We start from the raw sequence: 56,106 nt of genomic DNA, 5'->3' as shown, positions 1-56,106 counted from the left end.
CCGTATCGAGGGCCGAGGAGATGACGGAGGACATGAAGGGCGGCACCCACCAGGCCTTGCCCCGAAGGCTGGAGAAAATGCCGATATCGAGGAGCTGGGCCGCCAGGAAGGCAGCGCCCGAGGCGATGGCGATGCGCGGCGTCGCGAGGATGAAGGACAGACCCACGGCCAGCAGGAAGCCAACATAGACCACCCGGCGCGCGCCCTGGGTCCCGAACCGCCGGTTCGACAGGTCCGTCACCAGGAACGCAAAGGGATAGCTGAAGGCGCCCCAGGTCAGGTAATCGCCGAGCCCCAGATGCTGGAAGGGGTACTGGACCAGGATGTTCGACGAGAGGACGACAAGCGTCATCGCGGTGAGCGCAATGAGGAAGTCGCGGCGGTCGAGAGCGGTCATGGAGGCCCATCCGGAGTTCGAAAGAAGCTTGGCCTTAAGGCAAACGCAAACGGGCGGCCGTGAAGCCGCCCGTCACACAATCTCTTTGGATCGAGGCTTAGCTCGCAGCGGCGAGCTTCTTCTCGATCTCGCGCTTGATCGCCAGGGCATTCGTGGACAGCTCGTCCGCCTTGGCCTTGGCCAGGAAAGCGTCGAGGCCGCCGCGATGCTCGACCGAGCGGAGCGCATTGGCAGAGACGCGCAGGCGCACGGAGCGCTGCAGAGCGTCGGATTGGAGCGTGACGTTGCAGAGGTTCGGCAGGAACTTCCGCTTCGTCTTGCGGTTCGAGTGGCTCACCAGGTGGCCACTCAGCACGGCCTTGCCGGTCAGTTCGCAACGGCGCGACATGGGTTCAATCCTATCGTCATAAGGGTCGCGGCTTCGATTTCGCGGGTTTGCTTCAACGCAGATCCCGCGCGGCCGGACACCAGAAGTCCTTGGAAGGTGCGAGCCTATAGGCTGAAACCAGGCCCCTCGTCAAGAATAGCAAGGTGCCGCAGCTCGCTTTTTTGTGACGGCGCGGTCACGATTTATTCCGATTTGCGTGAGATGCAACGGAATAGACTATCGGGAAAACCCCTGGAACCCCTATGCGTCTCTTCGCTTCTGCTCTCGTTGCCTCGATCCTGGCAGGCATCGGCTCTCAGGCCCATGCCCAGACCCTCAAGGTGGATTACGACCTCTCCCTGGCCGGCCTGCCCCTCGGCACGGCGGCCCTGTCGTCGACCTTTGCGAAAAAGAAGTACCAGGTGGAGGGCAGCGTCAGGCTTTCGGGCCTGGTGCGGCTCCTGACCGGGGTCAGGGGCGAGGCGATGGCCAGGGGCGTTCTGTCGGAAGAGCGGCCGAAGCCTGCCTCCTTCGCCGTCATCTCCATCTCCTCCAGCGATCAGCGCCGGGTCAAAATGGGCCTGCGTTCCGGCAATGTGGCGGAGGTCGAGATCGATCCTCCCCTCGAGCCCAAGCCCGATCGGGTGCCGGTCAAGGCGGTGGACAAGAAACGCGTGGTCGATCCGGTCAGCGCCCTTCTCATGCCTGTCACCGTTTCGGGCGATCCCACCCATCCCGACAACTGCAACCGCTCGATCCCTGTTTTCGACGGCGCTTCCCGCTTCGACGTGGTCCTCAGCTATGCGGAGACGCGGGCTGCTGAGGTCCCCGGCTATTCGGGGCCGGTCCTGGTCTGCAATGCCCGCTACGTCCCGATTTCCGGCCATCGCGCTCAGCGCCCCGGCACCAAGTTCATGATGGAAAACAAGGACATGTCCGTGTGGCTAGCGCCCGTCGAGGGGCAGCGCGTGCTCTTTCCGCTGCGGGTCTCGGTGCGCACCATGATCGGCACCAGCGTGGCCGAGGCGTCCAGCTGGTCCGTGGAGGACGGTGCCCAGGTCATCCGGGCGAATGGCCGCAGGCCGGTCCGGGCGAAGGATGCCGTCAGGGCCGGGGCTTCGCAATAAAGCCCTGCAAAGACGTCTTGAATGGCAGCTGGCGGGTAGCGAAATCCGCCTGAAACACCATATAGAGAGCAAGCCTGCAGCCGGACGCCAGCGCTCCGGCCTGCTTCCCGAGGAAGGACCGTGCGCCGCCCGAGGTGCCGGAGCCTTTCTTCAAGTCTCTCATCCGGGATCACATTCGCATTACCCGACATCAAGGCATGGCTCGCCGTTCCCTTCCACCGCAAGCGCGCGCGCGCGGCGTCACGGCCGTGCTCGGCCCCACCAATACGGGCAAGACCCACCTCGCCATCGAGCGGATGCTCGGTCACGAGAGCGGCATGATCGGCCTGCCTCTGCGCCTGCTCGCCCGTGAGGTCTATAACCGGGTGGTGGAGAAGGCCGGGCACCACAACGTCGCCCTGATCACGGGCGAGGAGAAGATCAAGCCGGACCGGCCGCGCTACTGGATCTCCACCGTCGAGGCGATGCCGCGCGATCTCGATCCGGCCTTCGTCGCCGTGGACGAGATCCAGCTCGCCAGCGACCTCGACCGGGGTCACGTCTTCACCGACCGCGTGCTGAACCAGCGCGGGCGCGAGGAGACCCTGCTCATCGGCTCCAGCACCATGCGTCCGCTGATCGAGGCCCTGATCCCAGGCGTTCACGTGATCACGCGGCCGCGCCTGTCCAAGCTCTCGTTCGCCGGCGAGAAGAAGGTGTCGCGCCTGCCCCGCCGTTCGGCCATCGTCGCCTTCTCGGCGGAGGAGGTCTATGGCATCGCCGAGCTGATCCGCCGCCAGAGCGGCGGCGCTGCGGTGGTGCTGGGGGCCCTCTCGCCCCGGACCCGAAACGCCCAGGTCGAGCTCTACCAGAACGGGGACGTGGATTACCTCATCGCCACGGACGCCATCGGCATGGGCCTCAATCTCGACGTGGACCACGTGGCCTTCGCCTCCGACAAGAAGTTCGACGGCTTCCAATTCCGCAAGCTCAACAACCCGGAGCTGGCCCAGATCGCCGGCCGCGCCGGCCGCTACATGCGGGACGGCACCTTCGGCACCACCGGCCGCTGCCCGCCTTTCGACGCGGATACCGTCGAGGCGCTGGAGAATCACGTCTTCGATCCGGTGCGCATCCTGCAGTGGCGCAACCCGGACCTGAATTTCTCGTCCCTGGCCGCCTTGCGCGATTCGCTGGGTGTGCAGCCGCGGGAGCACGGCCTGGTGCGGGCTCCTACGGGTGAGGACGTGGCGGCGCTCGAGGTGCTGGCGCGGGACGACGAGATTTCAGCCTATGCCCGTACGCCCTACGCGGTGGACAGGCTCTGGCAGATCTGCCAGGTGCCGGATTACCGGAAGGTCTCGCCCCAGACCCATGCGGATCTGGTCGGCCAGATCTATCGTTTCCTTATGAAAGATGGTGCGATTCCGGCCGATTGGTTCGCCCGCCACCTCTCGGCCATGGACCGCACGGATGGCGACATCGATACCCTCTCCAACCGGATAGCTCAGGTCCGGACCTGGTCCTTCATTGCTAACCGTCCCGACTGGTTGAAGGATCCTGAGCATTGGCAGGGCGTTGCGCGTCAGGTAGAGGACAAGCTATCGGATGCGCTCCATGAACGTCTCGCCCAGCGCTTTATCGACCGGCGAACCAGCGTTCTCATGCGGCGCTTGAGAGAGAACACGATGCTCGAAGCGGAAATCACGACCTCCGGCGATGTCACGGTCGAGGGTCAGCACATCGGCCACCTGCACGGCTTTCACTTCGTGCCTGACCCCCAGGCCGATACGTCGGAGGCCAAGACCCTGCGCAACGCCGCCAGCAAGGCGCTGGCCGGCGAGATCGAGGCGCGGGCGGACAGGTTCGCCGAAACTCCCGACACCATGCTCGTGCTGTCGAACGACGGCACGGCCCGCTGGATGGGCGATCCGGTCGCGAAGCTGGAGCCCGGCGACAAGCTCTTCGAGCCGCGCCTGCGCATCCTCTCGGACGAGCACCTGACGGGCCCGGCCCGCGACAAGGTGGACAACCGCCTGCGCGCCTGGCTCAAGGCCTATGTGGTGCGCCTCCTCGGACCGCTGATCCAGTTGGAGGAGAGCACGGAGCTCACGGGGCTCGCCCGCGGCATCGCCTTCCAGGTCGGCGAGGCTCTCGGCGTTCTGGAGCGTTCCAAGGTGCTCAACGAGGTGCGCAGCCTCGACCAGGACGCCCGCGCGGCCCTGCGCAAGGCCGGTATCCGCTTCGGCGCCTACCACCTTTATGTCCCCGCTCTCCTGAAGCCCGCTCCGCGCATCCTGGCGGCCCAGCTCTGGGCCCTCCAGAACGGCGGGCTCGATCAGAAGGGCATCGACGAGATTGCCCATCTCGCCCAATCCGGCCGCACCTCGATCCCGGTCGATCCCGAGATCGCGGCGGGGCTCTACCGGGCTGCCGGTTTCCGGGTTTGCGGCGGCCGGGCCGTTCGCGTGGACATTCTCGAGCGCTTGGCCGATCTCATCCGGCCCGCCATCGCCTACCGTCCGGGCATCACGCCCGGAGAGCCGCCTGCGGGCGCCGCGGACGGGGAGGCGTTCGTCGCCACCGTCGCCATGACGTCGCTCGTCGGCTGCGCCGGCGAGGATTTCGCGACCATTCTCAAGTCCCTCGGCTATGTGGTGGAGCGCCGTCCCGGCCCCGCCATCACCGTGCCGCTTGCGTCACCTGCCCCGCAGGAGTCAGCGTCTCAGGCTGCTGCCGAGGGCGGGGAGAACACTGCCGCCGCCGAGGCTCCGTCTGAGGCTGCCGCAGCGGCTCCCGCACCTGCGGAAGAGGCTGCCCCTGCCGTAGCCGAATCCACGGTGCCGGAGACAGCTCCGACCGAGGCCCCCGCACTGGAAGAAGGGCAGGGGGATGTGGTCTCCGCGTCCGGCGCCGTCGAGCTCCCGGCAGATGCGGCTGCGGAAGCTGCCGCTGAGGCGCCCGCCGAGCCGGAAACGGTCGAGGTGTGGCGCCAGGGCCGCCGTCACCATGAGGGCGGTCAGGCGCGCCATGGCCGTGATGCCCGTCCGCGTCAGGACCGGGGCGACCGTCGTCCGCGCCACGGGGAAGCCCGGGGCGAGCGGCCTTCGGGCGAGCGCCCGCCGCGTCCCGAGCGTTGCGAGGCCCAGGGCGAGGGTGGACGTCCGCAGAACCGTCCGCCGCGCGGCCCGGGCCGTGGTGAGGACCGTCGCGGTCCCCGGCCTGACAAGCGCGCCGACAACCGGCGCGAAGAGCGCCGCGAGAAGCAGCCGGATCCGAACTCGCCCTTCGCCAAGCTGATGGCCCTCAAGGCGCAGCTCGAGGACAGTAAGAAGTGAGGCTGTAGCGGCCATGCGTGAGGACCGGCAGCGGCTTGACAAGTGGCTCTGGTTTGCACGCTTCGCGAAAACCCGGACGCTTGCCGCCAAGCTGGTCACCGGCGGCTTCGTCCGGGTCAACGGCCAGCGCACGGACAATGCCGCCAAGGCCGTCGCCGTCGGCGACGTGGTCACGCTGGCCCTTCCCCGGGCAACTCTGGTGGTCCGGATCGAGAGCTTAGGCCAACGCCGCGGCCCTGCACCGGAAGCAAGGCAGCTCTACGCCGACCTCAACCGGGACAACCCGGCGCTTGTCAGCGACGGCGACAGCGGCTAGAGCATCTTCCGGCAAAGCGGCACCGCTTTGCTCGAAGGAAACATGCTTTCCCGCAATGACTTAGCGGGTGGCGCCGAGCCTTTCGTTCCTCCCGAACAGACCCTCGAAGGACCGTTCATGACCTACGTCGTCACAGAAAATTGCATCAAGTGCAAATACATGGACTGCGTCGAAGTCTGTCCGGTGGATTGCTTCTACGAGGGTGATAACATGCTCGTCATCCACCCTGACGAGTGCATCGATTGCGGCGTCTGCGAGCCGGAATGCCCGGCCGAGGCGATCAAGCCGGATGCGGAGCCGGGCCTCGAGATGTGGCTGAAGCTCAATGCCGACATGGCCAAGAGCTGGCCCAACATCACGCAGAAGAAGGATCCGCCCGCCGACGCCAAGGAATTCGACGGCGTCGCGGGCAAGTACGAGAAGTTCTTCTCTGCCGAACCGGGCGAGGGCGATTGAGCCCGGCAAGCTTCGCCACAAACGAAGTTTCTTTACGCTAGCTTTTGAAATATTTTTGCTTTTTCGGCCGGACTATGGTAGGGTTCGTGAATGCCGTCGCTTGCGCTCAAGCCGTGCACCGTTCCTGCTGGTCATCGGTCCACAAGATGAAGCAATGATGCACGACCACCGACTTAGGGCAGTCTTTCTGCCATAAGTGAAAAGGAGCGCTCTCTAGCAGTAGGCTTACATCAGGGAGTCGGGCGGAACAGTCAAGTTCCGCATTCAATCATTTTGTTGTTCCCCGGGGCCCTGCCCGACGGAACCAAAGCTCCTCGCCTTAGACGAGGACCATGCAAGGAGGCCTCTCTCGCATGACAACCGCCAAGAAGTCCGCCCAGCGCTTAGGGTTCAAGTCCGGCGAAGCGATCGTGTATCCCGCTCATGGCGTCGGCCGCATCACGGCCATCGAGGAGCAGGAAATCGCGGGTTTCAAGCTGGAGCTGTACGTGGTCTCCTTCGACAAGGACAAGATGGTCCTGCGAGTCCCGACCGCGAAAGCTGCCAGCGTTGGCATGCGCAAGCTTGCCGAGCCGGCCCTGGTCCAAAAGGCTCTGGACGTGCTGACCGGCCGGGCTCGCGTGAAGCGCACCATGTGGTCGCGCCGCGCTCAGGAATACGAGGCCAAGATCAATTCCGGCGACCTCATCGCCGTTACCGAGGTCGTGCGCGACCTCTACCGCTCCGAGGCTCAGCCCGAGCAGTCCTATAGCGAGCGCCAGCTCTACGAATCCGCTCTTGACCGGGTCGTTCGCGAGATCGCCTCGGTGAACAAGATCACCGATACGGAAGCTCTCAAGCTCATCGAGCAGAGCCTCGCCAAGTCCCCGCGCCGCGCCAAGGGCGCCGAGGCGGAAGGCGAGGCTGAGGGAGACGATCTCCAGGAAGAGGCGGCCTGATCGAAAGGCTCCCATCCAGCAAAAAAGAGCCCGGCAGCAAAGCCGGGCTCTTTTGTTTTTCCGGGCCTTGTCTTCCAAGGGGCGGAATCTATTTCGCAAAACTTGACCGTTTGAGCTGAACTTTTTCCCGCTTCGCTCGTTGTGTCTCTGCCAAGGGAGGACACAATGGGAGAAATCTCGGGGGTTCGTCGTCGCTTCGTCCGCGCCGCCATGAACGCGCCATTCCTCGAACGCGAGGAAGAGCGTGCGCTTGCGGTCCGCTGGAAGGAGCATCGGGACGAAACAGCTCTTCATCAATTGACAGCCGCCCATATGCGACTCGTGATCGCTCTGGCGGCCCGTTTCCGTCACTACGGCCTGCCGATGGCCGATCTCGTCCAGGAAGGCCATGTGGGCCTGCTCGAGGCCGCTGCCCGCTTCGAGCCTGAACGCGAGGTTCGTTTCTCCACCTACGCGACCTGGTGGATCCGCGCTTCGGTGCAGGACTACATCCTTCGTAACTGGTCAATTGTCCGTGGCGGAACAAGTTCCGCCCAGAAGGCTCTTTTCTTCAACCTGCGCCGCCTGCGCGCCCGCCTGACCCGTGGCGGCGAGGATCGCATCGCCTCCGACGTGCACGGGAAGATCGCCCAGGCGATCGGCGTCTCGGAAGCCGATGTGGCTCTCATGGATGCCCGCCTGTCGGCGCCCGATACATCCCTGAACGCACCCGTTCTCGATGCCGACCCGTCCAACTCCGCGGAGCGCGTCGAATTCCTCGTCGACACAAGCCCGCTGCCGGACGAGAGCGTCAGCGACGTCATCGACACCGAACGCCGCGTCCGTTGGCTGCGTCAGGCTCTGGAGGTGCTCAACGAGCGCGAGCTGCGCATCCTGCGCGCCCGCCGTCTCAACGACGAGCAGGTTACCCTCGAGTTCCTGGGAGACAGGCTCGGGATTTCGAAGGAGCGTGTTCGCCAGATCGAGAACCGGGCGCTTGAAAAGCTCAAGCGTGCCCTGATGGAGAAATACCCGCAGGCCTCCGGAGCTTTCGTCTAGGCTTTCACTGAAAGTGGATCCTTTCTCAGGCAGAGCGAATCCCGCTCTGCCTGAGGTCTTTTGGGGAACTATTCCACCACGACCTTGTAGCGCTCGCCCACCCGCAGCGGGCCTGACCGCTCCAGCCCGTTGAGGAGCAGGAAACGGTCGAGAGCGCGGTCGACCGGCATTCGCTCGGCAAGGCTCTGGGCCGTATCCCCAGGACGCGCCGTCACGATCTGCAGCTTCAGCGGCCTGATCTGGCGGGCCTCTTCCGGCTGGACCTGGCGCACGCTCTGAAGGGTGCGCTGGAAGATGTTCTCCAGATCGCCCGCGCCGCTGCGCACGGCCATGATGAGCCGATAGGTGGTGTTGCCGATCCGGATGGCGGAAAGCCGGAAGGTCCACTCCTTGCCGTTCGAGAGGGCGGTGACGACCGGCAACCCGTTGATGGTGGTCGGCACGAGGCTTCCCGGCTCGATCGTATCCGTCCAGGTCGAGCGGAGCACGTCCTCCAGGCTCTGTCCGTTGGGCGTGTCGGCGGCATCGAAGAGGAGCCGCCGCTCCCCGTCCGCCGAGGCTCCGAGCACCGCCTGCGATGTGTTCTCGAGCGTGAAGCCCTCGGGCGCCTCGAAGGCGACGCCCAGGCGCGCATGGATGAAGCGCCGTCCCTTGACCACGCCGTCCGCCGGGTCGTCGCCATAGGAGAGCCCGCTGAGCGCGGTGAGATATTCGAGCCGTCCGGGCGCATCCGATTCCGGCGCGCTGGCCTGCCTGGCCGCCTGGAGGGCGCGGGAAATGCGCTCCCGGGTGCTGGGATGGGACGCGATGCGGTCCGCGCCCGGACTGTCGGAGCCGGTGCTCACCCGTCCGAGCGCCGTCAGGAACCGCGGTGCCCCGTAAGGATCGAAGCCGGCCCGCGCCAGAACCCTGACCCCCACCTGGTCGGCCTCCAACTCCTGCGCGCGGGAGAAGCTCGCCAGGCTGGAGCGGGCCTGGCTCTGCACCACGGCGGCCTCCTCGGCATCGTTGAGCACGTTTTCCGCCACGCGCTTGATGAGGGCCGAGCGGGCCTGCAGCTCGCTGCGCTGGGAGGCATGGCGAAGGGTCACGTGGGCGATCTCGTGGGAGAGGACCGCCGCGACCTCGGAGCTGTCGTTCGCCAGCGCCAGGAGCCCGCGCGTCACGTAAAGACGCCCGTTCGGAAGGGCGAAGGCGTTCACGACGGGCGAATTGAGGATCGTGACCTGATAGGCCTCGTCGGGCCTGTCGGTGGCCATGACCAGCCGGTTGGTGACGTCGTTCAGAAGACGCTGGAGCTGGGGAGCCCTGCCTTCGCCGCCGAAGGCCGCCACGAGGCGCTCGTGATCCCGGTCACGCTCCTGGCCGACTACCCGGGGGGCGTTGGCAGGCAGAGAGACGTCACCGCCGAAGCCGGCGCAGCCCGAAAGCAGGGCTGCCAGCATCGCGCTGCCGACGATCCGGATTGTGCTCCTCTGACGCGTTTCGCTCATGCTCGTTCATCGGGCCAAGCGCCTGCCTTCAAGACGCTCGATCATCTCCGGTATGACAATGGTCAAAGACGTACCTTGCCAAGACTGCAAAATGCCTCGGGCCCTGATCCGCTGTCCCTGGAGCGCCTTCGCATCCAGGCCGCGGTCCGCCATCAGCGTCCACGTCTTTCGGGGGATGACGATCGTGAAGTCCTCTGCCCAGTGCCCCCCGAAGTTCAAATAGGTGAATTGCCGGCGTTCGCCGACGCTCCTGATGCGCCCTTCAACCAGAACGAAGGTCCCGACCCGGTCGCGCAGACGGCTCAGCTCTCCGACATCGATAGGCTTATAGCGGGCATCGGTCCAGAGACCAAGGCTTCGCTCGCGGGAGGTTTCTTCGAGCGCCAGCAATTCGGGCTGGCAAAGCGCGCCTTCGTGGCCCGGATCGACCAAGGCCAGTCCCGCCTCGACGAGGCCGCGCGCCAAATCGGGGGAGGGCGAATCACCGACGGGCCGGATCCGGACGGAAACCCTGTCCCAGCGGTCGCGGGCGCCGGATCCTTCGACGATGACTTCCTGCCCGGCCTTGGCCCTGAGCCAGGCTTGGGCCTTCTCGCGATGAGGCGGATTGTCGGGAAGGCGGATGCCCGACAGCCGGGCGAGGCCACCGGAGGCGAGAACCAGGTCGCCCTGAGCATCGAGGCCCTGCAGTCGATCCCGCAGCGGCGAGCCGGCGCAGGACAGTGCATGGCCTGCCGAGGGCAGCGCCGCCAAGCTTAAGATGCAGCCGCCAGGCTTAAGATGCAAAGGCTGATAATGCGCGACACCCGCATGGCTGGTTCCAAAGCTCGGCAGGATCATACCTGCTCCGCTCGGGATCGTCATGCGGGCGCTGATGACAATACGGCCGCCTACAGGTGCGGAGCGGCCGCTAATGCTTCTCCTCGGCAGGGCTGTGCTTTTGCGGCTTGTGGCCGCTCTGGCCCTGATCGTTGTGCTTGCTATGGTCGCGGGTCTCCTGGTGCACCGCGCCGCCCTGCTTGCCGATTCTCGGCTCGCCGCTGGCGTTGATATGGGCCCCGTCCTGCGGGTCCCGGTGACCCTCGACGCGGGTCTGGTTCGGATTGCTGCGGTTGCCCTTGTCGCTCATGACTTCTTCTCTTGTTCGCGCCGCTGAGCGCCGTTGCCTCTCTTGCCCTGCTGGTGCTGGGTTCCACGGGTGTTCGAGCCGCCATGGCCCTCCTGGGGAATGCCCTCAGGGTTCTGGCGGGTGCCTGGAATGTTCTTGGTCATCGTAAAATCCCGTTTGCTATGCTGCTTGACGAGAACGCCGGCCCGACGGGCAATCCAGCCCATCGGGGCCGATCGTTCAGGGTCAATCTCGGAGACCGGGATTTGTTGCAGGCGCAAAGGGCCGCGCCGCCGAGGGGCGGCAGCGCCTACCAGCGGATCACCACGGCCTTCTGACCGCCGTTTCCGAGCTCGACCGCCTCGGTCCCGTCCGCGCTCTTGCTCTGCGCCTTGGCGTTCTCGACCACCTCGACGGCCGCCACATTGGCGGCGAAGGCCTCGTCCACCTCGGCAACGCAGACCAGGGTCTCGGGCGGAAGATTCTCGACAGCCTTCAGGAATTCGCGAAGAGTTTGCGCCATGGGATCCCTCCTGTTCTCCGCACCAACAAAGCGAAGCTGAGAGAGTTCCCCGGCCGCAATGACGTCCCTTCCGAGGTGAAGGAGGGCCGGGGACCGGATTGGAGGGTCCCGAGCCCTGGGGCAACGCCATGGAGGGGTCTGGTCGCGCCCGGGCGGGCGTGCTATTTCCTAACCCTGAACGGTCTCGTAGCTCAGCAGGACAGAGCAGCGGTTTCCTAAACCGAAGGTCGGAGGTTCGAGTCCTCCCGGGACCGCCACTCCCTCCTAACTTGGGATGGACGACCGGCGCCCCCTACCGTTCGGAAGCGGCGGCCGGTCCTCGGTTCTCTTACGCAATCGCGGCGGAGGCTTCCCGGACCTTTTCGGTGGCGGATCTCACCAGGTCCGACGAGCGGGCGATCTCATTGATGCTTGTGCTGATGGAGGACACGCTTCTCGAGGCGCTCAGCATGGTGGCGGACATCTCCTGCGTGACCGCCGCCTGCTCCTCGATGGCGGCTGAAATCGCCACGGAGATCTCGTTGACCTTCGAGACCGTCGAGGTCATCCCGTCGATGGCAGTCACCACATGCTGGGTCGCGGGCTGAGTCTGCGCGATCTGGCCGCTGATTTCCTCCGTCGCTTTCGCCGTCTGGGAGGCGAGTTCCTTGACCTCGGAAGCGACGACCGCAAATCCGCGGCCCGCCTCTCCGGCGCGCGCCGCCTCGATGGTGGCGTTGAGCGCCAGGAGGTTGGTCTGCGAGGCGATGGATTCGATCAGCGTCGTGATCTCGCCGATCTTCTGAGCTGCGGCGGCAAGGCTCGACACCATGACCTTGGCCTCCTTGCCCCGGTTGACCGCCTCGGTCGAGATCGTCAGGGCGTGGCTCACCTGCTGGCTGATCTCGCCGATGGAGGCGGCCAACTCCTCCGCGCCGGCGGCAACCGCCTGCACGTTCGACGATGTCTCGTTGGAGGCGCTGGCCGCATCGGCGGTCTGGCGCGTCACGTCGGCGACCGCGCTGGTGATCTCTCCGAGATCCGTGGCGATGGACCGGACGAGATCGGCCCGCCTCATGCGCTCCTGCACCTGGGCCGTGACGTCGGTGGCGAACTTGACCACCTTGTAGGGCTTTCCGCTCGAATCGAGGATCGGGTTGTAGGAGGCCTGGATCCAGACCTCCTTTCCGCTCTTGCCGATGCGCCTGAATTCCCCCGATTGATACTCGCCACGGGCGAGGGCAGCCCAGAACGCCTTGTATTCCGCGCTCTCGCGCTGGATGGGATCGACGAACAGGCTGTGATGCCTGCCGCGGATTTCGTCCAGGCTGTAGCCGAGGGCGGAAAGGAAATTCTTGTTGGCGGCAAGGATGGTGCCGTCGGGCTCGAATTCGATGACGGCCTGCGACCGGTCCAGGGCCTCGAGCTTGGCGCCCATCTCGCTTGCTGATCGAAACATGAACATCGTCTGGTCCTTCCAGTGACTCTCGGGCGCGCGCACTCACCTCTCGAGCCTTGGGAGGATCGTAGGCGCTGTCGGGCACCGGATCTCCATCCGTGCCGGCTGAGCCAATTTGGACCAGGGAATCCTAATCGGACGTTAAATTGAGATTTAAACTAATGAATACTTTCCAAGTAGCCATGAAGCAACGCTCAGGATCGCCCGGTGTCCTGCCACTGCAGTCCGAACTTTGCGTCAGGCTTGAAGATGAATTCGATGCCGGCGTCTTCCAGCGCCTGCAGGACCGCGTCCAGGCTTTCCTTCCGAACCGCGTCTGCGCCTTGCGCCTCGATGCGCTTGATCGTCATCGCGGAGACGCCGGAGGCCTCCGCCAGCTCGCGAACGGACCAGTTGAGGAGCGCCCTCGCCGTGCGGATCTGCGAACCTTTCGGCGGCTTCTGCAGGTGAAAATCGAGTTCCGTGCGGGCGGCGGGAGCGGAAGCGAAGCTCGGATGCACCCGCCCGGTCTGCTCGAGATGGTGCAGCCACAATTCATCGATCACGAGGCGGCTGAGGCCGGCGAGAATGGCGGTCTCATGCTGAGCCATGTCCCGCGGCTCCATATCGATGATGCAAAGCGAGCCGAGGCGGATCCCATGCTCCGTGGCCAGCGGCGCGCCCGCGTAGAACCGGATTCTCGGCTCCCCCGTCACATAGGGATTCGACGCGAAACTCCCGTTCTTCAGCGCATCGGGCACCACGAAGACCTCGTCGTGGAGAATCGTGTAATTGCAGAAGGCATGCCTGCGTTCGGTTCCCGTGATGCCGTCGACGCCGAGGGCGGCCTTGAAATGCTGGCGGTCTGCATCGAGCAGGGTCACCAGCACAATCGGCACGTTGAAGACCTGCTGAGCAACACGGCAGATGCGGTCGAGGGAAGGAGAGGCGGGAGCATCGAGAACGGCAAGCCGGTGCAGCGCTTCAAGACGCTCAGATTCATTGGCAGGAACTGGGAAGGACATCGACGACGTTTGGGACGGTTTTCCTTGGGCGGGGTAGCATCCTTACGTAGCATTGCCGGCCTGTCCATGCATCTATCGGTTTTGTCACAGTTCTCCGCAGGTCGCCGATCCGATCTCTCCGGCCCGAACCGTTCAGAAAAGGGCCTTTCGGCGGTGCATCAGCAGGCGCTTGAGCGTCATCGCCAGGGAGCTTGCGAGCAGCACGCAGGCGACATCCATTCCCCAGCGCGCCAGGGCCTGCAGCATGAGCGGGAAATCGCCGATGACGAGGGCCATGCCGGCAATCGCCATGCTCGGCACGAGCGCGAGTGCGATCATCACGCCGGCGGCGAAGACCGTCCGGCGGGAGTTGACGATGACCGTTCCCGCAAGCCCCCCGAACACGGCGACGATGGCTCCCGACCACTTGAAGCTCGTCCAATAACGGATCCATTGCTGGTTGGAGAGGTCGGCCGGGACCGTCGGGTCGAGCGGGACCGCGATGAGCAGGCCCACGGCAGCCCCGAAGGCGAGCATGAGGTAACCGACCAATGTTGCTGCGAGGCCTGCCCGTGACACGTGCCATGCTCCGCTCGGCGGGCCGAGCACGATCCGCACCAGCGGCTCGAAGCCGGGGGCGACGAGCATCGCCCCGATGACGAGATGCAGCGTGTCCTGCAGGAGGCCGACCGCTGCGATGGCGCCGGAGAGCGTCATCAGCGAAAGGAAGTTGACGGTGAGACTGGTGTCCCGGCGCAGGAGGGACTGCATCTCCTCCCAGGCGGCTTCATTGGTCTGGTGTTCGATGGCCTTGCGCTGAGAGGGCGCGACGAGCGCGGCCGGTTCGCTGAGGACGAAGGAGCCGCTCTCCAGAATGTTGAGATCCTCGATGATCCTGAGGATTTCCTCGACGGCCTTGTTGGTAGCCTGCACCGTCACGATGTCGCCGGGCGGACTGAGAGAAACTCCAGTCTGCACCGCAATTCCGACAATACCCTCGCGGCCCTGGATGCGCTCGATCAGCGTCTGCCGCTTCTCCGGTGGAATCGTAATCTCGATGGTGCGGGACATGAGACCTCACAACGGACACAATACTCGAGAAGCCCAACAAAGTGCCTGCACCTGCTGTTCCCTGGAGGTGCGCCCGTCACCGGCCGACCTGCGCCGCGGCGGCCTTGGCGTCATCGAGATCGGGCGCATCGATATGGCGGTAGCGTGCCTGAACCAGGCCGAAGATGCCGAAGGCGAAGAGGCCGATAGCGGTGAGCGCCAGGAGGACCCAGCCGTAGGGCTGCTCCTGCAGCGCCCGGAGCGCGCCGCCGAGGCCGCGCACATCCGAGGATTGGCTGTGCCAAGCGGCGAGAATCAGAAAGCCGCCAATGATGATGAACACGACGCCCCGCGCGGCGAAGCCCATGCGCCCGAGGGTGACGAACCAGTCCCGCTTGTCGGCGGGCAGGGCGAGATATTCGGCGACATCGCCGCGCCAGGCTTTCCAGGCGAAGGCGAGCCCCGCGCCGACGATGCCCGCGCCGACGAGACCGGTGAGCCAGCGGCCGAAAGGCTGCGCCAGAAGCCATGCCGTCCAGTCCTGGGCCGCGCCATCCTCTCCGCTGCCCCCGCTCGTTCCCCAGCCGAAAGCGAGGCTCAGCGCCGAAACCGCAAGGCCTGCATAGATGAGGCCGCCGATCAGATGGGCGGCCCGGATGCCGAGGCCCTTCATGTCGTTGCCGCGACGATCGGCGTCCGTCACCGCCTCCACGATGCGCCAGGCGCAGAAGCCGAAGAGGCCGATTGCGATCAGCGCCAGCCAGATCCAGCCGAGGGGCTGGGCGAGCACCGTCTGCAGGGCGCTCTGGCTGCCGCCTGTCTGCCCGCCGGCGCCGATGGCGGCAAGGAGGGCGAGGCCGCCGACGAGGCAATAGACGACGCCCCGGGCGCCGAAGCCGAACCGGGCGAGAAGCTCGACGGGATTGTGGTTGTTACGAGGCATTCCGGCGGCTCCATCCTGTCACGGATGAACCGCCGAACCTTGGCCGATGTTCCTGAGGCAGCTACCGTCTCAGCCTTCGCCGACCGGGCCGGGGCGCAGAAACACGTCCTCCGCCAGGGGCGGTCCGGCCAGCATGAGCAGCAGCACGGCGAAGGGTAGAGAGAACAGGAAGCCGATTTGGCTGAAGCCTATGGCGCCGGTCACGCCGCCTACGAAGAATGAGCCGAGGAGCAGGCAAAAGGAGGCGCAGCTTGTCCCGGTCCGCCCTGACGGGCTCCGGCAGATCGCGGCTCCGGTTCCAGTAGGCGAGCTTGCCGAGTTCGATGCCGATATCCGTCACGATTCCGGTCACGTGGGTCGTGCGCATCCGCGCGCCGGAGATCTTGGTGATCGTTGCGTTCTGCAGGCCCATGATGAAGCAGAGCAGGGGCACGGCGGCGGCGACGAAGCCGGAGGAGGGATAGGCCAGCCAGCCCAGGATGCCGAAGCCGAGAAGCAACAGCGCTTCCAGCATCAGGGGCATGGCATAGCGGCTGCCGATTCCATGGCGGCGTCCCCAGTTGATCAGCATGGCCGAGCAGGCTGCCCCCAGCACGAAGGGCGGAAAGGCTGCGAGCCCGAGCAGCGTCAGGCCGAACGCGCCAAGGGCGAGGTGATCGGCCATGGCGGAGAGGATGCCGGACATGTGCGAGGTGTACTGGCCCACGGCCAGGAACCCGCCCGCATTGATTGCGCCCGCAATGAAGGTCAGTGCCATGCCGAGCAGCGCATCTGCCGCTCCGGTCCGTTCCGACGCCACGATGGTTCTCGCCGATCTGACATAGCGGTCGGCGAGGGCGCGGTGCCTGCGGGCTGTCTGATGCGGACCCATGACGATCCATCATATAGCCCGTTTCTTAACGGATTTGTTGGTGCAAAAGGCCGCTCGCGCAATCTTCGGAGCGGCCCTTGCCGGTCTTATTGGGCGATGGTCGAGGAAGAGGCCCGCTGTCCCGGAGGGGTCCGGATCGTCTCCATAATCCGCGCCTCGCCGACAGGCTCGGCGAGCGAATTGCCGCCCACGAAGACCTGGATCGCGCCGGCCTCCACCAGATGGGTCCCGTCGTCGAGATGGAAGCCGAGGTCCTCGAACGGGATCCGCAGGGTCAAGCGCTTCGCCTCGCCGGGGTTGAGGGCGACCTTCTCGAAGGCCTTCAGCTCCTGCAGGGGCCGGCTGCGGCTCGCAACCGGATCGCGGGTGTAGAGCTGCACCACTTCCTGTCCGGGCCGGTCGCCCGTGTTGGTGACGGTGACCGACACCTCCAGCTCCTCGCCCGCTTCCAGCTGCGGCTTGGCGATGGCCGGCTCGGAATAGCCGAAGCGCGTGTAGCTGAGCCCCCAGCCGAAAGGATAGAGAGGCGTGATCTCCTCGTCCTGGTATTTGAGGGTGAAGCGGTTCTCCGCCAGGGTGGGTCGGCCGGTGGGAAGGCGGTTGTAGTAGAGAGGCATCTGCCCGGTTGCACGCGGCCAGGTCACGGGGAGCTTGCCGCTCGGGCTCACGTCGCCGAAGAGCACGTCGGCCACCGCAGGGCCGCCCTCCGTTCCCGGATACCAGGCCATGAGGATTGAGGGGATCTTCTCCGCGAGGTTCCCGAGGACGAGAGGCCGTCCGCCCACGATGACGAGGGCGATGGGCTTGCCGGTGGCAGCCAGCGCCTCCAGCACCTCCGCCTGTCGGCCGCTCAGGTTCATGTGCGCGCGGGAGGCCGCCTCGCCCGAAAGGTCCCCCGGCTCGCCGAAGACGGCGATCACGAGATCGGAGGCTTGAGCCGCCGCAATGGCTGCGGGAAGCTGGTCCGTCGAGCGGCAGAAGAGATCGCAGGCCGGGGCGTGCCGCACGTCGATGCCGGTCTGCGACGCCCGGCGGCGGATTCCCTCCAGGATCGTGACGCTGTCCTCCGGATGGGCTCTTGCGCCGTGCGGACCGAACTGGTCGCGGGGTGCATCCGCCAGGGGCCCGACCACCGCGACGGAGCGGATGCCCGGTTTCACGGGCAGCACGTCGCCGCGGTTCTGCAGCAGGACGAGCGTTTCGCGGGCGACCTCGCGGGCCAACCGACGAGCCTCGGGCGTCGGGAACTCGGCATCCGTGTGGGCAGGATCGATGTCGGGCTTGTCGAACAGACCGAGCTTCATCTTGGTTCTCAGGATCCGCCTGACCGCCTCGTCGATGACGCTTTCCGGCACGCGGCCCGCACGCACCTCCTCGGGGAGGTGCTGGATGTAGAGGCGGCCCATCATGTCCATGTCGACGCCGGCCATAACGGCCATACGGGCGGCATCGGCTCCGTCTTCCGCGACGCCGTGCCCGATGAGCTCATGGATGCCGGCCCAATCGGAGGTCACGAAGCCGTCGAAGCCCCATTGATGGCGCAGCACATCCGTCAGGAGCCAGGCATTGGCGGTCGAGGGCTCCCCGTTCAGGGCGTTGAAGGCCGCCATGAAGCTGGCCGCTCCAGCCTCCAGCGCCGCCCGGAAGGGCGGGAGATAGATGTCGTACATCGACGCGCGCGGAATATAGGTGGTGTCGTAGTCGCGCCCGCCCTGCGGCGCGCCGTAGCCTGCGAAGTGCTTCACCGCCGTCGCGAGGCCGCCGGCCTGAAAGCCCTCGACGCGGGCGGCCGTGAGCACCGAACCGAGATGCGGGTCTTCGCCGAAGCCCTCGACGATGCGTCCCCAGCGGCTGTCCCTCGACAGGTCGGCCATGGGAGCGAAGGTCCAGTTCACGCCCACATGGGCGGCTTCCCGCGCGCCCCATTCCGAGGCCAACCGCGAGAGGCGCGGATTGAAGGCTGCGGCCTCCCCTAAGGGAAGCGGGAACTGGGTGCGGAATCCGTGGAGGACGTCGAGGCCGAAGAGCAGCGGGATCTTGAGGCGGGACTGGCGTGCCAGAGCCTGGGCGCGGGCGACGTCCTGGGCGTTGTTGAAGTTAAGCAGGGCTCCGACCTTCCCCTCGGCGATGTCCTCCCACCGGAGCGGCAATCCATGGGAGATGAGGTTCATCTGCCCGATCTTCTCCTCGAGCGTCATGCGCGCGAGGAGATCGTTCACGCGGCGCTCGATATCGTCCTGCGCCGTTGCGGCGGCTGTGGGGAAGACGAGAAGCAGGAAGAGACAGACGCGTACGAGAACCGAGAAACGAAACTGCCGCAAAACGACCTCCTTTTTCGAGCACTGAAACTTCGTTGCGAGGCGGTAACGCTTGCCTTCGGTTCGTGCTACACAAGGTAACGGCGGAATTGGCGTCGCGGTGGCGCGAGGTCAATTCAAATTGTTGGAAGAACGATGCACCGGCTGCCCATTTCATTGAGGCTATCCCTCCTGGTCGCCTGCTTCGCCCTGGTCTTTTCGGGGCTGGCGATAGCCGGCGCCGCCTTCTCACGGGATGCCGAGCTGTTTGCCGCCGCGGCAGGGATCTTCCTCCTCGCGACGGCCGGGATGCCCCTGCTGATCGGGCGGCAGATCCGGCGCGCCCTCTCCGAGCAGCCTTCCGAGGCCGCCCCGACGCCTGCCGTCGAGGAGGTTCCGCTCGCCAGGGCAGAGCCGGATCTCGCGAGGCTGCCCGTTCCGAGCGAGCCGTCCCCCTTCGAGAACGGAAGGACCCTGCGGCGGACGCAGAAGGCGCAGGCCGTGGATCGCCTGCGGGACGGCATCACCCATGACCTCAACAACAGGCTCATGGTGATCAGCGCCAATATCGATGCCGTGGCCCGGCAGGTGAAGGACCAGCCGGCCCTGCAGCGCAAGCTTCTTTCGGCTCTCGTCGCCTCTGACCAAGCCGCCAAGCTGATTGCAAAGTCCACCGCCTTCGCGCGCCAGCACGAACTCCAGGTCCAGTATGTGGATCTGACCGAGCGGGTGAACTCGGTTGCGACCCTGATGGGCCGCTCGCTGCTGCGGGATACGGTCGAACTGCGCCTGTCGCTCGAGGAGAGCCTCTGGCCCGTCGAGGCCGATCCCGACGATATCGAAACGGCGATCGTCACCCTCAGCGCCCACATCCGGGATGCCCTGACGCAAGGCGGGACGATCTCGCTCGAGGCGCAGAACATGCAGGTCCAGAAGGGATCCCTGTCGAACCTGAAGCTCGAAGGCGACTTCGTGCGCCTCGTGATCCGCGGGACGGGAGCGGGCGAGGCCGTTCGCAGCGCCGATCCCCTGAGCGAGCAGGCTTTCGCCATCCGGGATCTCGACCTGTCCGCCTGGCTCAATGTGAGCCAGAGCCTGCATTTCCTGCGGTCCCTCGGCGGGGCTTCGGAGGTCCGCCACGACGGATCCGACACGGCGATCATCCTCTACCTGCCGCGCGCCAAGGCCGCGACCATGCTCCCCTCCGGCTCCCTCGGCGACGACGAGGCCCTGGGCGCGGACGAGAGGGGGCACACGGAAATCCTCGTGGTCGACGACGAGGTCGAGGTCGCCCTCGCGCTGCAATCGATGCTGGAGGAATTCGGATACGTGGCGAACGTCGCCACCGATGCCGGACAGGCGATCCAGAGCCTCCGCACGCGCAAGCCCGGCCTCGTGCTGACGGACGTCGCCATGCCGGGCACCATGAACGGCGCGATGCTGGCGCGGGAAGTCCGGCAGATCTTCCCCGATCTTCCCGTCCTGCTGATTACCGGCAGTCCCGTCATTGCGGGCGAGGACAGCGAGTTTCCGCTGCTCCAGAAGCCGATCCTCAGCCGCGATCTTCATGCCGCGATCCAGCGCCACCTGACGCCGTCCGACGACAACAAGGTCGTGCCGCTCTTTCCGCGCGCCTCCTGACCTCAAGCCATCACGTTCTCAAGCCATCACGGCCGCCGCGGACAGGGGCGCCTTCGCCTCCTGGGCCTCGAGGGCAAGGGCCGCGAAGAGCCGCTGCTGCGGCTTCTTCCAGACCAGCAGTTCCGGATGCCACTGCACCCCGAGCAGGAACGGCGCGCTTGCGCTCTCGACGGCCTGGACGATCCCGCTTTCGTCATGGGCGGCAATCCTCAAGCCCTCTCCGAGCCGGTCCACCGACTGATGATGGAGGGCGTTCACCTGACAAGGGTTGCAGCGCAGGATGCGGTCGAGCCGGGAATCCTTCTCGATCGTCACCTGCTTGCGCGGCAGCACGGTGCGCATCTTGGGCGCCTGGACATAGACCTCGTAGATATCCGTATGAAGCGAGCCGCCGAGGGCGACATTGATCATCTGCGAACCGCGGCAGATCCCGAGGACCGGAAGCTGCGACGGGAGTGCGGCCTTCAACAGCCCAAGCTCCAGGCTGTCGCGCTCGGGATCGATGCGCACGTCCGGCAGAACCTGTCCGCCATAAATTTCTGCGCCGATATCGTCGCCGCCGCCGATCACGAGGCCCTGGAGCGGCTCCTCCGGCAAGGGTTCGCCCGGCATGAGACGGATCGAGCGCGCGCCCGCACGGGCCAGCGCAAGGCGGTGCATGAGATAGCTCCGCCAGCCGCCGCGCCGGGATGTGGTGACGCCGATGAGGGGCTTCGTCATGACTTGACGACCTGCGCAACGACATCCGCCCAGCTCTTGTCCTCGCCCTTGAAGGCGAGATAGGCGGAACCGACCGCATCGAGCTTCTCGCAGTCTGCAGCCAGCCGCTCCACGGCAACCCACCGGTTCCAGTCCGGCGCCATGCTCCAGCCCGGATCGCTCACGCGTGCATCGGGGAGCCGGTAATGGAAGGTCGGCCGGCCGTTGATCTTCTCGCTCGGCAGCGCTTTCCGCACCCGCTCCTCGTCGAAATGGAGAAGCAGCGGCAGGAGGTCGAGGTCGCGGTTGCGGGTCGGGTTGGCCGCGAGATAGTCGTCGATGAAGGTCGCGAGGTCGGGCCAGTAATCGGGCGCTGCGATCATCTCGATGTACTCGACCGGGAATGGATCGGCGAACCCTAGGAGACCGCGGGTCGTATCGGGCGCGACCTCGCGGCGGAGCCATGCATTGAGAAGGGCGAAGCTCTTCATGAAGGCTGTGACCGTCGCCGCATCCTGGCGCGGGATCTCCGGGTTGAAGTGAAGGCCGAAGGCATAGAAGGGGGCGTCCTGGGTTCCCTTCGCGCCGAGATCCCTCAGGACCGTGAGCAGCTTCTCCAGGTCCCGAAGGCGGTCGATGGGCGTCGGAGCCGACACAAGTTCGCAGGGGATCAGGTAGCTCGCGGCAAAGCCGAACCAGGCGGCGACCCGCGGCAGGATGCGGCCCGGGCTCTTCTTGCCCGCCGCATGCTTGGCCGGATGCACGATGCGCGTATCGAGCTCGATCGTCATGTCGCCGGCCGAGGAGCCCCTGAGCTCGAAGGCATGGGGATCGTCCTCGGTGATCCGGCCGCCGAGCTCTTGCTGGAGCGCGCGAACGGTCTGTTCCGCCGAGGGTCCCGCGAATTCGACCTCGACCCCGACCGTGCGCATGCGTCCGTGCTCGTTGTACAGAATCGGGGGAAGCTCGAAATCGACAAAAATGGGAAGCGCGGGCTGCGCCATCGGGAACTCCAGGCAGGGCATCGGCAGCTGAGGCCGTGCAGATGAACGGAACCCGGCATGGCCAAGTTCCGTCCTCATGAAAGAGGCACTGTTTTGCCGCGCGGGTGTGGCCTTCAGGATGCGGTTCGGGTTACAAGCCTCCCATCATGATCCCGAGCACCTCCTCGACAAAGCGCTCCGCCTGGGCGGCGGAACTGCGTGCCATGCTGGCCCTCGGCTGGCCCCTGATACTGACCAACGTGGCGCAGAACGCCCTGATGACGAGCGACGTCATCCTCATGGGCTGGCTCGGTTCGGGGGCGCTAGCGGCTGGTGCGCTCGGCACCAATCTCTATTTCGCCTTCCTGATCTTCGGCATCGGCCTCGTGAGCGCGACCTCGCCGCTGGTGGCCGAGGAGCTCGGCCGCAAGCGCCATTCCGTCCGCGAGGTGCGCCGCACGGTCCGCCAAGGCTTCTGGGCGGCGTTGACGGTCGCGGCGCCGATCTGGCTCGTCTCGTGGAACGGCGAGGCGCTCCTGCTCGCCATGGGGCAGGAGCCCGATCTCGCCCGGGACGCGGGCGACTACATGCGGGCCTTGCAATGGAGCCTTCTGCCCTTCCTGCTCTACCTCGTGCTGCGCTCCTTCCTGGCCGCGCTGGAGCGGCCCGGCTGGCCTCTGGTCATCGGTCTCATTGCCGTGCCGGTGAACCTCGGGGCCGCCTATTGCCTGATGTTCGGGGAATTCGGCCTGCCGGCCTTCGGTCTCATCGGGGCCGGTCTCGGCACGGTGGTGTCCAGCACCTTCATGTTCATCGGTCTCGTCGTGGTGATCGTGCTCGACCCGAAGCTGCGCCGCTACCACCTCTTCGGGCGGTTCTGGCGCACCGACTGGCCGCGCTACCGGACGCTCTGGCGCATCGGCGTGCCGATCGGCCTGACCCTGGCCTTCGAGGTCACGATCTTCAATGCGGCCGCCCTGCTCATGGGGCGCATCGGCGCCAATGAGCTGGCGGCCCATGCCATCGCCCTCCAGATCGCCTCCTTCTGCTTCATGGTCCCCTTCGGCATTGGCCAGGCGGTCACGGTGCGGGTCGGCCGCGCCTATGGCGCGAAGGATGCGGGCGGCGTCACACGGGCGGGCTGGACCGCCTTCGCGCTGGGCGTCGGCTTCATGGTGTTCACCGCATCGCTCATGCTGTTTGCGCCCCGGCTCCTGCTCAGTGCCTTCCTTGACATGACCGACCCGAAGAATGCCCCGGTGATCGGCTTTGCCGTCTCCTTCCTCGTGATGGCCGCCATTTTCCAGCTGGCGGACGGCGCGCAGGCGGTGGGCTCCGGCATGCTGCGCGGCCTCCAGGACACGCGCGTGCCGATGATCTATGCGGCTCTCGGTTACTGGGGCGTCGGCCTGCCGCTCGGCGCGACCCTGGCCTTCGGCACGGAGCTGCGCGGCATCGGGATCTGGATCGGTCTGGCCACGGGCCTGACCGTCGTCGCCTCCCTCATGCTGTGGCGCTGGCTTCGCCGCGACAGCCTCGGCCTCGTGACCGCGGTTCCCAAGGACGTGAGGGAAGACGCTCAGGAAGCCTTTGCGAGCTGAGACACGAGGCGCGAGAGATCGACGGGGGCGAACTGCGTGCCCTCGTGGGTCACGCGCACTTCCTCGACCGTGAGCCGCCGCCACTGCGCGAGGCGGGCGAGCGCCTCCTGCACGAGCTCCTCCGGCGCAGACGCGCCTGCCGTCAGGCCGATCACCGCCACGCCGTCGACGAAGGAGAGGGTCAGGTCGCTCGGATCCTGCATGAGAAGGGCAGGGCGGCCTTCGCCTTGCGCCACCTCGCAGAGGCGGTTGGTATTGGACGAGTTGCGTGCGCCACAGACGATGACGCGCTCCGCCCGCTCGGCAATGACGCGCACCGCCATCTGCCGGTTCTGCGTCGCATAGCAGATCGTCTTCGTGTCGGGCCCCTGGATGGCGGGAAAGCGCTTCCTGAGCGCTGCGATGATCTCGCGCGTATCGTCGACCGACAGGGTCGTCTGGGTGATGTAGGCGATGCGATCCGGATCCTGAACCGGCACGGTCAGCGCTTCCGCGACGGATTCGATCACATGAACCGTTCCGTCGATCTGGCCCGTCGTGCCCTCCACCTCCACATGCCCGCGATGCCCGATGACGATGACCTCCCGTCCGGCTCTGGCGTGGCGCTGACCTTCGAGATGCACGCGGCGAACGAGCGGGCAGGTCGCGTCCAGCACCGCCAGACCGCGCTTCTCCGCTTCGCGCTCCACGGCGCGCGATACGCCATGGGCGCTGAAGATGGCGACGGCCCCGTCCGGGATCTCCGATATCTCGTCGACGAAAACCGCGCCGCGCCGTTCGAGGTCTTTCACGACGCGGCCGTTATGCACGATCTCATGGCGCACATAGACCGGCCGGTCGGTGCGCTCGAGGGCGTCCTCGACCGCCCTGATCGCCCGCTCCACGCCGGCGCAGAAGCCGCGGGGAGCCGCAAGGAGGACGGTGAGGGCAGGGCGCTCCTGTGTCATGCCGCATCCTCCGTCTTGGCGATGCCGGTGGGCGAAACGGGACGGTGGGCATTCCGCCCGTGGCGCAGGAGGAACACGGCCTGTTCTCCGGCCGTGACCGCGCTCTCGATGGTCGCGGGCAGCGGGCCGATCCAGTCCCCTGCGAGAACGAGATCGGCGAGCGGCTGCAGAGGCGGCTGCGGCAGGGGCGCCGCCGCCTGCCGGATCGTCGCGCGCTTCTCCTTCACGATGCGCGCCTCGGGCTGCCGGTCGGGATGCACGTCGAGGTCCACGATCCGCAGGGCGGGCGCGATCTCGCGCCAGATCGTTGCCGCAAGATCGTCCGGATCGCGGTCGATCACGGCCTTCGCCGCCGAGATCGTGACGCTCACATGCCCTGCGCGGATCAGTGCCCATTGCGCAAGGGTGCCTGTGAAGCCGATGAAGCGCAGACGGTCCAGGCCCGGGACGCGATAATGCACGTTGAGAATAGGCTCGAAGAGCCGGGGCACGACGAGCGCCGGCAGCAGGCGCTCGACCTCCCAGGGCGGCAGGGCCAGAACGACCTTGTCCTCAGGGCCCAGGGCGACGGTGCGGTCCGCGAGCGTCAGCCCGATGGCGCGCTCCCCGTTTGTGAGCACCGCGCGCAGGCGCTGGCCGGAGAGGACGGAGACGCCTCTCTGCCGAAGGGTTGCGAGGGCAGGCTCGACGAGATCCTCGCTCAGCCCGTTGCGCGCCACGAGAAGCCGGCCTGCGCCGGGGCGGAGCAGCCGCCTCAGGGCATAGGCCAGACGTTTCGAGGAGGCCTGGGAGACAGGCGTGTTGAGCACCGCGACCGTCAGCGGCCCGATCAGGCTCTCCATGATCGGGCGCTGGCCGATGAGGGCGGCGACGGGGCAGTCGCGGGACGAGAAGACGAGGCGCAGCATGCGCGCGAGATCCGACAGCCCGAGACCCTTGGGGCGGCGCGAGGACAGAAGCCAGGACCAGGGCGAGAGGCCGACCCGGCGCAGGCTCGCCGCCTGCCTGTCGTAGATGGGAAGGCCTTTCGGCTCGGGCTCGATCCAGCGCTCCCGCGCACCCACGGTCTTCAGCAGGGCGAGCGCGCGGCGGTTGGCCGTGAACAGGACATGGGTGCCATTGTCATGGGCGAATCCGTCGGCGGGCCGGATCGTCCGGCAGCGCCCTCCGGCCTGAGGCGCGGCTTCATAGAGAATGGCCTCGCCGCCTTCCGCGCTCGCGGCGAGCGCGGCGCTGATGCCTGCAATCCCGGCTCCGACGATATGCGTGCGCCCCGTCATCAGGCGGGCCTCATGGCGCGGGTGATGAGATGAAGGCGGTCCGCGGCGGTCAGCTGCAGCCGGCCCTGCCGCACGCCCCAGCCGCGGGCTTCGAGGCGCTGCAGCACGCGGCGGTAATTCTCCATCATCAGGATCGCGGGCTTGAGGGCGATCCGGTCGAGAGACAGGAGAGCCTCGTCCGCCCGGGCAAAGCCTGCGCGCGCCTCCTCGGCCAGGGCCTCGCAGACGCGCGCGAAGCGCGGATCGGCGACGAGAACGGCGGCGGGCGCGTCCTGCAGCCCAAGCTGCGCGAGCCGCGCCAGGGGAAGATAGACGCGCTCCCGCGCCGCATCCTCGTCCACGTCCCGCAGAATGTTCACCAGCTGCAGGGTGCGTCCGAGATCGAGGGCAAAGTCGCGGGCTTTCGGCGCGCCGAAGATATGGATCGACAGAACGCCAACCGATCCGGCGACACGGCGTCCGTAGAGACCGAGCTCGTGGTCGTTCGACATGCGCACCCGCTCGGCGCTGTCCATGGCCATGCCGTCGAGAAGCGCGTGGCACTCGGCGAGCGGCAGCTTGAAGAGGCTCGATGCGCGGGCGAGTTCGCGCCCGATCGGCGTTTCCGGAGCCCGGTGGAGACGGTCGATCTCGCGGCGCCATTCATTGAGGAAGCGCAGCTTCTCGGATGCGGGCGCTGCTCCGTCGGCGATGTCGTCCACGGCCCGGCAGAAGGCATAGACCGCGTGAATGGCCCGCCGCCTGTCCTGCGGCAGGCTCTGCATCCCGAGCCGGAAGGAGGAGCCGGAGCGCCTGACGGTGGCGGCGGCAATCGCCTGGTCGCGGTCGGCGGGCCTGCCGGACATTCCCTTGAGCCCCTTCAGGAAGGCCCATGCGGCATCGCCCTTGCTCACCTGGACCCGCTCCAGAACCGGATCGCGGCGGCGCAGTCGCTCGCTCAGGCGTTGCGCCAGGGCGATGGTCGCGATGCTCTGCGCCCGCAGGCGCCTGTTCAGAAGATGTCGTGGCAGGGCCTGCGCCTGATCGATCAGCACATCGACCTGGTCGAGCATGGCGTCGAGCAGCGCGCGCCGGGCTGCGCTGGACGTCGGATCGAAGAAGGCGCTCTCGCCGCCTACGGTCATGATCCAGCCGATGGGAATGTAGATGCGCCCGAGCTCGTCCCGGTCGCGGCGGCAATCCTGCAGGTGGTTGAGGATCTGCAGCGCGGTGCAAAGCGCATCGGCCGGCGCCTGCGCCGAGGCGCGCTCACCGTGCAGCTCCAGGATAAAGCGGCCCGCCGGGTTGGCCGAGAGGCGGCAGGATCCGAGAAGCTCCGCCCAGTCCGTATAGCGGGCCTTGACCGCATCCTGACGGAAGGCGCGCAGCATGGCGCGCGCCTCCGTGATTCCTGTTCCGTGCCTTGCGTCGGCGGCATGCAGAGCCGCCGCTTCGGGAACGACGTCATCGCCCGCAACGAGCGCCTGCTCGAGGGCGTCGAGCCCTGCGAGCTTGTCGGCGGCCTTGAGGTCCGGGGAATCGGCAACGTCGTCCGCCTTGCGCACGAAGCGGTAGAAGGCGAGGACCGCCTCCCTGTGCTCGGGCGAGAGCACGAGGGACGCGACGGGAAAATTCTCGTCCCGTGGCTGCTTCGATGGCTGTGTGCCTGGCCTGCTCATCGTGTTCCCACGGGATAGAGCCTGCCCTTCCATCCGGCCCGGCGAGCGCCGCCGATCCGCAGGAGCACGCTCCATTGGATTGCGAGGCCGACGAGGGTGGTAAAGGGGTGCAGGGGAATGGACCAGAGATTCTCGCGCGTCGCCACCGTCACGACGGCGCGGGTCCCGAGCGACAGGAACGCGGCGAGAGCAACGGGAAGACTCGGCATGACGCCGAGGAGCGCGAAGGGCAGGACATGACCGCCCAGGAGCAGCACGGTCCAGACGGGCAGGCCGACAGGCGTCGCCATGCCCTCATGCGCGTTCTTGGCAAAGCCGTTCCAGGCCTCTCCGAGCCCCGTGTACATGCGGCATGAGGCGAGCCTCTCGCCCGGCAGGAGATCCGTCATGTATCCCTTGCGACGGAAGAGGCGGGCGAGCTGGATGCCGTCATGGATGAGCGCATGGATCGCCGCGTGCCCGCCGCTGGCGCGATAGGCCTCGCGCTCCGCGAGCATGAGCTGGCCGCAGGCCGCGCCGAGGCCCGGATCCCGTGACAGGCGCATGAAGCCCATCGGCAGGTAGCCGAGGAGCAGCAGGTTAATCGTCGGCACGGTCAGCAATTCGCCCAGCGAGACCATGACCTGCCGGGGAACGACGCTGACGAGGCTCGCATCGGTCCCTTGCGCATGTCCGGCAAGCCGCGCCGTCGCGTGGGGAGCGAGCCTGACATCCGCATCGACGAAGAGGAGGTGCGTGCCGCGGGCGGCCTGCGAGAGGTGATGACAGGCATGGACCTTGCCGGTCCAGCCCTCCTCCAGGGGAGGGGCAGTGAGAAGGCGCACGCGCGGGTCGCGCGCCGCATAGGGCCGCACGATGTCGGGCGTCGCATCCGTGGACCCGTCGTCCATCACGAGGATCTCGACGGGAACGCCGACGGTGCCGAGCGCCGCATCGAGCGCCGGGCCGATGTTCCCCTCCTCGTTGCGGGCAGGAATGAGAATCGATACCAGCGTATCGGGTTGCGGATGATGCCGCGGCGTCCCTCGCAGGATGGACAGGTTCATGAGAGCGAGCACGGCCGGGAAGGCTGCGAGTGCGAGCAGGAGATAGCCGGCCGCTTCCGTCATGCGCGGCTCTCGTGCGAGGGATCGAAGGCGCGGCCCCGCAGGGTCGCGCGCAGGCGGCGCCAGATGTCGTAGACGCCGCCCACTCCGGCATGGCCCTCGAGGACGGGCCGGAACCGGCACGGTTCACGGCTCTGCACGTCGGCGCTCAGCCGGTCCATGGTGCGGACGAGCTCGCCTTCGAGGCGCTGCAGCCGCGACCGGCGGTCGAGGTCCATCAGGTCGTAGCCGCGCATGGGCGTGCCGAATGCGATGAAGGCTTCCGCGCCCCGCTCCAGCCAGAAGCCGTATTCGATGGCGAGCGGCAGGATCGTGCAGTCGGGCGCAAGCTCCACGAGCCGCGCCACGCCCGGCTTGAGGCCGAGCGGACGCTCGCGCACATCCCCGAAGCGACCCTGCGCCGTGATCCAGAGCGCGCGTTCCGGAGAGGAGAGAATCTCCGCGCTCGTTCTGACGAAGGCCGCTGCGCCGCGTTTCGTCTCGAGGTCGACGCCGAACGCGCCGATGCGCCCAAAAATGCCGTATTGCTTCAGCATCGCGGCATCGATCGGCGCATAGCTTTCGTAACCTGGAAAGAAGCGGTCGGCCGCGAGAATGTAAACGGCCGCATCCCACCAGGCGGGGTGGTTGGAATAGACGATGACGGGCCCGGTCTGCGGAACGGAGGGCACGCCCCACTGAGCGAGGCGGAGCGCGTTCATGTGGCGCATGAAGTAGCGCCGGAATGTCGAGACCATGAAGCGGTGGATCGCCGGGGAGCGGCGCGCGACGGGAGATGAGATCCCGCAATGCGTGGTGAGGGGTCTGTCCGTTTCCTGTCTCAAGACACGTTCCGTAAGCTCTCGCCCTTCACGTCCGCATCGAGGGCGTCGGCTGCGATCCAGCCCGACATCATCACCATCGGCATGCCGGGACCGGGATGGGCCGCGCCACCGGCGAGATAGAGGCCGCGCACCTTCCGGCTGCGGTTGCCGGGTTTGAACGCGCCCATGAACTTGCCATGGCTTGCAAGCCCGTAGATCGCGCCATTGAGCACCTTGTAGCGGTCGTGAATGTCCTGCGGCGTGAGATGGCGCTCGACGACGATACGCTCCTCGATGTCCTCCATGCCCGCCGTGCGCTTCAGCTTGTCGAGAATGACCCGGCGGTAGGCCGGGAACATCTGCGACCAGTCGTGATGCGGCCTGAGATACGGTGTGTGGACCAGCACATAGAGCGCTTCGCCCCCTTGCGGGGCAACGCTCGGATCCGTCATGGAAGGCGCCGCGATATAGCAGGTCGGATCGGGCGCAGGCTCGCCCTTCCGGTAGATGAAGTCGAACTCCTCCTCCGGATCCCGGGAGAACACGAAGTCGTGGTGGAGGAGGTGGTCGTAGCGTTCCTTGAGACCGAGATAGAGCACCACGCCGGAACAGGCCGGCTCGAAATCCTTCCTGGCATAGTGCTCGCCCACATCGCCGCCGACGAGTTCGCGATAGGTGCGGATCGAATCCATGTTGGAGATGACGCTGTCATAAGCGGCCGTCTCTCCGTTCGCCGTCACGATGCCGGTGATCGCGCCGTTCTCGATCCGCAGAGATGTCACATCCGTTGTGGGCCTGAAGGTCGCGCCGAGTTCGGTGGCGAGCTTCATCAGGGCTTCGGCCACAGCGCGGGTGCCGCCCGTGGGATACCAGACGCCGTCCGCCGCCTGCATATGCGCGATGGCGCAGAGCACGGCCGGGGAGCCGTAGGGCGAGGAGCCGACATATTGCGTGAAGTGGTCGAGCATCTGCGCGAGACGCTCGTCCTTCACCTTGGAGCGGATGGTGCCGGCGACCGACGATCCCATCCGCAATGAGAGCACGTCCCGCAGTGTGGACGGGTTCATGTTGGCGCGCACATTGATGGTGTCGAACAGATCCTCCACCGGCTTCCAGAAGAAGAACCGGTTCGAGACGTCATGGAGATGGGCCGAGATCTTCTGAAAGCGCCGGTATCCCTCGCCGGCGCCCTTCCCGGGAGCGAAGCGGTCCATGGCGTCGGCCATGGTCTCGATGTCCTCCTGGAGATCGATGCGCGTTCCGTCGTCGAAGAAGCACCGCCATTGCGGATCGAGGCGCACGAGGTCGAGGTAGTCGGACAGGTTACGCCCGGCCTCCGCGAAGATGCGCTCCAGAACCCGTGGCACGGTGAGGATCGTCGGCCCCATATCGAAGCGGAAGCTCTCCTCGTGCAGCACCGCCGCCTTGCCGCCCAGCCACGCATTCTTGTCGTAGAGCGTAACCTTGTGACCGCGTGCAGCGGTCACGCAGGCGGCTGCGAGGCCGCCCAATCCCCCGCCGATCACGGCAACCGAATGATCCTGAGCGCTCACGCAATTCCTCCTGGAGGGCATCGGCTGCTCTCCGGGGCCATGTCCTGTCGTTCCGTTGGTTCTAGGAAGGGCATGGCCCACTTCAAGGCGAGCCCGCACGAAGGGGAGCGGGCGCAGATCATCCGGGGAGCCTTTGGCTCGGGAGCACGGATCATCGGGCCAGATCCGGCGGCCTCCAGGCGCTCGATCCGTTGGCGATGGATCACGATTCTGTCACCAGGGCGGGCCGGCGGTTGCGCCGCGGCCTGTCCCCGGCGCGAACAGGCGCCGGGCCCTCTGCGGTCTCCTCCGTGGGAGAGAAGGGTCTGGAACGCCACAGCATGGGCTCCTAGCGAATGGGGATGACGACGGTGGTCGTGGGTTCCCTCACGACGATCCGCGCCGCACCGAAACTCGGCGGTCCGCGTCGCCCGACATCGTTCGAGAACCCGTAGGGCTCGCTGGGCAGGCCGATGAAGTTGCGGTCGAGCCGCCTATTGCAGTTCACGTCATGGAAGACGGCGATGGCGTAGGCGCCCGGCTTCACGTTGCGGACGCGGAACTCGACCCGGCCGGGCCGTGCGGGTTCGCGGCCCCTGTAGGGGCAGGTCGCTTCCTCGAAGCTCGTATCGCAGATGCCGGCATAGAGCATGTTCTGCGCCGACTGGACGCCCTCCGCCCTGATGACGAGGGTTGCGGCCTGCGCCGGTGGAGTTGCGAGAAGAAGACACCCGAACAACCCGATGCGCCGCATGATCGGTCTTCCCCCTACAAGGCTGCTTCGGTGACGGGCTCGGGAGTGCGCGCAGGCTCGTCATGCCGGGTGCGCCGGCGCTGCCGGTCTTCCAGCAGGAGCCGCGTCGTAATGCGCGCACCCTCGAAGATGACCGGCAGGCCGCTGCCGGGATGCGTGCCGCCGCCGACCAGATAGACGTTGCGGCCGAAGCGGTTGTGCGGCCGGAAATAGAGCATCTGCGTGAGATTGTGCGCGAGGTTGAAGGTTGCGCCCTCGAACACGGCGAACTCGTCCTGCCAGCCGCGCGGCGTCACCATGCGCTCGAAGCGGATGCGGCTCTCGATGTCGTCGAGCCCCAAGACCTTCAGGCGCTCCAGGGCGAGCCTGCGGTAGCGCGGCGCCTCGCGCGCCCAGTCGATGTTGCAGCGCAAGTTGGGAACCGGAACGAGCACATAGAGGCTCGTGTGCCCCTCCGGCGCCAGCGAAGGATCGCTTGCGCCCGCGTGTTGCACATAGATCGAGGGCTCCTCGGAGAGGACGCCTTCGGTGATCTCCCGGATGTTGCGTTCGTAATCCCGCGCCAGGAGGATCGTGTGGTGTGCAAGATCGCCCACGCCGCCTTCGATGCCGAGATAGAGCATGAAAGTGGAGCAGGAGAGCTTCGCGCCGTCGAGCTTCCTGTTCTTCCACCGTGGACGCATGGCTTCCGGCACGAGGCGGCGCATGGCATGGCCGAAATCGCCGTTCACCACGACCGAGCCCGCGGCGAAGCGCTCGCCGGCCGCCTCCAGTCCGACGGCCTCGCCCTTCTCATAGACGATGCGGTCGACCGGCGTGTTCACGCGGATGTCGACGCCCATCCTGCGCGCCACCTTCGCCATCGCTTCCGAGACTGCGCCGCAGCCGCCGATGGGGTGATAGACCCCGTGCTCGTATTCAAGAAACGAGAGGATCGTGAACAGGCTCGGGCACTGGAACGGCGACATCCCGAGATATTTCGTCTGGAACGAGAAGGCGAGGCGCACGCGCGGATCGGCGAAATAGCGCCTGAGATCGCCATCGACGCTGGAGAAGGGCCGGAGCTTCGGCAGCGCCGCCAGCATAGCCGGCGAGACGAGGTCGGCAGGGCTCGAGAAGGCCTGTTCGAGCACGGGGCGGAAGGCCTCGAGCTTCTCCCGGTTGTCGGCGAGAAAGCGCCGGACGTTCCTGGCATCGTCCGGTGCAATCCGGGCGATCTCCTGCTCGAGGCGGGCCAGATCGTTCGTCGCGCGGATCTCGCCGCCGCCCTCGAAGACGAGGTGATATTGCGGATCGAGACGCCTGAGCTCGACATGATCCTCGAGCCGCTCCCCGCAGGCCTCGAAGATGTCCTTCAGAATCCGCGGATAAAGGAAGAACGTGGGGCCGATGTCGAACCTGTAGCCCCCTGGGGCTTGGATCGTCCGGGTCCGGCCGCCGACGGCGGGTTCCCGCTCGAAGACCGTCACGGGCACGCCCTCCCGCGCAAGCAGCATGGCGGCGGCAAGGCCTCCCGGGCCTGCGCCGACGATGGCCACACGGCGGGATGGAGAGGAATTCGACATGAGCCGGCAGACCTCGCAGGACCAGTGACGGGAAGGCTCGAAGGTAGAAGGCAACTAGATCGGGCGCCGGTTCTGGCTAGGGGAGCATCCTTGCAAAGCCAGGATTGCAAGGATTCTTACGCTGGGGAATGGAACGTTATCCAGGCTAGACACGCTCCGATTCGGAGCCGTTCCAGGCTATTCTCCACAAGACGTCCACATCTCGAAAGTATGGCGACAATTGAGAAAAATCATTGCGCCTTATTCTTGCCTTTTTATGGCGCAGCTTCACTTCCTAACGAAAAGGAAGGGGAGACTATCCTTGAAGATCATCCTCACCCGTGTATCGCTCATGGTGCCACTTCTGTTTGTCGCCGCCTGCAATACCACCGCCGCCAATGATCCCTCGACCACGGGATCCATTTCCCAAGCCGACTACAAGGGTGAGGAATTCCAGAAAGGAAAGGCCTCCTGGTACGGTCCCGGCTTCCATGGCCGGAAGACCGCGAGCGGCGAGCGGTTCAATTCCATGGCCATGACGGCCGCCCATCCCTCGCTCCCCTTCGGCACGCGCCTGCGGGTCGTGAACGAGGAGAACGGCCGCTCGGTGATCGTTCGCGTCAATGACCGCGGCCCCTTCGTCCACCGGCGCGTCATCGATCTGGCGAAAGGGCCCGCTCAGACCCTGGGCCTGATCTCCTCCGGCACCGCCTTCGTTTCCCTCCACAAGCTGGATTAGGCGCTTCTTAATCCCTTGCGGCGATCCTCGGTTCGATTCGGGACCAAGGGTTGCTTATATGGAAACGAGATCGTCTCAGCCGACGAACGTCATCCGCTTTCCGGGCGCGCGTTCGGCGGCTCATCCTCGCCGCGATCAGAAGAGCCTCATGGATGCGGTCTATGCCGCGGGCTCTCTGCCGATTGCCGCCGATGACCGGGCAACGAAAATCGTGGCGACGCGGCTGACGATCTTCGGCTTCGTGGTCATCGACGAGGTGCAGGCCGACGGCACGGTCCGCCGCCTGCGCCCCTCGGAGGCGTTCCATGCCGCCACCGACCATCCGTGGCGCATCTCCAAGCCTTCAAGCCGCTACAGCGTGCGCGACCTGCCGGAATCCGACGAGGACCTCTTCGCGGCCCTTCTCGCCTGACATTTCCCGGGCCTCGCCTTTCGCATCGCCTGAACTATCTCTTGGCGCATCGAGCAGAACGGCGCGCCGGGCTGCGAAACGATGCTTCAGGGTTCGGCGATGCACCTGGTCCAGATCCTCCTGCCGCTTGCAGACAATGCAGGCCGCCGATTCGACAGTGCCGCCTACGGGCGTGTCCGCTCTGAGCTGTCGGAGCGTTTCGGCGGCATCACGAGCTTCACCCGCGCTCCTGCCGAGGGCACGTGGAAGGAGGGCGGCCGCACGGCCCATGACGACATCGTCGTCTTCGAGGTCATGGCCCGCGAGATCGACAACCCCTGGTGGGTGGAGTATCGCGCCGAGCTGGAGCGCCGCTTCCAGCAGGAGACCATCGTCATCCGCGCGATTCGGGTGGAAATGCTGTAGCCGTTTCGTGGAGCGCATATCCGCGCGGAACCCGAATCGCGCCGCTTCGCTTGTCGTCCATGAAACGAGCGGAGCATGCCCATGTCGAAACCTCTTATCGTCTCCATCCCCCATCAGCTCGGCAAGGCTGAAGCGACGCGCCGCCTTCAGGGCGGGCTCACGCGCCTGAAATCGCAGTTCGGCGACAAGGTCGCCACGGTCGACGAGACCTGGAGCGGCGACCGCATGGACTTCCGCGTCGGCGCCATGGGCCAGACGATCAACGGCCATCTCGACGTCATGGAGGATCAGGTGCACGTCGAGGTGCAGTTGCCCTGGATTCTCGCTATGGTGGCCGAGAAGGCGAAGACCTTCATCCAGAAACAAGGAACATTAATGCTGGAGAAGAAGTAATTGTTCCCATCATCGCGAATGATTGCACAAGAATAGGGTTCGCTGTGGAACCTAATTGCACCCATCGAGTTTGAGATTCGACTGCGACCGCGGTGCAACGCCGGTGCGCTTCACTGAAGACATAGTTTCATCAATCCGGACCGTGTTTTCTGTCCGATCGTGACAACACATCTCTGTATTAGAGGATCGCGCCATGCATGAGCGTTCGACAACGCAGCCGCATGCCCTTCGCCCGTCTTTCAAAGCCAGCTTGCAGAAGCCTCTCCTCGTCTGCTTCTCCCACCTCCGGTGGGATTTCGTCTGGCAGCGTCCCCAGCATCTCCTGAGCCGCGCCGCCCGGCATTACGACGTGCTCATCGTCGAGGAGCCGATCTTCAAGGCCGGCGCTGCCGCGCATATGGAGGTCAGCGAGCGGCCACAGGGCCTCGCGGTCGCGGCGCCGATCCTCCCCGAAGGCCTGTCCCATGAGGATGCCATTGCCGAGCAGCACGACCTGATCGAAGACCTGATCGGCCGCGAGGCCAAGAGGCCCCGAGTCTTCTGGTACTACACGCCGATGGCGATGGCCTTCACGAGCGATCTCGAATGCGATCTCTGCATTTACGACAACATGGACGAGCTGTCCCTGTTCCGCGGAGCCTCGCAGGAACTACTGACCCTCGAGGACGCTCTCTTCTCGCGTTGCGATCTCGTCTTCACCGGCGGCATGAGCCTCTATGAGGCCAAGCGCCACCGCCACCGCAGCGTTCACGCTTTCCCGTCATCCATCGAATTCGACCATTTCTCGCAGGCGCGTTCGCTTGCGGGCGATCCGCGCGATCAGGCGCATATCCCGCATCCGCGCCTCGGCTTCTTCGGCGTCATCGACGAGCGCATGGATGTGGATCTCGTCGCCGAGACCGCGGCCCTGCGCCCGGACTGGCACTTCGTCATGATCGGCCCGGTGGTGAAGATCGAGCCCGAATCCCTGCCGCAGCGTCCGAACATTCACTGGCTCGGTGGGCGCTCCTACAAGGAATTGCCGCATTACCTCTCCGGCTGGAACATCGGCTTCATGCCCTTCGCCCTCAATGAGGCGACGAAGTTCATCAGCCCGACGAAGACGCCGGAATTCCTCGCCGCCGGCGTCCCGGTCATCTCGACTCCGATCACCGACGTGGTTCGCCCATACGGCGAGAAGGGGCTCGTGGAGATCGCCAGGAATGCCAGGGATGTCGTGGAGAAGGCCGAGGCCGTTCTGGCGCGGCCGAAGGAGGCCTGGCTCGCGAAGGTCGACCGGCATCTTGCTGCGGGTTCCTGGGACAAGACCTGGACCTCGATGCATGCCCTCATGCGCAGCGCCATGGAAGGCAACAGCCTCGACCGCGCGGCATCGAGCCGTCCCCTCTACGTCACCACGCCTGCGGAGTAATCGAGAATGTACGACTGGCTGATTGTCGGCGCCGGCTTTGCGGGAAGCGTTCTTGCAGAGCGCCTTGCAACGGAGCGTAACGAACGCGTTCTCCTCATCGACCGTCGCAACCATATCGGCGGAAACGCCTATGACCGGTACGACGATGAAGGCCTGCTGATCCATCAGTACGGGCCCCATATCTTCCACACCAACTCGAAGCAGATCTTCGACTATCTCTCCCGCTTCACCGAATGGCGCTTCTACGAGCACCGGGTCCTGGCGGAAGTTGACGGGATGCTCGTGCCGATCCCGATCAATCTCGACACGGTCAACAAGCTCTACGATCTCAATCTCACCTCCGAGCAGCTGCAGGACTGGTTCGCGGAGCGCGCCGAGAAGGTTCGCGAGATCCGCACGGCCGAGGACGTGGTGGTGTCCGCCGTCGGGCGCGAGCTCTACGAAAAGTTCTTCCGCGGCTATACCCGCAAGCAATGGGGGCTCGATCCTTCCGAACTCGACAAGTCGGTGACCTCGCGGGTTCCGACCCGTACGAACCGGGACGATCGCTATTTCACCGACGAGTTCCAGTACATGCCGAAGCACGGCTACACGCGCATGTTCGAGAAGATGGTGAGCCATCCGAACATCCACGTCATGACGCAGACCGATTATGAGGACGTGAAGCATGTCGTCCCCCATCGTCGCGTCATCTATACCGGACCCATCGACGAGTATTTCGGCTTCCGGTTCAGCAGGCTGCCCTACCGCTCCCTTCGTTTCGAGCATGTGACCCTGGATCGGCCGTGGCATCAGCCCGTGGGCGTGGTGAACTATCCGCAGACGAACGACTACACGCGCGTCACGGAATACAAGCACCTTACCGGTCAGGACCATGCGAAAACGGCCCTGACCTACGAGTACCCGTCCGCCGAAGGCGACCCCTATTATCCGATCCCGAAGCCGGAGAACCAGGAGCTGTTCAAGAAGTACGAGCGGCTGGCGCTCGCCACTCCGGACGTGTGGTTCGTCGGTCGCCTCGCGACCTACCGCTATTACAACATGGACCAGATCGTCGGACAGGCGCTCGCCACGTTCCGCCGCATCAACGAGGCCGTGCCGACCGGAGCGGACAAGCTCGCGGTCGAGGTTGTCCGGTCGAAGGCCGCCATGGCGTCGTGATGAGTATTGTCATCGAACATTCCGCATCCGGCTCCGTTGTTGATGCGCGAAACAGCCGGGGTTGTAGAATGAAGTCCAAGCTGGAGCTTTGGGGCGGTCTGGAATGCACGATCGCCAGGATCGGCGACGATTTCCGCGACCAGAGCTCCGAAACGGGCCACGGCGACCGGATCGAGGATCTCGACCGGATCGCCGTGCTCGGAATCCGCACCCTTCGGTATCCGGTGCTCTGGGAGAGCGTCTCGCCTGAACATCCGGACCGCAGGGACTTTTCCTGGCACGACGAGCGCCTGCAGCGCCTTCGGCAGCTTGAGATCCGTGCCATTGCGGGCCTGTGCCATCACGGCAGCGGCCCGCGATACACGAACATGCTGGATCCCGCCTGGCCGGAGCTGCTCGCCCGCCACGCTTCTCATGTGGCCAGGCGCTATCCCCACCTCGACCTCTATACCCCCGTCAACGAGCCGCTCACGACGGCGCGCTTCTCGGGGCTCTACGGCCATTGGTACCCGCACGGCACGAGCTACGAGGCTTTCCTCAGGATTCTCGTCAATGAATGCAAGGCGACCGTGCTCGCCATGCGCGCCATCCGCAAGATCAGGCCCGATGCGCAGCTCGTCCAGACGGACGACATGGGCAAGACCTTCTCGACGCCGCTTCTCGCCTATCAGGCCGCGCACGAGAACCAGCGGCGTTTCCTCAGTTTCGATCTCCTGTGCGGCATGGTCGACCGCCACCATCCCTGGTGGCGGATCCTTCTCGATCACGGCGTTCCGCAGGCCGATCTCGAGCTGCTCCTGGAAGCCGACGCCGCGCCGGACATCATCGGCATCAATCACTACCTGACGAGCGAGCGCTATCTCGACGAGCGCCTGACGCGCTATCCCGAACACCATTGGGGCGGAAACGGCAGGCATGATTACGCGGATGCGGAAGCCGTGCGCATGCCGCTCCCGCCCGAAGATATCGGTCCGGCCGCCCGCCTGCGTGAGGTGTGGGAGCGCTACAGGCGGCCCATGGCCGTCACGGAAGCGCACCATGGCTGCACGCGGGACGACCAGCTCCGCTGGCTCATGCAGGTCTGGCGGGATGTGGAGGTGCTCCGCGAGGAAGGCGCCGACATCCGCGCCGTGACCATCTGGTCCCTCTTCGGCGCCGTGGACTGGAACAGCCTTCTCACGTCGCGCAACGGTTTCTACGAGCCCGGTCCCTTCGACGTCCGGGCGCCCGAGCCCCGTCGCACAGCTCTGGCGCACGCCGCCGAAGCGCTTGCCAGGACCGGGGATTACGACCATCCGGTTCTCGACCGCGCGGGCTGGTGGAAGCGCGACATCCGCTTCTACAAGCCGCCGTCAAGGAAATCGAACGCCTGCCGCCTGGTCGGCTCGCCGCGCCAGCTCATGATCACGGGAGCCACCGGCACCCTGGGCCGAGCCTTCTCGCGCCTGAGCGATTTTCGCGGGCTCGATCACATGCTGCTTTCCCGCGGCGACATGAACATTGCGGACAGGGAAAGCGTGTCCGTCGCCCTCGCACGCCACAGGCCCTGGGCGGTCATCAACACGGCCGGCTATGTGCGCGTGGCGGAGGCCGAGAACGATCCCGAGACCTGCTTTCGCGAGAATGCGGCCGGCGCCGAGATCCTGGCTAAGGCCTGCGCCGAGCTTGGAATTCCGCTTGTCACCTTCTCCAGCGATCTCGTCTTCGACGGCACCCTCGGGCGGCCCTACCTGGAGAGCGACGCGACCAATCCCACGACGGTCTATGGGGCCAGCAAGGCCGAAGCCGAGCGCCGGATCCTGGCCGCGCACGACAAGGCCCTCGTCATCCGCACCAGCGCCTTCTTCGGCCCCTGGGATCGCTACAATTTCGTCTGGTCCATCCTGAACACCTTAAGCCGGGGCGACGCCGTGAAGGCCAGCCCCGACATCGTGTCGCCCACCTATGTGCCCGACCTCGTGAACACCTCGCTCGATCTTCTGATCGATGGCGGCACGGGCATCTGGCACATGGCCAATACCGGACAGACCTCCTGGCGCGACCTCGCAGCGGCCGCCGCCGAGCGGGCCGGTTTCGATCCGGATCTCGTTGAAGAGGCTGCCGAGGGGGAGCCGCTCATCACGGCCCTGTCGACGGAGCGCGGCACGCTCATGCCGAGCCTGGAGAGCGCGCTCGACCGCTTCTTCGCCGAGAGCGAGACGGAGTGGTCGGAGGACGCGATGAAGCTCGCAGCCGAATAGGGGGCCTGGCGGGTATCGGGATCTCGATGTGAAAAGAGCGGCGCGGTTTCCCGCGCCGCTCTTTTTGTGTCGGAAGGGCCGGATCAGGCTGCCGCTTCGGCGGCCCTCACGGCCTCCTCGAGACGAGGCGCGCGTGACTCCACCGCGAGTTCCATCAGGGCGTCCGTGAGCATCGTCGCCGTCGGGTCGGCCATGGGCTCGTCCCGGAGCAGGCGCAGCGTCGAGGCGACCAGGCGTCCGCGGCCGTAGGAGCGCTCGACGCCGAGCGCCACAGGCTTGTGGATCCAGCCCACCACGAGACCGGCGAAGACGCGGGCCTGGAAGTCGAGCAGGTTGCAGCCGGAGATCACGTAATCCGGCAGCACCCGGTCCATGGTCTCGTCGAGCAGCGGTCCCGACGGGAAGCGGGCGAAATGGCCCGAGCGCCGCAGCCAGCCGAAGGAGGAGGCCCAGTCGCCCGACCAGAGCGTGCCGGAGCGGGACTGCACCTTCACCGCCTGCCAGTGCGGGAAGAACGGGTAGAGCGTCATGTCGCCTTCCGGGAGAAGCAGGAGCTTGGCCCCGTTGCGCACATGGTCGGCAATGGCCTTGTCATGGGTGCGGGAGACGACGAGGGTCGATTCCTCGAAAGCCCTGGCCTGATTGTAGCCGAGCGCCTGGAAGCGCTCCCGGATGTCCTCGTCCGGCGACCAGACCAGCTCGCGCGCGTGGACCGGGCGGCTGCGCTGCGGATGGATGGCGATGTCGTGATGATTGTGGGCGACCACGCGGCCGTCGGAGGAGCGCAGGTCGAAGCTGATGCGCCTCAAGGAGGGCTCGCCCACTTCCGGCAGAGGCACTTCGATCCGGCCGAGATTGAGCACGTCCGGCGCCTCGATGCGGGGCAGGGACAGGCGCTGGGTCTCGCCGCTGACGCCGATCTCGAGCTGGCAGCCGTCGAGAACGGGACCCGCGCCATGGGCGATGGCGAGGTGCAGAACGGCCTTCTCCCCGGACCAGTAGGAGGCCCGCTCCCATTTCGGCACGATCACCGTGTCCGAATTGACGATGTGGAAGAGCTCATGGAACACGCGCGTGTTGCGGCGCATGTCCAGAAGCCCGTTCGACTCCCAGTGGCAATCGTGCAGCTCGGTGATGACGTAGCCGGCGAGGCTGGGCTTGCGCCGCATGGCCTCGATCTCATACTTGAGCGCGCGGAACTGCTGCCATTGCGCGGCGATCACGAAACGGCGCAGGTCGCCGAAGACGCGGTCGAGGCTCCAGTCGGAGAAGCGGTTCTCGACGCCGTGGGCGTACATCACGCCCTCGCCCCAGTCGTGTCCGGTCTCGAACCACCACGGCTCCTCGCCCCTCTCGTCGCGCAGGTCCTTCGGATAGGGCAGGCCCCAATTGCCGAATTCCGAGCACATCAAAGGCTCGCGGCCGGTGATGACGGCGTCCCCATGGGGCGAGTAGAGCCAGGTCGCCCGGTTGGCGAGCTCGTCCACGAAGTGGTCCCACTGCTCCCGGTGGTCGGGATAGGCGGCGTAGAAGTGATAATCCGCGATGTCGGATTCCACGTGGAAGCTCGGCGCCAGGGGCGAGTTGTCGACCACGAGCCGCAAGGGATCGTAGGCCTTGAGCCACGCGAAGGTGCGCTTGAGCCAGTCGCGGTGGTCGGCGTCGTTGACGAGGTCGACGCCCCAGTTCTCGTTGATGATCGTCCAGATGATGATCGACGGGTGGTTCACGTCCCGGTCGACGATGCCCTTCAGGAGCCTTTCCTTGCGCCCGCGGGAGCGGTCCGTCGCCATGCCGCCGTTCGGCAGCTCCGTCCAGATGAGCATGCCCATCCGGTCCGCTACCTCGTAATAGCGCGGGTCGGCCGCCTTGATGTGGCAGCGCAGGCAGTTGAGGCCGAGCTCCTTCGCCTTGCGGAACTGATCCTCGAGAAACTCCACCGAAGGCACGGTGCAGATCGTGTCCGGGTAATAGTCCTGGTCGAGAGCGGAGCGCAGATAGATCGGCTCTCCGTTGAGGTAGAACTTCCCGTTGCGGGTCTCGATGGTGCGGAAGCCGAAGCTGTCGGCGATCTCGTCCTTCACCTCGCCGTTGCGGATGAACTCGAGGCGGGTGCGATAGAGGTTGGGATGATCCGGCGACCAGGCCTGGACGTCCTCCACCGTGAACTCGAAGGGCATGCTGGTGACGCCGACCTGCGTCTCGTGCATCTCGTCGAGCACGATCTCGCCTGAGGGGCCCGTCACCTCGATGCGGATCTGCGTCGCGTCCGTGAGGGGACGCGCGAAGAACACGCCCGCCGTCACCCGGCCGTTGGCGAGGTTCGGCACGAGGCGCACGCGAGTCATGTGGTCGGAGATGCGGCGGTCGAGATACACGGACTGCCAGATGCCTGAGAGCGGGCCGTACCAGCTCTGCTTACCGAAGGGGATTTCCGCGAACGGCGAATCCGGGAACTCGGCCGGGTTGTCGGTGGGCGAGTCGACGCGGACCTTGATCTCGTTCGCGCCGGGCTTGAGATAGCCGGTCACGTCGAAGGAGAAGGGCAGGAAGCCGCCCTCGTTATGGCCGATGGCCTCGCCGTTGATGAAGACCTTCGTGTTGTGGAACACGGCGCCGAAGCGGATCCAGACGCTGTCGTGGAGCCAGTCCTCGTCGATATGGATCGTTTTGCGGTAGATGCCGATGCCCGCCCGCATGCGCAGGTCCGAGAACTGGGCCTGCCACGGACTCGGCACCACGATCTGGCGCACTTCCGCCGGGCCGGCCAGACGGTCGTCGGCCACATGCAAAAATTCCCAGGTCCCATCCAGACTGATGCGGTTGTCGTGCATGACGTCTCCTTGAATCAGGGATCACCCAAGGGCATCCAAAAAGGCGAAAACATGGCTGGGGAACGGGCAGAATGAAGCGGCGCCTCATATGCGACACTGCGCCCGGAAGATCGCCCGAACATTGGCCCCTCGTCCCTGACACTGGTTATTCGGCCCGTCCCAAACAACGGCGAAAGGGATCATTGGATCCCGCTCTTGTCCGTTCCGATGCCGCGCTCGCCGCCGCGCCGGCCCAGCCAGCCAGTACTGGGGAGCCGGTCGGTTCCGTTCGGGGAAGAAAAGCCGAAGACGTAATTGTTTACAGCCTGCCGCCTTTTCTTGCTTTTTCTTGCGCTGCGCCCGCCCGCCGGCGACTTTTCGCCGTAATGATTCGCAAAACGGGCCCGCAAGGGAATGCGATAAGGCGCACTGAATGACGCGTGTTGGACCGAAGCGGCTGTTCTTGGCCGCCATGATGGCTTTGAGCCTTGCGGCGCCGGGAGCCTGGGCTCAGGCCCAGCAGGCTCAGCCAGCCCCCAAGGCTGAGCAGCAGGCAAAGCCCGATGCTCAGCCGCAGCAGCCGCCGCAACCTGCTCCTGTCGCGCCCGCGCCCGAAGCGCCGCCGGCCCCGGTTTCCCTCGAAACCAGGGCCGCGCGCGCCAAGCTCGATGCGTACAAGGCGGATCTCGAGCAAAAGGAGCTCGCCCTCGACGGACGGACCCTGCCCGATGCGGAGCTGCAGCGCTTCCGCCAGGAGATCGAGCCGGTCATCGCGGATATCCGCACCATCGTCGACGTGCAGGCGCCGAGGCTCGAGGCCAGCAAGGCCCGCCTGGCCCAGCTCGGACCGAAGCCCGCGAGCGGCCAGCTCGAGGAAAGCGCCGACGTGGCCAAGGACCGGGCGGAGCGCGAGGCCGCCGTGGCGGAGCTCGACGAAACCCAGCGGCTCGGCCGCGCGCTCCTCGTCCAGGCCGAGCAGCTGAGCGCCCAGATCGGCGACCTGCGCCGGGCCGGTTTCACGCGGGCCGTCTTCGAGCAGAGCGACGGGCTCTTTAGCCCCGATCTCTGGATGAACGTGCTGCAGGCCGTCCCGCGGGAGCTTCGCGCCCAGCGCATCATCTTCTCCGATGCGATCGATCAGCTCCAGCGGCGCTCGACCCTGGGCATCCTGCTGTTCCTGGGCCTCGCCACCGGCACGGCCATTGCGCTCTATGTCGGGCGGCGCTCCATCGCTCCGCGCCTCGTCAAGCGGGACCCCCTGATCGAGGATCCGTCCCGCCGCAGCCGCCTCACGGCCGCCATCGGCGTCCTCTTCCTGGGGGCGGCTCCCGCCATTGCCGGAAGCTGGGTCGTCTGGACCGCCTTCGATTCCGCCGACATCCTGCCGCCCCGCCTCGAACAGGTCGTTGCGGCTCTGCTGCGAGGGCTCGCCTTCGTCGCCTTCGTCCGGGCGCTCATCGATGCGATCCTGGCGCCGGACCGCCCGTCGTGGCGGCTCGTTTCCGTCACGGATGTCTCCGCCGCGCGGATCATGAATTTCTCCCTCGCCATCGCCACGATCATGGTGGCGGGCAAGGTCATCGAAGCCTTCAACAAGGCCATTGCCGCGGCCCTGCCGATCACGGTTGTCACGCGGGCTGTCTTCGCCGTCGTCCTGGCGCTCGCCTTCGCCGAGATGCTGCGCCGCTTCGCAGCCAAGGAGGCGCAGGAAGAGGCCTGCCTCGGGCCCTACCTCTCTCCGGAGCCGAGCATCGGCGGCCCTCTGCGCGGTCTCGGCTGGATCGTCGTCGCCGTCATCCTCGGCAGCGTGGTCGGCGGCTATGTGGCTTTGGCCTCCTTCCTGGTCGATCAGGCGGTCTGGGTCTCCACCATCGTCGCCATTCTGATCCTGGCGGTCGCCCTGGCGGATGAGTTCATCGGCGGCTCCTTGAGCGGACAGAGCCGGATCGTCACCACGCTCCAGGCCAATACGGGCCTGCGCCGCCGCTCCCTGGAACAGATCGGGGTGATCGGCAGCGGCCTTGCGCGGCTCGGCCTCATCGTCCTGGCGCTTCTCCTGATCCTGGCTCCGCTTGGCATCGAATCCGCGGACCTGATGACCTCGGTCAGGACGCTCTTCTTCGGGTTCAGCGTCGGCGACATCACCATCTCCCTGTCGTCGATCCTGATCGCGGCCTGTCTCTTCGCTGCGGGCTTCACCATCACCCGTCTGATCCAGCGCTGGCTCGACAACACCTTCCTGCCCGCGACCGATCTCGATGCGGGCCTGCGCAACTCGATCCGCACGGCGGCCGGCTATGTGGGCATCATCACGACGGGCGTCGTGGCCTTCACCTATCTGGGCCTCAGCCTGGAGCGGCTGACCATCGTGGCCGGCGCGCTCTCCGTCGGTATCGGTTTCGGCCTGCAATCCATCGTCAACAACTTCATCTCCGGCCTCATCCTCCTCTGGGAGCGCCCGATCCGCGTCGGCGATCTCGTCGTGGTGGGCGATGCGGAGGGCTATGTGCGGCGGATCAACGTGCGCTCGACCGAGATCCAGACCTTCGACCGCGCAACCCTGATCGTGCCCAACTCGAACCTGATCTCCGGCGTCGTTCGCAACCGGGTGCGCAGCGACCGCGTCGGACGGGTGCTCGTCTCGGTTCCGGTACCGCGGGTCTCGTCGGATCCCGACCAGGTGGCGGAGATCATGCGCATGGCCGCTCTGGCGCATCGCGAGGTCATGAGCGAGCCCGCGCCCCGGGTGCTGTTCAAGAAGGTCACGGAGAACACCATCGATTTCGATCTCGTCTGTTTCGTGGACGACATCGACTCCGCCGCGCGCGTCTCGAGCGATCTCTACTTCGAGATCTTCCGCGGGCTGCGAAAGGCCGGGATCGGCGTGCCGTCCCCGGTCGCCGCTCCGGCGGAAGAGGTGAGGGCCGAGCCGAGAGGCGAGGAGAAGGAGAGCGAAACCTCAACCCTTCTCAAGGATAAGACGCCCGCATGAAGCGTCTCATCCTGATCGGCCTTTCCACGCTCGCTCTGGCGGCCTGCCAGAGCCAGCCGCGCGTCCAGCAGAACCGGAAACCGAGCTTCTACGCTTCGCTGGCTCAGGCCGGTGCGGAGGTGGATGCCGCAATGGCGCGGGACATGATCGGCGCCTATCGCCGCAATAACGGCCTCGGCCCCCTGGCCGTCGACCCCGGGCTGCAGGCGGCTGCAAGGGCGGAGGCCGAAGCCATGGCGGCGGCGGACAGGCCGAGCTCGGCCGAGGCGTTCAAGGCCAGGCTCGCGGCCGCGGGCTTCACGGCTCCCGCCGCCAATCTCTCGGCCGGCTATCACACCCTGGCCGAGGCCTTCTCCGGCTGGCGGGAAAGCGCCCCGCACAACCGGGTCCTGCTCGATCCTCAGGCCGCCCGGATCGGCATCGCCACGGCTTATGCACCGAACTCGAAATATAAGGTTTACTGGGCCCTGGTCGTCGCGGCGAAGGGTTGAGGCGAGGTCCGAGTGCCTGTTCAATGGCGGCGGGGATGCAACCCTCGCCGTTGAGCGAAGTTCTCCCCAGGTCTTCTGTCAAGGTCGCAGGTCGATCCGATGTGGCTGATCCGCCTTTATTCCCGCGTACTGGGCCAGCTCGGTTCCGATCTGCGCTTGGGGGCTCTCCTGTCCCTCGCCAATGTGGCGCTGGCGATTTCCGCCTTCGCCGAGCCGATCCTGTTCGGCCGCATCATCGACGTGCTCACGCGCGCTCAGGGAGCCGGCGCGCGCCCCGTCAGCTTCTCCGTCCTGACGCCGCTCATCATCGCCTGGATCGCCTTCGGCTTCTTCAGCATCGGCGCCGGCGTCCTCGTTGCGCTCAATGCGGACCGGCTCTCCCATCGCCGCCGCCTGGCCGTGGTGGCGAACTACTTCGAACATGTTCTCGAACTGCCGCTGGCCTTTCACACCTCGACCCATTCGGGACGCGTGCTCAAGGTGATGCTGGAAGGCTCCAACGGCATGGCTTGGCTCTGGCTCGGCTTCTTCCGCGAGCACCTGTCGGCCCTCGTGGCGCTCGTCGTATTGCTGCCGCTGACGGTGTTCCTCAACTGGCGTCTGGGCCTGCTGCTGCTCGTGCTCGTCGTCGTCTTCGCCGTGCTCACGGCCGTGGTGGTGCGCAAGACAGAGAGCCTGCAGGGCTCCGTCGAGCGCTACCATTCGAGTCTTGCGGAGCATGCCTCCGATGCGCTCGGCAACATTCCGGTGATCCAGTCCTTCACCCGTGTCGAGGCGGAGACCCGTTCGCTGCGGACGATCATCCAGCAGCTGCTCCAGGCCCAGAACCCGGTTCTGTCCTGGTGGGCGCTGGCGTCTGTCGCCTCGCGCGCTTCCGCGACCATCACGGTCACGGCGATCTTCCTCGTCGGCACCTGGCTTCACCTCGTGGGCCTCGCCACCATCGGCGACATCGTCATGTTCATGAGCATTGCGACCATGCTCATCGGGCGGCTCGAACAGGCAGTGAGCTTCGTCAATCAGCTCTTCATGCAGGCGCCGAAGATGCGGGAGTTCTTCGAGATTCTCGATACGGCCCCCGCCGTCCACGACCGTCCCAACGCCAAGGATCTGGAGCGTTTCGAGGGCGATGTGAGCTTCGAGGACGTCAGCTTCTCCTATGACGGCAAGCGCTCGGCGGTCCAGGACGTGACATTCTCCGTGCGGCAGGGCGAGAACGTCGCGCTGGTGGGATCCACCGGCTCGGGCAAATCGACCACGCTGGGTCTGCTGCACCGGGCCTTCGATCCCCAATCGGGCGCCATCCGCATCGACGGCGACGATATCCGCGACATCACCCTCGCATCGCTCCGGCGCAATATCGGCGTCGTCTTCCAGGAGCCGATGCTTTTTGCCCGCTCGATCCGCGAGAACCTCCAGGTCGGCCGGCCCGACGCCACCGACGAGGAGATGATCGAGGCCCTGGAGCGCGCCCAGGCCACCGAGTTCATCGCCCGCCAGTCGGAGGGACTCGATTCGATCATCGGCGAGCGGGGCCGGTCTCTCTCCGGCGGCGAGCGCCAGCGCCTCTCCATCGCCCGCGCCCTTCTGAAGAATCCGCCGATCCTCATCCTCGACGAGGCGACGAGCGCGCTGGACGCGGCCACCGAGCGCAAGCTCCAGAAGGCCCTGGACGAGGTGATGAAAGGGCGCACGACCTTCATCATCGCCCACCGCCTCGCCACGATCCGCAACGCCGACCGCATTCTCGTCTTCGACAAGGGCAGCATCGTCGAGTCCGGCACCTTCGAGGAGCTGGTGGCGAAAGGCGGCCGGTTCGCTGAACTGGCGAAGGCCCAGTTCATGACGGGCGAGGCCGAACCGGCGCGGGTGAAGGTCAGCCCCGCGCCGACGCCTGTCGAAGCCTGAAGCGCTTCCTGCGAGGCCTCATGAGCGACAGGTTCGATCCCAGCACCCCCGGCGCCCGCTACAGGGTCAACGGCGTCACGCTCCACTGCGTCGAGGCCGGGCCTGGGGACGGGCCGCTCGTCATCCTGCTGCACGGCTTTCCCGAATTCTGGTGGGGATGGCGGCGGCAGATCGCGCCGCTCGCGGAAGCGGGCTTCCGCGTTCTCGTACCCGACCAGCGCGGCTACCATCTCAGCGACAAGCCCGAGGGCAGAGCGGCCTATGGGCTGGACACCTTCGCCGCGGATGTCGTCGGCCTCATCGGGGCGCTGGGGCGGGAGACCTGCTGCCTCGTCGGTCACGACTGGGGCGGACTCGTCGCCTGGTGGACGGCGACGCGCCATCCGGAGCGCATCGCGAAGCTTGCAGCGATCAACGCGCCGCATCCGAGCGTCGCCGGGTCCTATATGCGCTCCCACCCGACACAGATGTTCAGGAGCCTCTATGTCGGCTTCTTCCAGATCCCGCGCCTGCCGGAGGCCATGCTCGCAGCGAACGGTCACAGCGCCATGATCCGGGCCTTGGTGCAGTCGAGCCGCCCCGGCACGTTCCCCGAAGAGGATCTGGAGCCATACAGAAAGGCGTGGTCGAAACCCGGTGCGCTCACCGCGATGATCAACTGGTATCGCGCCCTTCCCCTCGCGCCCCGCCTGTCAGACCCGCGACTCGCCATGCCCGTTCGCGTGCTCTGGGGCATGCGCGACCGCTTCCTGGAAGAGGGTCTCGCCGAGGCGAGCCTTGCCCTCTGCGAGAGGGGCGAGATCCGCCGCTTTCAGGATGCGACCCACTGGGTGCATCTGGAAGAGGCGGATGCCGTCAATGCGGAGCTGATCGGGTTCTTCAGGAGCTGAGCCGCGTCAGCGCTCCGTTGCCCGCGCGAGCGCCAGCGGCGTGATCCTGAGCGCCGTGATGCGGTTGCGCGACTTGCGCAGAACCTGAAAGCGGAAGCCGTGGAAGGTGAACATCTGGCCCGCATCGGGAATCGTCTGCGCCTCGTGAATGACGAGGCCCGCGATGGTGGTGGCCTCCTCGTCCGGCAGGTTCCAGTCCATGGCGCGGTTGAGGTCGCGGATCGGCACGGAGCCGTCCACGTTCACCGAGCCGTTGGGCTGGGGCCGCACGCCCTGCACCGAGAGGTCGTGCTCGTCCTTGATGTCGCCGACGATCTCCTCGAGGATGTCTTCGAGCGTGACCAATCCCATCACCTCGCCGTATTCGTCCACGACGAGGGCGAAGTGGGTCTTGCGGGCGAGAAACGCCTTGAGCTGGTCGCGCAGGGAGGTTGTGTCCGGCACGAACCAGGTCTCCAGCGCGATCTCCTCCACCTTAAGCCGGCTCGCATCGCCCTCGACGGCATCGAGCGCCCGCAGCAGGTCCTTGGCGTGGAGGAGACCGACGATGTTCTCCTGGCTGCCGCGCCAGAGCGGCATGCGGGTATAGGGGGAGGAAAGGACCTCCCGCACGATCTCCTCCGAGGTGAGGTCCGCGTTGATCGTGCGCATCTTGGTGCGGTGGACCATGACCTCCGAGACGGTGAGGTCCTCGAGGTCGAGGAGCCCGCCCAGCATGTCGCGCTCCACCTTCGCGACGCCGCCTTCCTTGTGCAGCAGGGCGACCTGCCCGCGGATCTCCTCGCTCGCGGAGAGGATCGGCATGTTCTCGCCGATGCGGATGCCGAAGGGGCGCAGCATCAGGCGCACCATGCGCTCGATGGCGATGGCGAGCGGTCCCAGCAGCGACACGACCCACGACATCGGCCGCGACATGAAGAGGGAGACGGTGTCGGGACTGGAGATGGCGATGGTCTTCGGCAGCACCTCCGCGAACACGATCACCAGGGCCGACATGATGATCGTGGCATAGATCGCGCCTTCGTCGCCGAAGACCGCCACGAGAACGCTGGTCGCGAAGGCCGAGACGCCGATATTGACGATGTTGTTGCCGATCAGCACCGTGCCGATGAAGCGCTCGCGCATTTCGAGCAGGCGGTTCACCAGCTTGGCGCGCACATCGCCGCTTTTCTCCAGGACGAGCATGCGGGAGCGCGAGGCGCCCGTGAAGGCCGTTTCGCTCGCCGAGAACAAGGCCGAGAGAAGCAGGCAGAGGACGACGACCAGGGCCGCAAGCCAGAGGTCGCCGGAGGATTCTTCGATCATGATCGTGACGCGCCGCTTTCATCCATCAGGAAGGCTCGGACCTTGTCGGTCTCGATTCCGGGGGCGATGAAGCTCTGCCCGATGCCCCTTGCCAGGATGAAGGTGAGGGCTCCGGCCTTCACCTTTTTGTCCTGGGCCATGGCGTCGAGCAGGTCGTCCACCGTCCCCGATCCTCCCGGAACATGGGAAAGGCGCGTGGGAAGTCCAGCAGCGGAGAGATGCGCCTCGACGCGCTCGGCATCGTCGGCCGGGCAGAGCCCGAGCGCGACCGAGAAGCGGAAGGCGAGACACAGACCGATGGCGACGCCTTCGCCATGGACGAGGCGCGCGGAATCGTAGGCCGTGATCCGCTCCAGCGCATGGCCGAAGGTATGGCCGAGATTGAGGAGCGCGCGGTCGCCGTTCTCGTGCTCGTCGCGCACCACCACGGTGGCCTTGGCGCGGCAGCTCTGCGCCACCGCTTCGTCCCGCTCCGGCCCGCCCGCGAAGACGCCCCGCCAGTTCTCCTCGCACCAGGAAAAGAAGCGCGCATCGTCGATGAGGCCGTATTTCACCACCTCCGCATAGCCCGCGCGCATCTCGCGGACCGGCAGCGTGTCGAGCACGGCCGTATCGGCGATGACGAGGCTCGGCTGGTGGAACGCGCCGACGAGGTTCTTGCCGTGGCGCGAATTGATGCCGGTCTTGCCGCCGACGGAGGAATCGACCTGCGAGAGCAGGGTGGTCGGCACCTGGACGAAGCGCACGCCCCGGCGCACCACCGCTGCCGCAAAGCCTGCGAGATCCCCGATCACCCCGCCGCCGAGGGCCACGACGAGATCGCTGCGCTCGATCCTGGCGCTGAGCACCGCATCGCAGACCTGTTCCAGGCTGGCATAGGACTTGGTCGCCTCGCCCGGCGGCAGCGTGACGACGGAGCTGCGCAGGCCGTGAGCCTGCAGCGCCCCACTCAACTGTTCCGCATAGAGCGGCCCCACATGGGCATCGGTGACGATGGCGGCGGCGCGGGCGCCCAAGGAGGCGATGCGCGGCGCTGCCTCCGCGAGGAGCCCGCGGCCGACCATGATGTCGTAGGCGCGCTCGCCGAGCGGGACCGGGACCGTGATGCCGGGCCCGCCTGCCTGTGTTGCTGCGCCGGTCACCCTTCGGCGCTCCCCTGCTTGTCCCTGGCGAGCCATTCGCCCAGGATCTTGACGATGTCCGCCACGACCTTGTCGTGCGGGGCCTCGTGGGAATCCACCGTCAGGTCCGCCGTGGCATAGACCGGGTGGCGCAGCTCCATCAGGCGGCGCATGGTGCCTTCCGGGTCCGGATTCTGGAGCAGGGGGCGGGTCGCCCGCTTGCGCACCCGGCGCATGAGCACGTCGAGATTGGCCTTGAGCCAGACGGATACGCCGTGCTCGGCGATGTTCCGGCGGGTCTCCTCGTTCATGAAGGCCCCGCCGCCGGTGGCGAGCACCATGGGGCCGTCCTGGAGCAGGCGGGCGATCACGCGCCGTTCGCCGTCGCGGAAATAGGATTCGCCATGGATAGAGAAGATGTCGGGAATCGACATTCCGGCCGCGGCCTCGATCTCGTTGTCGGCATCGCGGAACGGCAATTGGAGGGTCTGCGCGAGCCTGCGGCCCACGGTGCTCTTCCCGGCTCCCATGAGGCCGACGAGCACGACGGACCGCCTGCCGAGCTGACGGGCGATGGGATGGCCGCGCCGGCTCGTCTTGTCTTGCCCGCCGACTTCATCGAGGGAATTGAAGCGGCTGAGTGTGTTCATGCCCCTGTCCTAGCATGGGGGCCGGGCTCTGTCACAAGGACGTTAGTCCGACGCGCCGGATAAGCCTACCTTGGGCATGAGGGGTTGCCTTGACGGCCGTTTTCATGGTTCTACCGGAGGAACGCTCTAGCATTTTTCGGCGAAGTGGCTCCGGTTCGCCGTCAAAAAATGCGACAGATCAAAGAAGGGGCCGCCTCCATGCCAATGGAAGCGGCTTTATAAAGAGGCTCCCGTGCCCACGCTATTTCGGTTTCTCCTCGTTATCCTTGTCCTCGCCGGCCTCGGCTATGCCGCCATGTTCGCGCTGGCCTATCTGGTCGAGCCCGATCCCCGCGAGATGACGGTCCCGATCCCCTCGACCCGCCTGCCTTCGTCCTCATGAGCGGCGCGCGCCACGCCAGCCTGTTCCTCGACATGCTGGCCGCCGAGCGCGGCGCCTCGAAGAACACTCTCGACGCCTACCGGCGCGATCTCGACGACTACCTGGCCTACCTCAAGGAGGCGGCCAGCCAGCCCGACCAGGCCTCCGCCGCCACGATCCGCGGCTTCATGGCGAGCCTCGAAGAGCGGGGTCTGAAGGCCTCCTCGGCCGCCCGCCGCCTCTCGGCCGTCCGGCAATTCCACAAGTTTCTCTATGTCGAGGGCTATGCCCCCGCCGACCCCACCGCGGCCGTCTCGGCCCCAAAGCGGGGCAGGGCGCTCCCCAAGGTCCTCTCGGTCGACGAGGTCGACCGGCTGCTCGGCATCGCCCACGAGGGCGTCGCCCGCCCCAAGGCCTCGCCTTCGGAGCGTCTGCGGGCGGCCCGGATGGCGTGCCTCTTGGAGCTTCTCTACGCCACGGGCCTTCGCGTCTCGGAGCTGGTCTCGCTCCCCCGCAGCGCCGCCAGGACCCGGGACCGCTTCCTCGTGGTGCGCGGCAAGGGGGCGAAGGAACGCCTCGTTCCCCTGACCGATGCGGCCCGGGAGGCGGCCCGCACCTATCTTGCGCTCCTCGAGGAGCAGGAGAAGGCCGCGGGCCCCTGGCTGTTTCCGGCCGACAGCGAGAGCGGCCATCTCACCCGCCAGGCCTTCGCCCGCGATCTCAAGGGGCTCGCCTCCGCCGCGCGCATCCGCGCCGACCGCATCAGCCCCCACGTCCTGCGCCACGCCTTCGCCAGCCACCTGCTCCAGAACGGCGCGGATCTGCGCGTCGTGCAGGAGCTGCTGGGCCATTCCGACATCTCGACGACGCAGATCTACACGCATGTTCTGGACGAGCGCCTGAAAAGCATGGTGCGCGACCTGCACCCGCTGGCGCAGCAGGAGGGGTAGGGACGTCCGTGTCATCCCCGGCCGGAGCGCAGCGGAGGGGAAGGGGATCCAATCGCACGCGCAAAGCCATGGATCCCCTTCCCGGTCCTGCGGACCGCCGGGGATGACAACGAGGTATAGGCTTGTGTTATGTTGTTCTTGTTTCGGGTGGGCCGGACCGCGATGCATGAGCGCTATGCCGTCTATATCCTAGCAAGCCGGAAGAACGGCAGGCTTTACATCGGGATCACCAGCAACCTTCTGCAGCGGGTCGAGCAGCACAAAGCGCTTGCAGTGCCGGGATTTACGCGTCGCTACGGGGTTACGAAGCTCGTCTATGTCGAGCGCTATTTTGATGTGAACGAAGCCATCGCGCGGGAAAAGCAGCTGAAGGGATGGAACAGGGCCTGGAAGATCAAGCTCATCGAGCGGTCGAACCCTGACTGGGTGGACCTCGACCCGACCGCCTGCTGAAACAACCGTGTCATCCCCGGCGAGCCGAAGGCGAGGGAAGGGGATCCATGGCGCTCCCTTCCCGGCCGATGGCTTCGCCATCCCCGGAACGACACCGAATGGACTACCGCCGCTTCAGCAGAAACACGCCCTGTTCGCCGAGCAGGTTCCAGACCCACCAGGGCAGGGTGACCTGCATGGGCTTTCCGCCCGCGTTCAGCGCCACGGCCTTCTCCATCTGCGCGCCGACCTCGCGGCACAGCTCCACGAAGTCGCGGATGGTGCAGAAATGGATGTTGGGCGTGTCGTACCAGGAATAGGGCAGGTTCTCCGTCACCGGCATCCGGCCCCGGAGGGCGAGGTCGAAGCGCACGCGCCAATGGCCGAAATTGGGGAAGGAGACGATGGCGCGCCGTCCGATGCGCAGAAGCTGCTCCAGCACGATCCTGGGCTGGCGCGTCGCCTGGATCGTCTGCGAGAGGATCACGTAGTCGAAGGCGTCGTCCGGGTAATCGGCGAGGTCCGTGTCCGCATCGCCCTGGATCACGGGCAGGCCCTTGGCGAGGCAGGCGCTCACGCCCTCGCGCGACAGTTCGATGCCGCGCCCGTCGACGCCCTTGCGGTCGCGCAGGAGCGAAAGCAGGGCCCCGTCGCCGCAGCCGATGTCGAGCACCCGCGAGCCGGGCTCGACCATGTCGGTGACGAGGAGAAAGTCGAGGCGGTGGCCGGCATCCGCATCGGCGGGGGCAAGGGCGAGGCTGGAGGTCATGCGATCCCCCGGACCCGCGCCGCCGCGTCGATGAAGCCGCGCGCGGCCGCGAACATCTCGGGCTCCTCGAGCAGGAAGGCGTCGTGTCCCTTGTCGCTTTCCACCTCGACGAAGCCCACCGACGCCGCCGCCGCGTTGAGCGCGTGGACGATGGCCCGCGAGTCGGAGGTGGGGAAGAGCCAGTCGGAGGTGAACGAGATTACGCAGAAGCGCGTGGCCGTCCCCTTGAAGGCTTTGGCGAGGGAGCCGCCATGCTCGGCCGCGAGGTCGAAGTAGTCCATCGCCCGCGTGACATAGAGATACGAATTGGCGTCGAACCGCTCGACGAAGGAGAAGCCCTGGTGGCGCAGGTAGCTCTCGATCTGGAAATCGGCGTCGAACGAGAATGTCGGCGCGCTGCGGTCCTGGAAGTTGCGCCCGAATTTCCGGTGCAGCGTCCTCTCCGACAGGTAGGTGATATGCGCGCCCATGCGGGCCACCGCGAGGCCCTTCGTGGGGCGCGTGCCTTCCACGAGATAGCGCCCGCGCCGCCATTCCGGATCGGCCATGACCGCCTGGCGGCCGACCTCGTGGAAGGCGATGTTCTGGGCCGAGTGCCGGGCGGCGGTGGCGATGGGAAGGGCCGAAAACACCCGCTGCGGATAGCTCGCCGCCCATTGCAGCACCTGCATCCCGCCCATGGAGCCGCCGACGACGCAGAACAGGCTCTCGATCCCAAGCCGGTCGAGGAGGGCGGCTTGCGCCCGCACCATGTCGCGGATGGTGACCACGGGAAAGTCCAGCGCGTAGGGCTGGCCTGTGGCGGGGTCCGTCGAGGCGGGGCCGGTGGTGCCCATGCAGCCGCCGATCACATTGGCGCAGATCACGAAGAAGCGGTTCGTATCCACCGGCCTGCCGGGTCCGACCATGGTCGTCCACCAGCCGGGCTTGCCCGTCACCGGGTTCGCATTGGCCACGTGCTGGTCGCCGGTGAGCGCGTGGCAGATGAGCACCGCGTTGGACTTCTCGGCATTGAGCGTGCCGTAGGTCTGGTAGGCGATCTGCCAGGGCGAGAGCGCCACGCCCGCATCCATCATCAACGGCTCGTCCGCGCCGAAGCGCGCCACGAGGCTCGACGGATCGTCGGCCTGGCCGCGCGGCTCAGCGTTGAGAGAGGATGATGTCATGGCGTGGCGGAAACGTTCGGTTTTCCGAACAACGGGTACTTCGGACAGGCCGGGCCGTCAATGAACATGAGGGCGCGGCTTTCCCCTCTCCCGGCCCGAGGCCATCTTCTTCCTGCAAGGGGGAGTACGCGCCTGTCATCCCCGGCGGCCCGGAAGGGCCGGGAAGGGGATCCACTTACAGGCGCGGGATGGATTCCCTTCCCCTCCGCTGCGCGCCCTTCCGGGAATGACCCTCCTGAGCGGCCCCCACAGCCCTCATCCTGAGGAGCGAAGCGTCTCGAAGAGCC

The 56,106-nt window shown here is 66.3% G+C and carries 50 protein-coding genes, 1 tRNA gene and 1 pseudogene (1 of these 52 only partly in view); 23 read left to right on the top strand and 29 right to left on the bottom strand.

Annotation, left to right across the window (positions count from 1 at the left end):
- A protein-coding gene (locus LG661_RS02995; protein ID WP_230530385.1) for a queuosine precursor transporter crosses the window boundary here: on the bottom strand, positions 1-397 show its 5' portion. It extends 227 nt beyond the left edge of the window; 397 of the gene's 624 nt are visible here — the first part of the coding sequence; its start codon is at positions 395-397; its stop codon lies off the left edge, out of view.
- A gap of 97 nt (positions 398-494) precedes the next feature.
- On the bottom strand, positions 495-785 hold the full coding sequence (gene rpmB / locus LG661_RS02990) for a 50S ribosomal protein L28 (RefSeq protein ID WP_230530384.1): 291 nt from the start codon (positions 783-785) through the stop codon (positions 495-497).
- 242 nt (positions 786-1,027) lie between these two features.
- Between rpmB and LG661_RS02985 the strand changes: the two genes are divergently transcribed.
- The 6 genes from LG661_RS02985 (at position 1,028) to LG661_RS02960 (ending at position 7,956) form a co-directional block, all read left to right on the top strand.
- The gene (locus tag LG661_RS02985; protein WP_230530383.1) at positions 1,028-1,891 is read left to right on the top strand and encodes a DUF3108 domain-containing protein; all 864 of its coding nucleotides are present in this window, start codon (positions 1,028-1,030) and stop codon (positions 1,889-1,891) included.
- A gap of 197 nt (positions 1,892-2,088) precedes the next feature.
- Positions 2,089-5,208: a helicase-related protein gene (locus tag LG661_RS02980; protein WP_230530382.1), complete on the top strand. Its 3,120-nt coding sequence runs from the start codon at positions 2,089-2,091 to the stop codon at positions 5,206-5,208.
- A gap of 13 nt (positions 5,209-5,221) precedes the next feature.
- Positions 5,222-5,524, top strand: coding sequence for an RNA-binding S4 domain-containing protein (locus tag LG661_RS02975; protein ID WP_230530381.1), 303 nt, complete (start codon positions 5,222-5,224; stop codon positions 5,522-5,524).
- 117 nt (positions 5,525-5,641) lie between these two features.
- The gene (fdxA, locus tag LG661_RS02970) at positions 5,642-5,980 is read left to right on the top strand and encodes a ferredoxin FdxA (protein WP_230530380.1); all 339 of its coding nucleotides are present in this window, start codon (positions 5,642-5,644) and stop codon (positions 5,978-5,980) included.
- A gap of 353 nt (positions 5,981-6,333) precedes the next feature.
- On the top strand, positions 6,334-6,918 hold the full coding sequence (locus LG661_RS02965) for a CarD family transcriptional regulator (RefSeq protein WP_230530379.1): 585 nt from the start codon (positions 6,334-6,336) through the stop codon (positions 6,916-6,918).
- Positions 6,919-7,083: 165 nt separating this feature from the next.
- Positions 7,084-7,956 carry an RNA polymerase factor sigma-32 gene (locus LG661_RS02960; protein WP_230530378.1) on the top strand — a complete coding sequence of 291 codons (873 nt, stop codon included), beginning with the start codon at positions 7,084-7,086 and terminating at the stop codon, positions 7,954-7,956.
- A 68-nt stretch (positions 7,957-8,024) separates the two neighbouring features.
- On the opposite strand, the gene LG661_RS02955 is transcribed toward LG661_RS02960, so the two are convergent.
- From LG661_RS02955 to LG661_RS02935, 5 genes are all read right to left on the bottom strand, one after another.
- Positions 8,025-9,449 (bottom strand): M48 family metalloprotease, encoded by a 1,425-nt coding sequence (locus tag LG661_RS02955; protein ID WP_230530377.1) that lies wholly within the window; start codon positions 9,447-9,449, stop codon positions 8,025-8,027.
- A 6-nt stretch (positions 9,450-9,455) separates the two neighbouring features.
- On the bottom strand, positions 9,456-10,313 hold the full coding sequence (locus tag LG661_RS02950; protein ID WP_230530376.1) for a thermonuclease family protein: 858 nt from the start codon (positions 10,311-10,313) through the stop codon (positions 9,456-9,458).
- 46 nt (positions 10,314-10,359) lie between these two features.
- Positions 10,360-10,578, bottom strand: a complete 219-nt coding sequence (locus LG661_RS02945; protein ID WP_230530375.1) for a hypothetical protein — start codon at positions 10,576-10,578, stop codon at positions 10,360-10,362.
- A complete protein-coding gene (locus LG661_RS02940; RefSeq protein WP_230530374.1) occupies positions 10,575-10,721 on the bottom strand; it encodes a hypothetical protein in 147 nt (48 codons plus the stop codon). The genes LG661_RS02945 and LG661_RS02940 overlap by 4 nt, the downstream gene beginning before the upstream one ends.
- A 146-nt stretch (positions 10,722-10,867) precedes the next feature.
- Positions 10,868-11,080 carry a sugar phosphorylase gene (locus LG661_RS02935; protein ID WP_230530373.1) on the bottom strand — a complete coding sequence of 71 codons (213 nt, stop codon included), beginning with the start codon at positions 11,078-11,080 and terminating at the stop codon, positions 10,868-10,870.
- A gap of 180 nt (positions 11,081-11,260) precedes the next feature.
- Between LG661_RS02935 and LG661_RS02930 the strand changes: the two genes are divergently transcribed.
- A tRNA-Arg gene (locus LG661_RS02930) sits at positions 11,261-11,337 on the top strand.
- 71 nt (positions 11,338-11,408) lie between these two features.
- Here LG661_RS02930 and LG661_RS02925 read toward each other — a convergent pair.
- The 6 genes and pseudogenes from LG661_RS02925 to LG661_RS02900 form a co-directional block, all read right to left on the bottom strand.
- Positions 11,409-12,524, bottom strand: a complete 1,116-nt coding sequence (locus LG661_RS02925) for a methyl-accepting chemotaxis protein (protein WP_322098832.1) — start codon at positions 12,522-12,524, stop codon at positions 11,409-11,411.
- Between the two features lie 188 nt (positions 12,525-12,712).
- Positions 12,713-13,522 carry a GAF domain-containing protein gene (locus LG661_RS02920; RefSeq protein ID WP_230530372.1) on the bottom strand — a complete coding sequence of 270 codons (810 nt, stop codon included), beginning with the start codon at positions 13,520-13,522 and terminating at the stop codon, positions 12,713-12,715.
- 132 nt (positions 13,523-13,654) lie between these two features.
- Positions 13,655-14,572: a DUF389 domain-containing protein gene (locus LG661_RS02915; protein WP_230530371.1), complete on the bottom strand. Its 918-nt coding sequence runs from the start codon at positions 14,570-14,572 to the stop codon at positions 13,655-13,657.
- A 76-nt stretch (positions 14,573-14,648) separates the two neighbouring features.
- Entirely contained in the window at positions 14,649-15,494 is an 846-nt protein-coding gene (locus LG661_RS02910) for a DUF1206 domain-containing protein (protein ID WP_230530370.1), read from the bottom strand.
- A gap of 93 nt (positions 15,495-15,587) precedes the next feature.
- Positions 15,588-16,296, bottom strand: a pseudogene (locus LG661_RS02905) (YoaK family protein); the annotation flags it as partial.
- A 155-nt stretch (positions 16,297-16,451) separates the two neighbouring features.
- The gene (locus LG661_RS02900; protein WP_230530369.1) at positions 16,452-18,686 is read right to left on the bottom strand and encodes a glycoside hydrolase family 3 N-terminal domain-containing protein; all 2,235 of its coding nucleotides are present in this window, start codon (positions 18,684-18,686) and stop codon (positions 16,452-16,454) included.
- Positions 18,687-18,818: 132 nt separating this feature from the next.
- Between LG661_RS02900 and LG661_RS02895 the strand changes: the two genes are divergently transcribed.
- Positions 18,819-20,303 carry a response regulator gene (locus tag LG661_RS02895; protein WP_230530368.1) on the top strand — a complete coding sequence of 495 codons (1,485 nt, stop codon included), beginning with the start codon at positions 18,819-18,821 and terminating at the stop codon, positions 20,301-20,303.
- A gap of 18 nt (positions 20,304-20,321) precedes the next feature.
- Here the strand turns inward: LG661_RS02895 and LG661_RS02890 are convergent, their stop codons facing one another.
- Positions 20,322-21,023, bottom strand: coding sequence for a gamma-glutamyl-gamma-aminobutyrate hydrolase family protein (locus LG661_RS02890; protein WP_230530367.1), 702 nt, complete (start codon positions 21,021-21,023; stop codon positions 20,322-20,324).
- A complete protein-coding gene (locus LG661_RS02885; RefSeq protein ID WP_230530366.1) occupies positions 21,020-22,006 on the bottom strand; it encodes an amidoligase family protein in 987 nt (328 codons plus the stop codon). Before LG661_RS02885 ends, LG661_RS02890 begins: the two co-directional genes overlap by 4 nt.
- A gap of 146 nt (positions 22,007-22,152) precedes the next feature.
- Here LG661_RS02885 and LG661_RS02880 point away from each other — a divergent pair, with 146 nt between their 5' ends.
- On the top strand, positions 22,153-23,586 hold the full coding sequence (locus LG661_RS02880; RefSeq protein WP_230530365.1) for an MATE family efflux transporter: 1,434 nt from the start codon (positions 22,153-22,155) through the stop codon (positions 23,584-23,586).
- Here LG661_RS02880 and ispH read toward each other — a convergent pair.
- The 8 genes from ispH to crtI form a co-directional block, all read right to left on the bottom strand.
- Positions 23,565-24,533 carry a 4-hydroxy-3-methylbut-2-enyl diphosphate reductase gene (gene ispH / locus LG661_RS02875; RefSeq protein ID WP_230530364.1) on the bottom strand — a complete coding sequence of 323 codons (969 nt, stop codon included), beginning with the start codon at positions 24,531-24,533 and terminating at the stop codon, positions 23,565-23,567. The genes LG661_RS02880 and ispH overlap by 22 nt on opposite strands.
- Positions 24,530-25,813 carry a hydroxysqualene dehydroxylase gene (locus LG661_RS02870; RefSeq protein ID WP_230530363.1) on the bottom strand — a complete coding sequence of 428 codons (1,284 nt, stop codon included), beginning with the start codon at positions 25,811-25,813 and terminating at the stop codon, positions 24,530-24,532. The genes ispH and LG661_RS02870 overlap by 4 nt, the downstream gene beginning before the upstream one ends.
- Positions 25,813-27,471, bottom strand: a complete 1,659-nt coding sequence (locus tag LG661_RS02865; RefSeq protein ID WP_230530362.1) for a squalene/phytoene synthase family protein — start codon at positions 27,469-27,471, stop codon at positions 25,813-25,815. Before LG661_RS02865 ends, LG661_RS02870 begins: the two co-directional genes overlap by 1 nt.
- Entirely contained in the window at positions 27,468-28,580 is a 1,113-nt protein-coding gene (locus tag LG661_RS02860) for a glycosyltransferase (protein ID WP_230530361.1), read from the bottom strand. Before LG661_RS02860 ends, LG661_RS02865 begins: the two co-directional genes overlap by 4 nt.
- A complete protein-coding gene (locus tag LG661_RS02855; protein WP_230530566.1) occupies positions 28,577-29,314 on the bottom strand; it encodes a lysophospholipid acyltransferase family protein in 738 nt (245 codons plus the stop codon). Before LG661_RS02855 ends, LG661_RS02860 begins: the two co-directional genes overlap by 4 nt.
- Positions 29,315-29,397: 83 nt before the next feature.
- Positions 29,398-30,954 carry a phytoene desaturase family protein gene (locus LG661_RS02850; RefSeq protein WP_230530360.1) on the bottom strand — a complete coding sequence of 519 codons (1,557 nt, stop codon included), beginning with the start codon at positions 30,952-30,954 and terminating at the stop codon, positions 29,398-29,400.
- A 307-nt stretch (positions 30,955-31,261) separates the two neighbouring features.
- On the bottom strand, positions 31,262-31,666 hold the full coding sequence (locus LG661_RS02845) for a DUF2141 domain-containing protein (protein ID WP_230530359.1): 405 nt from the start codon (positions 31,664-31,666) through the stop codon (positions 31,262-31,264).
- A 14-nt stretch (positions 31,667-31,680) separates the two neighbouring features.
- The gene (gene crtI / locus LG661_RS02840) at positions 31,681-33,231 is read right to left on the bottom strand and encodes a phytoene desaturase family protein (RefSeq protein WP_230530358.1); all 1,551 of its coding nucleotides are present in this window, start codon (positions 33,229-33,231) and stop codon (positions 31,681-31,683) included.
- Between the two features lie 301 nt (positions 33,232-33,532).
- Between crtI and LG661_RS02835 the strand changes: the two genes are divergently transcribed.
- From LG661_RS02835 to LG661_RS02805, 7 genes are all read left to right on the top strand, one after another.
- Positions 33,533-33,949, top strand: a complete 417-nt coding sequence (locus LG661_RS02835; RefSeq protein ID WP_230530357.1) for a septal ring lytic transglycosylase RlpA family protein — start codon at positions 33,533-33,535, stop codon at positions 33,947-33,949.
- Between the two features lie 58 nt (positions 33,950-34,007).
- The gene (locus LG661_RS02830; RefSeq protein ID WP_230530356.1) at positions 34,008-34,361 is read left to right on the top strand and encodes a hypothetical protein; all 354 of its coding nucleotides are present in this window, start codon (positions 34,008-34,010) and stop codon (positions 34,359-34,361) included.
- An 81-nt stretch (positions 34,362-34,442) separates the two neighbouring features.
- Positions 34,443-34,766, top strand: coding sequence for a hypothetical protein (locus LG661_RS02825; RefSeq protein WP_230530355.1), 324 nt, complete (start codon positions 34,443-34,445; stop codon positions 34,764-34,766).
- Between the two features lie 81 nt (positions 34,767-34,847).
- Entirely contained in the window at positions 34,848-35,159 is a 312-nt protein-coding gene (locus LG661_RS02820; RefSeq protein WP_230530354.1) for a polyhydroxyalkanoic acid system family protein, read from the top strand.
- A gap of 193 nt (positions 35,160-35,352) precedes the next feature.
- On the top strand, positions 35,353-36,570 hold the full coding sequence (locus LG661_RS02815; RefSeq protein ID WP_230530353.1) for a glycosyltransferase: 1,218 nt from the start codon (positions 35,353-35,355) through the stop codon (positions 36,568-36,570).
- Positions 36,571-36,576: 6 nt separating this feature from the next.
- Positions 36,577-37,731: a UDP-galactopyranose mutase gene (gene glf / locus LG661_RS02810; RefSeq protein ID WP_230530352.1), complete on the top strand. Its 1,155-nt coding sequence runs from the start codon at positions 36,577-36,579 to the stop codon at positions 37,729-37,731.
- A gap of 68 nt (positions 37,732-37,799) precedes the next feature.
- On the top strand, positions 37,800-39,971 hold the full coding sequence (locus LG661_RS02805) for a family 1 glycosylhydrolase (protein ID WP_230530351.1): 2,172 nt from the start codon (positions 37,800-37,802) through the stop codon (positions 39,969-39,971).
- A gap of 83 nt (positions 39,972-40,054) precedes the next feature.
- Here the strand turns inward: LG661_RS02805 and LG661_RS02800 are convergent, their stop codons facing one another.
- Positions 40,055-42,805, bottom strand: a complete 2,751-nt coding sequence (locus LG661_RS02800; protein ID WP_230530350.1) for a glycoside hydrolase family 2 protein — start codon at positions 42,803-42,805, stop codon at positions 40,055-40,057.
- 412 nt (positions 42,806-43,217) lie between these two features.
- Between LG661_RS02800 and LG661_RS02795 the strand changes: the two genes are divergently transcribed.
- The 4 genes from LG661_RS02795 to LG661_RS02780 all read left to right on the top strand — a co-directional run bounded on the left by LG661_RS02795 (position 43,218) and on the right by LG661_RS02780 (position 49,065).
- Complete coding sequence (locus LG661_RS02795) at positions 43,218-45,776, top strand: DUF3772 domain-containing protein (RefSeq protein ID WP_230530349.1); 2,559 nt, start codon at positions 43,218-43,220, stop codon at positions 45,774-45,776.
- The gene (locus LG661_RS02790; RefSeq protein ID WP_230530348.1) at positions 45,773-46,267 is read left to right on the top strand and encodes a CAP domain-containing protein; all 495 of its coding nucleotides are present in this window, start codon (positions 45,773-45,775) and stop codon (positions 46,265-46,267) included. Before LG661_RS02795 ends, LG661_RS02790 begins: the two co-directional genes overlap by 4 nt.
- Positions 46,268-46,366: 99 nt before the next feature.
- Positions 46,367-48,175: a glucan ABC transporter ATP-binding protein/ permease gene (locus tag LG661_RS02785; RefSeq protein WP_230530347.1), complete on the top strand. Its 1,809-nt coding sequence runs from the start codon at positions 46,367-46,369 to the stop codon at positions 48,173-48,175.
- 20 nt (positions 48,176-48,195) lie between these two features.
- A complete protein-coding gene (locus LG661_RS02780) occupies positions 48,196-49,065 on the top strand; it encodes an alpha/beta fold hydrolase (protein ID WP_230530346.1) in 870 nt (289 codons plus the stop codon).
- A gap of 6 nt (positions 49,066-49,071) precedes the next feature.
- On the opposite strand, the gene LG661_RS02775 is transcribed toward LG661_RS02780, so the two are convergent.
- From LG661_RS02775 to LG661_RS02765, 3 genes are all read right to left on the bottom strand, one after another.
- Positions 49,072-50,370 (bottom strand): HlyC/CorC family transporter, encoded by a 1,299-nt coding sequence (locus tag LG661_RS02775; protein ID WP_230530345.1) that lies wholly within the window; start codon positions 50,368-50,370, stop codon positions 49,072-49,074.
- The gene (gene aroB / locus LG661_RS02770) at positions 50,367-51,434 is read right to left on the bottom strand and encodes a 3-dehydroquinate synthase (protein ID WP_230530565.1); all 1,068 of its coding nucleotides are present in this window, start codon (positions 51,432-51,434) and stop codon (positions 50,367-50,369) included. Before aroB ends, LG661_RS02775 begins: the two co-directional genes overlap by 4 nt.
- 74 nt (positions 51,435-51,508) lie before the next feature.
- A complete protein-coding gene (locus tag LG661_RS02765; RefSeq protein ID WP_230530344.1) occupies positions 51,509-52,141 on the bottom strand; it encodes a shikimate kinase in 633 nt (210 codons plus the stop codon).
- A 232-nt stretch (positions 52,142-52,373) separates the two neighbouring features.
- On the opposite strand from LG661_RS02765, the gene LG661_RS02760 reads away from it, so the two are divergent.
- From LG661_RS02760 to LG661_RS02750, 3 genes are all read left to right on the top strand, one after another.
- Positions 52,374-52,523 carry a histidine kinase gene (locus LG661_RS02760; protein WP_230530343.1) on the top strand — a complete coding sequence of 50 codons (150 nt, stop codon included), beginning with the start codon at positions 52,374-52,376 and terminating at the stop codon, positions 52,521-52,523.
- Complete coding sequence (gene xerD, locus LG661_RS02755; RefSeq protein WP_230530342.1) at positions 52,520-53,452, top strand: site-specific tyrosine recombinase XerD; 933 nt, start codon at positions 52,520-52,522, stop codon at positions 53,450-53,452. Before LG661_RS02760 ends, xerD begins: the two co-directional genes overlap by 4 nt.
- Before the next feature lie 129 nt (positions 53,453-53,581).
- The gene (locus LG661_RS02750; RefSeq protein WP_230530341.1) at positions 53,582-53,905 is read left to right on the top strand and encodes a GIY-YIG nuclease family protein; all 324 of its coding nucleotides are present in this window, start codon (positions 53,582-53,584) and stop codon (positions 53,903-53,905) included.
- A gap of 103 nt (positions 53,906-54,008) precedes the next feature.
- Here the strand turns inward: LG661_RS02750 and metW are convergent, their stop codons facing one another.
- A complete protein-coding gene (metW, locus tag LG661_RS02745) occupies positions 54,009-54,653 on the bottom strand; it encodes a methionine biosynthesis protein MetW (RefSeq protein WP_230530340.1) in 645 nt (214 codons plus the stop codon).
- The gene (metX, locus tag LG661_RS02740) at positions 54,650-55,819 is read right to left on the bottom strand and encodes a homoserine O-acetyltransferase MetX (protein ID WP_230530339.1); all 1,170 of its coding nucleotides are present in this window, start codon (positions 55,817-55,819) and stop codon (positions 54,650-54,652) included. The genes metW and metX overlap by 4 nt, the downstream gene beginning before the upstream one ends.
- Positions 55,820-56,106 lie beyond the last annotated feature (287 nt).

Source organism: Microvirga roseola, from assembly GCF_020866965.1.
Lineage (GTDB): Bacteria > Pseudomonadota > Alphaproteobacteria > Rhizobiales > Beijerinckiaceae > Microvirga > Microvirga roseola.
The sequence above is the reverse complement of the archived record's forward strand: the minus strand, read 5'-3'. Positions and strand labels throughout refer to the sequence as shown.

Bases quoted from the DNA above. Each gene is read 5' to 3' on its own strand.
- LG661_RS02870 (WP_230530363.1), bottom strand. From the start codon at position 25,813: ATGACGGGGCGCACGCATATCGTCGGAGCCGGGATTGCAGGCATCAGC.
- LG661_RS02880 (WP_230530365.1), top strand. From the start codon at position 22,153: ATGATCCCGAGCACCTCCTCGACAAAGCGCTCCGCCTGGGCGGCGGAA.
- LG661_RS02955 (WP_230530377.1), bottom strand. From the start codon at position 9,449: ATGAGCGAAACGCGTCAGAGGAGCACAATCCGGATCGTCGGCAGCGCG.
- metW (WP_230530340.1), bottom strand. From the start codon at position 54,653: ATGACCTCCAGCCTCGCCCTTGCCCCCGCCGATGCGGATGCCGGCCAC.
- LG661_RS02860 (WP_230530361.1), bottom strand. From the start codon at position 28,580: ATGACGGAAGCGGCCGGCTATCTCCTGCTCGCACTCGCAGCCTTCCCG.
- LG661_RS02980 (WP_230530382.1), top strand. From the start codon at position 2,089: ATGGCTCGCCGTTCCCTTCCACCGCAAGCGCGCGCGCGCGGCGTCACG.
- LG661_RS02950 (WP_230530376.1), bottom strand. From the start codon at position 10,313: ATGACGATCCCGAGCGGAGCAGGTATGATCCTGCCGAGCTTTGGAACC.
- xerD (WP_230530342.1), top strand. From the start codon at position 52,520: ATGAGCGGCGCGCGCCACGCCAGCCTGTTCCTCGACATGCTGGCCGCC.
- metX (WP_230530339.1), bottom strand. From the start codon at position 55,819: ATGACATCATCCTCTCTCAACGCTGAGCCGCGCGGCCAGGCCGACGAT.
- crtI (WP_230530358.1), bottom strand. From the start codon at position 33,231: ATGTCGAATTCCTCTCCATCCCGCCGTGTGGCCATCGTCGGCGCAGGC.
- LG661_RS02865 (WP_230530362.1), bottom strand. From the start codon at position 27,471: ATGAGCAGGCCAGGCACACAGCCATCGAAGCAGCCACGGGACGAGAAT.
- LG661_RS02845 (WP_230530359.1), bottom strand. From the start codon at position 31,666: ATGCGGCGCATCGGGTTGTTCGGGTGTCTTCTTCTCGCAACTCCACCG.
- LG661_RS02825 (WP_230530355.1), top strand. From the start codon at position 34,443: ATGCTTCAGGGTTCGGCGATGCACCTGGTCCAGATCCTCCTGCCGCTT.
- LG661_RS02795 (WP_230530349.1), top strand. From the start codon at position 43,218: ATGACGCGTGTTGGACCGAAGCGGCTGTTCTTGGCCGCCATGATGGCT.
- LG661_RS02815 (WP_230530353.1), top strand. From the start codon at position 35,353: ATGCATGAGCGTTCGACAACGCAGCCGCATGCCCTTCGCCCGTCTTTC.
- ispH (WP_230530364.1), bottom strand. From the start codon at position 24,533: ATGACACAGGAGCGCCCTGCCCTCACCGTCCTCCTTGCGGCTCCCCGC.
- LG661_RS02965 (WP_230530379.1), top strand. From the start codon at position 6,334: ATGACAACCGCCAAGAAGTCCGCCCAGCGCTTAGGGTTCAAGTCCGGC.
- LG661_RS02935 (WP_230530373.1), bottom strand. From the start codon at position 11,080: ATGGCGCAAACTCTTCGCGAATTCCTGAAGGCTGTCGAGAATCTTCCG.
- LG661_RS02960 (WP_230530378.1), top strand. From the start codon at position 7,084: ATGGGAGAAATCTCGGGGGTTCGTCGTCGCTTCGTCCGCGCCGCCATG.
- LG661_RS02775 (WP_230530345.1), bottom strand. From the start codon at position 50,370: ATGATCGAAGAATCCTCCGGCGACCTCTGGCTTGCGGCCCTGGTCGTC.
- LG661_RS02785 (WP_230530347.1), top strand. From the start codon at position 46,367: ATGTGGCTGATCCGCCTTTATTCCCGCGTACTGGGCCAGCTCGGTTCC.
- fdxA (WP_230530380.1), top strand. From the start codon at position 5,642: ATGACCTACGTCGTCACAGAAAATTGCATCAAGTGCAAATACATGGAC.
- LG661_RS02850 (WP_230530360.1), bottom strand. From the start codon at position 30,954: ATGCCCTCCAGGAGGAATTGCGTGAGCGCTCAGGATCATTCGGTTGCC.
- LG661_RS02895 (WP_230530368.1), top strand. From the start codon at position 18,819: ATGCACCGGCTGCCCATTTCATTGAGGCTATCCCTCCTGGTCGCCTGC.
- LG661_RS02910 (WP_230530370.1), bottom strand. From the start codon at position 15,494: ATGCCTCGTAACAACCACAATCCCGTCGAGCTTCTCGCCCGGTTCGGC.
- LG661_RS02975 (WP_230530381.1), top strand. From the start codon at position 5,222: ATGCGTGAGGACCGGCAGCGGCTTGACAAGTGGCTCTGGTTTGCACGC.
- LG661_RS02765 (WP_230530344.1), bottom strand. From the start codon at position 52,141: ATGAACACACTCAGCCGCTTCAATTCCCTCGATGAAGTCGGCGGGCAA.
- LG661_RS02805 (WP_230530351.1), top strand. From the start codon at position 37,800: ATGAAGTCCAAGCTGGAGCTTTGGGGCGGTCTGGAATGCACGATCGCC.
- LG661_RS02790 (WP_230530348.1), top strand. From the start codon at position 45,773: ATGAAGCGTCTCATCCTGATCGGCCTTTCCACGCTCGCTCTGGCGGCC.
- LG661_RS02800 (WP_230530350.1), bottom strand. From the start codon at position 42,805: ATGCACGACAACCGCATCAGTCTGGATGGGACCTGGGAATTTTTGCAT.
- glf (WP_230530352.1), top strand. From the start codon at position 36,577: ATGTACGACTGGCTGATTGTCGGCGCCGGCTTTGCGGGAAGCGTTCTT.
- LG661_RS02925 (WP_322098832.1), bottom strand. From the start codon at position 12,524: ATGTTCATGTTTCGATCAGCAAGCGAGATGGGCGCCAAGCTCGAGGCC.
- LG661_RS02885 (WP_230530366.1), bottom strand. From the start codon at position 22,006: ATGGCGCAGCCCGCGCTTCCCATTTTTGTCGATTTCGAGCTTCCCCCG.
- aroB (WP_230530565.1), bottom strand. From the start codon at position 51,434: ATGGTCGGCCGCGGGCTCCTCGCGGAGGCAGCGCCGCGCATCGCCTCC.
- LG661_RS02820 (WP_230530354.1), top strand. From the start codon at position 34,848: ATGTCGAAACCTCTTATCGTCTCCATCCCCCATCAGCTCGGCAAGGCT.
- LG661_RS02940 (WP_230530374.1), bottom strand. From the start codon at position 10,721: ATGACCAAGAACATTCCAGGCACCCGCCAGAACCCTGAGGGCATTCCC.
- LG661_RS02830 (WP_230530356.1), top strand. From the start codon at position 34,008: ATGGAAACGAGATCGTCTCAGCCGACGAACGTCATCCGCTTTCCGGGC.
- LG661_RS02780 (WP_230530346.1), top strand. From the start codon at position 48,196: ATGAGCGACAGGTTCGATCCCAGCACCCCCGGCGCCCGCTACAGGGTC.
- LG661_RS02855 (WP_230530566.1), bottom strand. From the start codon at position 29,314: ATGGTCTCGACATTCCGGCGCTACTTCATGCGCCACATGAACGCGCTC.
- LG661_RS02750 (WP_230530341.1), top strand. From the start codon at position 53,582: ATGTTGTTCTTGTTTCGGGTGGGCCGGACCGCGATGCATGAGCGCTAT.
- LG661_RS02920 (WP_230530372.1), bottom strand. From the start codon at position 13,522: ATGTCCTTCCCAGTTCCTGCCAATGAATCTGAGCGTCTTGAAGCGCTG.
- LG661_RS02985 (WP_230530383.1), top strand. From the start codon at position 1,028: ATGCGTCTCTTCGCTTCTGCTCTCGTTGCCTCGATCCTGGCAGGCATC.
- rpmB (WP_230530384.1), bottom strand. From the start codon at position 785: ATGTCGCGCCGTTGCGAACTGACCGGCAAGGCCGTGCTGAGTGGCCAC.
- LG661_RS02915 (WP_230530371.1), bottom strand. From the start codon at position 14,572: ATGTCCCGCACCATCGAGATTACGATTCCACCGGAGAAGCGGCAGACG.
- LG661_RS02890 (WP_230530367.1), bottom strand. From the start codon at position 21,023: ATGACGAAGCCCCTCATCGGCGTCACCACATCCCGGCGCGGCGGCTGG.
- LG661_RS02945 (WP_230530375.1), bottom strand. From the start codon at position 10,578: ATGAGCGACAAGGGCAACCGCAGCAATCCGAACCAGACCCGCGTCGAG.